Source organism: Chthonobacter rhizosphaerae (assembly GCF_013839525.1).
GTDB classification, from domain to species: Bacteria; Pseudomonadota; Alphaproteobacteria; order Rhizobiales; family Pleomorphomonadaceae; genus Chthonobacter; species Chthonobacter rhizosphaerae.
In genome coordinates this window covers 1-41,987 of the sequence record NZ_JACDIS010000020.1, presented here as the reverse complement: position 1 = coordinate 41,987, position 41,987 = coordinate 1, and the positions used below count along the sequence as shown (strand labels likewise).

The window sequence follows — 41,987 nt, the reverse complement described above, 5'->3', positions numbered from 1 at the left end:
TGGCGGACCGTCCGAATGGATCCCGGCCTTCGCCGGGATGACGCCGTTTCCTGTCGGCAGCGCAACGCATCGCCGGCTTCCGCCGGGATGACACCGCTCAGGATGGCAGCGCAACGGCGGCGGACGCGCCATTCCGACCTCACGCACCCTCCGCCGTCATGCTCCGCGAACGCGGACCACCCACGCATTCCCCGGCCCCACGCTCCACGGTCCTGGCGCATATCCCCTGCGCTCACGCCGAACTATGCGTGGGTGGTCTGCCTGAAGCAGACCATGACGGTCGAGGGGAACGGCGGCCCCGGGGGATGGCGGTCGAGGTGAACGGCAGTCCGGACCACGACGGTGGAGGTGAACGGCGGCCGGACCATCAAGGTTGATGTGAACGGACTCGCCCGACACCTGGAACCCGGCCCCCACGCCCCTACTCCCCGCCCCCGACCTTCCGCACCTGGAAGCCCCGGCTGGGGTTGTAGCCCCAGATGGCGCCGGCGAGGAACACGAGGAGCGTGGCGGCGACGATCGTCAGCGCCCAGCCGTTCACCTTGGCGTAGAGGCCGAAGCGCAGGGCCTCGACCGCGTAGGTGAAGGGGTTGAGCTGGCAGAGCTGCCAGACGAGGTAGTTCGATTCCCGCATCTTCCAGAGCGGGTAGAGGGCCGACGACAGGAAGAAGGTCGGGAAGATGACGAAGTTCATCACCCCGGCGAAATTCTCCAGCTGCCGGATGGTGGAGGAGAGCAGCATGCCCACCGCCCCCAGCATCAGGCCGGTCAGCACCATCACGGGCAGGATGGTGACGAAGCCCATCCAGGGGATCTTGATGCCGAGCGCCATGGCGACCAGCAGGAAGGCGTAGGCCTGCAGGATGGACACGCAGGTGCCGGCGAAGAGCTTGGAGACGAGCAGGAACCAGCGCGGCAGCGGGCTCGTCAGCAGCACCCGCATGGACCCCATCTCCCGGTCGTACACCATGGAGAGCGACGACTGCATGCCGTTGAAGAGCTGGATCATGGCGACCAGCCCGGGCACGATGTAGACGTCGTAGGTGATGTAGGTCTGGTAGGGCGGCTGGATCGGCAGGCCGAGCACCGCCCGGAAGCCCGCCGCGAAGATCACCAGCCAGACGAGCGGCCGCACCAGCGCGGAGAAGAAGCGTTCCCGCTGCTTGATGAAGCGCAGGAGTTCGCGGCCGACGATGCCGACGAAGGCGCGGCGGTAGAGCTTGATCATGCGGCCGCCTCCGGGGCGGGCGCCTTGGTGAGGCGCGCGAAGGCGCCGTCGAGATCGTCGGCGCCGGTGTCGCGGGTCACCGCCTCGGCGGTGCCGGTCGCCACCACCCGCCCACGGTGGAGCACCACCAGGTCGTCGTCGGGCAGGATCTCGTCGATGAGGTGGGTCGTCCAGAGCACCGCCAGGCCGCGGGTGCGGGCGAGCTCGTGCACATGGTCCACGATCGTCCGGCGGGTCGGCACGTCGAGACCCACGGTCGCCTCGTCGAGCACCACCACCTCCGGGTCGTGGAGGAGCGCGCGGGCGATCTCCACCCGCCGGCGATGGCCGCCGTTGAGGGCGCGCACCTTCTCGGCCACGCGCTCGCGCATGGCGAGCCGGTCCAGCTGCTCGTCGATGCGCCGGTCCGCATCCTTCACCGAAAGGCCGCGCAGGCGGGCGAAGTAGCGCAGGTTCTGCCGCACCGTCAGGTCGAGGTCGAGGGTCGGCTGCTGGAACACCACCCCGAGCGGGGCGAGCGCGGCGGCGCCGGCCGTGGCGACGTCGCGCCCGCAGATCCGGATCGAGCCGATCCGGGCGTCGAAGAGGCGGGTGATCAGCGAGAAGAGCGTCGTCTTGCCCGCCCCGTTCGGCCCGAGGAGCGCCGTGAAGCGCCCGCGCCGGACCGTGAAGCTCACGTCGTCCAGCGCATTGCGGCCGGCGTAGGCGAACGACACGCCGTCGACCTGCAGTGCCGGCCCGTCGCCGGTTGACCCATGGCTCACGACCATCCTCCCCGCCCCGGCCCTCCCGGGGTCACGACTTGGTGGCGGGCGCTCCCTCGCCGGTGCCGTCGGCGGGCGGCGGGGTCTGCTGGGCGTACTCGCAGCGCCAGGTCTTCACGTCGAACTGGGCGTTCTCGGCCTTCCAGGCGGCGATGTAGAACTGGGCCTCGAACAGGCATTCATTCAGCGAGCCGTAGCTTTCATACTGGAGCCGTTGCTCCCGGCACGCGCTCGGGTCGTTCAACAGGCAGATGGCCATTACGATATCGAAGAAATTCATCCGGACTTGCCCTCCTCCCGGGGGTATGATCGCGGCGGCCTTGTCCGACGTCGCCTCCCGACGTCCGCGGCCGCTCGCGGTCGATGCGCACAATAGGTGGGCTCGCCGCCGCGGCGTCAAGGGACGAGGTTATGCCCCTTCGGCGGATTGCGGCGCATTACAAATTATTCACGTGCGCCGAGGGCGGGCCATGCCCTTCTATTCGGCGCGTGCCGCGTCCATGTCGCCGACATGGCCGGGTTTGTCGGGCCACATGTGACGCGACGACGCGTCCCGTCCGGAGCGGGCGAGACGGGCCGCTCCGGGGTGTCCGACGGACGATCGCCGGCGCAGGATGGTGCCGGTGGCGCGGGCTTCCGGGCAAGGCCGGGAGGCTCCCTGGGGGAGCGATCGACGAGAATGGTCCCATCCAAGGGACACGCCGGGAGGAGAGGAAAAGACCCATGGTGACGACGACCAGCCGACGCCTTCGCCCCCTTGCCGCAAGCGTCGCCGGACTGGCCCTGGCTTTCGCGATGTCCGGCGCCCAGGCCCAGACGGCCGCGCCCGAGGCGCCGGCCGCCGGCCAGGCGGCGAAGCCCGCCCGGCAGCAGGCGCCGGCCGCGCAGATCAGGATCGGCTATATCCGCTGGAGCGTGCCCTACGTCACCTTGTCGCTCTCCGAGATGCCCTCGGAAGACGACGGGATCGCGGGCGCCCGCATGGGCATCGAGGACAACAACACCACCGGCCGGTTCACCCGCCAGGAGTTCCTGCTGGAGACCCGGAACGCCGAGACGACCGAGCAGGCGGTGGCGGCGGCGGCCGAGCTTGCGGCGGCCGGCGTCTCCTACATCATCGCCGACGTGCCGGCGGACACGCTGCTGGCCGTGGCGGACGCCCCGACCTCCGCCAACCTGTTGATCTTCAACGTGTCCGCCAAGGAGGAGGCGCTCCGCGAGGAGGAGTGCCGGGCCAACGTCATCCACACGTCGCCGAGCTACTCCATGCTGGCGGACGGGCTCGCCCAGTATCTGGTCTGGAAGCAGTGGCAGCGCTGGTTCCTGCTCACCGGCGCGCTGCCGCAGGACAAGCTCTGGGCCGAGGCCCTGAAGCGCGCCGCCCTCCGATTCGGCGCCGAGATCGTGGAGGAGCGCGAGTACCAGGAGCGCGACACCGCCCGCCGCACCGACACCGGCCACGTCCAGGTCCAGCGCCAGCTGCCCATCTTCACGCAGAACGCGCCGGACCACGATGTCGTTGTGGTTGCTGACGAATCGGAGATCTTCGGCACCTATGTGCCGTTCCGCACCTGGGACCCGAAGCCGGTCGCCGGCTCCGGCGGCCTGATCCCGACCAGCTGGACGCCCGACCACGAGCAGTGGGGCGCCTATCAGATGCAGAACCGCTTCTTCGCGCTCAACCGTCGCGGCATGCGGTCGCGGGACGCCAACGCATGGACGGCGGTCCGCATCATCGGCGAGGCGGCGACCCGCGCGAAAACCGCCGAAACCCAGCCGATCATCGACTACATTCGCGGGCCGAACCTCGCGATCGCGGCGTTCAAGGGCACCAAGTTGACGATCCGTGATTGGAACAACCAGTTGCGCCAACCTATCCTGCTCGCCGATGGACGGTCGGTCGCGTCCGTGTCGCCTCAGGAAGGTTTCCTTCACGAGAAAACGGAACTGGACACGCTCGGCTATGACGAGCCGGAGACGAAGTGCAGCTTCTGAACTGCATCGCCGGCTTGTTCTGCAACCATCTTGAGGAGGAGACAGCAATGACGACGATGCGCACGGCGCTTCTTGCCGGCACCGCCGCCCTGGCCGCATTTCTGAGCGTGGCGCCTGCCAACGCCTACATGGTCTACGTGACGAACGAGAAGGACAATACCTTCTCGGTCATCGACAGCGAGACGCTGGAGGTGGTCAAGACGGTGAAGACCGGCCAGCGTCCGCGCGGCATCCTGGTCTCCCATGACGGCGCCCAGATCATGATCTGCGCCTCGGACGACGACACGGTCGAGGTCTACGACGCCAAGACGTTCGAATTGCTCCACACGCTGCCGTCCGGTCCCGACCCGGAACTGTTCGTGCTGCATCCGTCCGGCAACCCGCTCTACATCGCCAACGAAGACGACAACCTCGTCACCATCGTCGACGTGAACAGTCATTCGATGGTCAACGAGGTCCCGGTGGGCGTGGAGCCGGAAGGCATGGCTGTCTCGCCCGACGGCAAGACCGTGATCAACACGTCCGAAACCACCAACATGGCGCACTTCATCGATACGGAGAGCCATGAGATCTATGCTAACGTCCTCGTGGACGCCCGGCCACGGTTCGCCGAATACAAGAAGGACGGCTCGGAGCTCTGGGTGACCGCCGAGATCGGCGGCACGGTCGCGGTGATCGATCCGGCCACCCAGGAGATCAAGAAGACCATCACGTTCGAGATCCCGGGCGTCACCCCCGAGGCCATCCAGCCCGTCGGCGTTCGGCTCACCTCCGACGGCAAGTTCGGCTTCGTCGCCCTCGGCCCGTCGAACCGGGTGGCGGTGATCGACGGCACCACCCACGAGGTGCTGGACTACCTCCTCGTCGGCCAGCGGGTCTGGCAGCTCGCGTTCACGCCCGACGAGAAATACCTGTTTTCCACCAACGGCGTATCCAACGACGTGTCGGTCATCGACGTGGCGAACAAGGAGGTGATCAAGTCGATCACCGTCGGCAGCTACCCCTGGGGCGTGGCCGTTTCGCCGAACTGAGCCGCGAACGCTCCGGGGCCGATCGGAGGATGGGCGGGACGAGCCGACCTGAACGCCCACGCCGCGGTGTCGCCGCCCGGATGATCGTCGAGCCGCCGACGGAGTCTGCCGCCGGCGATCGAGGACGAGGACGGAGCGAGGCGGGCGCTGGCACACGGGCGCCCGCTCTCGAATTCGAGCCTCGCAGGCCCTATAGTCTGCAAGACGACGGTCGGTGGCGAACGGACCTCGGAGCGGTCTGCCGGGATGACCCGCAAGACGTCCAGGTCCGACGCCTTCGGCCGGACAGCTTCGGTGTTCGACGTCCGGGTGGATCGGTCCGGTTCCATCGATCCGCCCGGAGGTCCAAGTGGGAATGCGAAGGTCCCGCCGAGACAGGCGCGACCGGAACGTCATCGTGAAGTGAGGCCAGACATGATCCGGACGGTTGCCGCTGTTGTCCTTGCCGCTGTGACGCTGACCGCGTCGCCGGCGCTTGCCGTGGGCGACCCGAACGATCCCAACTGGCCGTGCGTGCAGCGCAAGGTGCCCGAGCTGACGCTCGGAGCCCTGTGGACCGGTCCGCAGTTCGAGCCGGGCAAGGTGGACTGGGCGGACGATCCGGAGGTGGCCCAGATGGTCACCACCCTGCAGCAGCGCCGCGTTCCGGTTCCGGACGCGGTGAAGATGATCGACGAGTATGCCGCCGGGCTCGGCGAGGCGAAGAGCGAGAAGCTGACCATGCTGTTCGCGGGCCTTTTCGAGCGCATGAACCTGGAGCGGCGCGACGTGATGAACGGCATCGTCCGCTTCGCCAAGAAGCAGCGCGAGTTCGCCACCAGCGTGCGGGCGAGCACGGCGGAACTGGACAAGCTGCGCAACGACACCAGCGCCGACCCGATGACCGTGCAGGCCCGGACCGACGAGATCCTGACCAAGACCCGCGTCTTCGAGGAACGCCAGAAAGCCCTGACCTTCGTGTGCGAGGTGCCGGTGAACATCGAGCAGCGCCTGTTCGCGCTCGGCAAGGCGATCACCGAACGGCTGAACTGACCCCCCATCAGGGCCGCCCGCGACCCCCGCCGCTCTTCCCTCCCCCGACTTGACCGCGGTCGCGCCGACCGCCCATATGCGCCGGTCGCCGTTCGAGCCGGAGCCCTGCCCATGTCGTCGTCCGCCTGCCTTGCCGTCGTCCTTGCCGCCGGAGAGGGAACGCGGATGCGATCCGCCCTGCCGAAGGTGATGCATCCGGTGGCGGGCCTGCCCATGCTCGACCACGTGCTCTCGACCGCGCGGGCCGCCGGCGCGGACCGGCTGTCGGTGGTGATCGGCGCCGGCGCGGACCTCGTCCGGGCCCATCTCGCCAGGACGGCGCCGGACGCGGAGATCCACGTGCAGGCGGAGCGGCTCGGCACCGCCCACGCGGTGCTCGCCGCCCGGGACGCGCTCCTGAAGCCCGCCGACCACGTCCTCGTCCTCTATGGCGACACGCCGCTGGTCCGGCCGGAGACCGTGCGCGCGCTGCGCGAGCGCCTCGACGACGGCGCCGACCTGGTGGTGCTCGGCTTCGAGGCGGCGGACCCGACCGGCTACGGACGTCTCGTCACCGAGGGCGAGCGGCTGGTCCGCATCGTGGAGGAGAAGGACGCGGACGCGCCGACGCGGGCGATCCGGCTCGCCAACTCCGGCATCATGGGCATCCGCGGCCGGCACCTGCCGGACCTCCTGGAGGCCATCGGCAACGCCAACGCGAAGGGCGAATACTACCTGACGGACGCGGTCGAGGTGGCGGTCGGCCGGGGGCTCGCGACCGCCGTGGTGACCGGCCCGGAGGCCGACTTCGTGGGCATCAACGATCGGGCCCAGCTCGCCGCCGTGGAGGCGCTGTTCCAGGCGCGGGCACGGGCCGCGGCGCTCGCCGGCGGCGCCACGCTGGTGGCGCCGGAGACGGTGTTCTTCTCCCACGACACCCGTCTCGGCCGCGACGTGACCGTGGAGCCGAACGTGGTGTTCGGCCCCGGCGTCGCCGTCCGCGACGGCGCCCAGATCCGGGCGTTCAGCCACCTGGAGGGAGCGACCGTGGAGGCGGGCGCCATCATCGGCCCCTACGCCCGCCTGCGGCCGGGGGCGGCGATCGGCCCGGAGGCGCACATCGGCAACTTCGTGGAGGTGAAGAACGCGGTGGTCGGCCCGGGCGCCAAGATCAACCATCTGAGCTATGTGGGTGACGCCTCCGTGGGGGCTAAGTCCAACATCGGCGCGGGGACGATCACCTGCAACTACGACGGAGTGTTCAAACACACGACTACCATCGGTTCCGGAGTGTTCGTCGGCTCCCACACGACGCTCGTCGCGCCGGTGACCCTCGGCGACGGCGCGTTCACGGCCGCCGGCAGCGTCATCACCGACGACGTGCCGGCGGACGCCATGGCCTTCGGCCGCGCCCGGCAGGCGGTGAAGGACGGGGCCGGCAAGGCCAAGCGCGACGCCCTCCTGGCCCGCAAGGCGGGGCGCTGAACCGGCCGGCTCCACCCTACGGGGCGGGACACGTTACAATTGGACAGAAAGAGTGATTTCTGCCGCTTCGCCGGTCTCCACTAGGGTCGCCTTGCGAGACGAAGGGGGGCCGGCCGGGCGCGGGCGGCCTTAACCGCCCGTCCAGCGATGACGGATATCGTTTCTTTCAAGTTCGAGCGGGGATCGACCGGGATGTGCGGAATCGTTGGGATCGTCGGGCGCGAACCGGTGGCGGGACGGCTGGTGGACAGCCTCCGCCTCCTGGAATACCGCGGCTACGACAGCGCCGGCGTGGCGACCCTGGAGAACGGGGCGCTCACCCGGCGGCGGGCCGAGGGCAAGCTCGCCAACCTCGCCGAGAAGCTCGCGGGCCAACCACTCGGCGGCACGATCGGAATCGGTCATACCCGCTGGGCGACCCACGGCGGACCGACCGAGCGGAACGCCCACCCGCATGTCGGCCAGGGCGTCGCGGTCGTCCACAACGGCATCATCGAGAATTTCCAGGCGTTGAAGTCCGAGCTGTCCGCCGCGGGCGTGCGCTTCCAGTCGGACACCGACACGGAGGTGGTGGCCCATCTGGTGGCGGCGGAGCTCCAGGCCGGCCGGTCGCCCGTCGAGGCGGTCGGCGCGGTGCTGCCGCGGCTCAGCGGAGCGTTCGCGCTCGCGGTCCTGTTCGAAGGCCGGCCGGACCTTCTGATCGGCGCCCGCCGCGGCCCCCCGCTCGCCATCGGCTATGGCAAGGGCGAGATGTATCTCGGCTCCGACGCCATCGCGCTCGGTCCGCTCACCACGTCCGTCTGCTACCTGGAGGACGGCGACTGGGCGGTGATCACCCACGAGGGGGCGACGATCCGCAATGAGGCCGGCACGGTGGTGGCACGGCCGGTGCACACGTCCTCGGCGGCGGCGGTGCTGGTGGACAAGGGCAACCATCGGCACTTCATGGCCAAGGAGATCCACGAGCAACCGGAGGTGATCGGCCACACCCTCGCCCACTACATCGACTTCACCACCGGCCGGACCCGGTTGCCGGCGGGCCTGCCGTTCGACTTCCGCACCGTGCGGCGGCTGGTGATCTCGGCCTGCGGCACCGCCTTCTACGCGGGCCTCACCGCCAAGTACTGGTTCGAGCGCTACGCCCGCCTGCCGGTGGACATCGACATCGCGTCCGAGTTCCGCTACCGGGAGGCGCCGCTGGAGGCGGGCGACCTGTCGCTGTTCGTGTCCCAGTCGGGCGAAACCGCCGACACGCTGGCGGCGTTGCGCTACTGCAAGGCCGTGGGCCAGCACGTGGCGGCCGTCGTCAACGTGACCGGCTCCACCATGGCCCGCGAGGCGGACGTGGTGTTCCCGACGCTCGCCGGGCCGGAGATCGGCGTCGCCTCCACCAAGGCCTTCACCTGCCAGCTGACCGCCCTGGCGGCACTCGCGATCGCGGCGGGCCGCCAGCGCGGCGCGCTCGACGAGGCGGCCGAGATGGAGCTGGTGCAAGCGCTGACGGAGCTTCCGCGCTTCGCCGCCGAGGCGCTGAAGCGGGAGCCGCAGATCGAGCGGCTGGCCAAGCGGCTCTCCAAGGCCCGGCACGCCCTCTACCTCGGCCGCGGCACCTCCTATCCGCTGGCGCTGGAAGGCGCGCTGAAGCTGAAGGAGATCAGCTACATCCACGCGGAGGGCTATGCGGCCGGCGAATTGAAGCACGGGCCGATCGCCCTCATCGACGAGGCCATGCCGGTGGTGGTCATCGCCCCGTTCGACGGCATTTTCGAGAAGACGATCTCCAACATGCAGGAGGTGGCTGCCCGCGGCGGCCAGATCATCCTGATCACCGACCCGGCCGGCGCCGCCGCGACCGAGGTGAAGACGATGGAGACGATCGTGCTGCCGCAGATGCCGGCGGTGATCACGCCGCTCGTCTACGCTCTGCCGATCCAGCTCCTCGCCTACCACACGGCGGTGTTCATCGGCACGGACGTGGACCAGCCGCGCAACCTCGCCAAGAGCGTCACCGTGGAGTGAGCGACCCGGCCGGCGGGCAGATCCCGCCGGAGCGCGGTCTCCCGGCCGGCTGGAGCCGATCCGGGACGGATCGTCAGGGCGCCATGGACGTGTCGTCGCGGATCGCACGCATCCGGGCGATGGCCGTCGGGGCGTCGAGCTTCGGGTTCGACAACGCCTCCATCATGGTGACGTAGTAGCGCACCTCCCGGCTCGCGTCCCGTTCCTTCGGGTTGAACTGGTGCTGCGCGTTGGCCGGATCGTCCGAATCCGCCATCGCATCCTTGACGCAGGAGTCGAGCGCCTCCAGGTCGGCGTCGCGTCGGACCGGTACCGAGCCCTTCGGCTTGGCGAAGGCCAACTGGACGGCCGGATCCATCAGGACCTCCGCCATGAGCGCCTGGGACGCCCGGACCATCGGATCGGTCGTCGGCATGAAGGCAAATCCGTCGACGACGATGCGCTGCCTGACACCGACGCCGGGCACGAGGCCGCAGAGGATGTCCTCCCCGATGGTCTTGCCGAGCGCCCGGAATTCGCCGCGCACCCAGTCGCCCATGACGTAGAAGGCGGATCTTCCCTCGGCGAGGTCCCGCGCCGCGTCGGACCAGTTCCCGGCCACGTCCACCGGCGTCACCAGGTCCCTGAGGCTGACCAGCGTCGCCATGATGTCGTCCAGGACGGGATCGTCGATGACTTCCGACCAGGTGACTTTCGGCCGGTGCAGGATCGGCGCCCGGCCGGCGAGGTGCGCCATCACGGCCCGGATGAGGAAGACGCGCGTCCACTCGTCCTTCGGCAGGGCGATCGGCGTGACGCCCGCGGCCTTCAGAACGCGCCCGGCGGCGATCAGGTCGTCGAGGGTTTCAGGCCGGGCGATGCCGTGGGCGTCGAGGACGCGCTTGTTGGTCCAAAGCATGTGCTCGACGTGGAAGCCGACCGGCGCCAGGTAGATCCGGCCCTCGTAGCTGATCAGGTCGATGACCGCTCGCGGCAGCACCTCCCGCCAGCGCCCCGCCTCGGCGAAGTGGTCGATCGGCTCGATCATGCCGACGTCGGCGAGTTCGCGCAGCGAGGCTCCGGGAGGCCATTGGGTGACGGAGGGCGGGACGCCCGCGACCGATAGGCGGGTGAGTTCGCGGAACTGGACGAAGCTGTTTTCGAAGCTGCGGTGGTGCCAGACGCCACCGCGCGCCTCGAAGGCCTTCCGCACCTCCTGGAGGGCGGCTTCGCTCGTGGAGGTCCAATAGGTGAAGATCTCGAAGTCGGTCGACTGCGCGCGCGTTGCCGTCGCCATCGCCATGATGGCGGCCAGGAAGATCGCGGCTGTTCTGGACACTGCGGACATGGAAAACGCTCCTGTCTGTCTTGGCCGTTACCCCGATCGCAGGGTCAGCCTGATGCGACCTTCTGGACGGCGCCGACCTGGCTGGCATGCCGCTGCGCCTCATGGCGGAGGACCCAGGCCTCCAGGTCGGCGCGGGGAAGCGCCCCGGAGAACAGGAACCCCTGAACGATGCCGCAGCCTTCCGCGGCCAGAAATGCCAACTGGGCCTCTGTCTCCACCCCCTCGGCGACCACGTCCTTGCCGAGCGCTCTCGCCAGAGAACTGATCGAGCGCACGATCTCCTGGCTCGCGGTGCCGGTTCCGATCTCGGAGATGAAGCTGCGGTCGATCTTGACCTGGTCGAAGGTGAAGGACCGCAGGTGCGACAGCGACGCGAAGCCCGTGCCGAAGTCGTCGAAGGCGATCTGGACGCCGAGCGCGCTGAGGTCGTTCACAACGCCCGCGATCGTGTCCGCGGCGCGGGACAGGAGAACGTCCTCGGTGATCTCGACCGCCAGGACGGACCCCGGCAGGCCATGGCGGGCCAGCATGGACGCGACGACCGGCAGGCAGATGCGGCTCGACAGCATGCTTTCCGGCATGTTCACAGCCACATGGTCGATCGGCAAGCCCTTCCGGCGCCAGCTGGCCATGTCGCGCCCGGCGGTCTCGATCAAGGCGCGGGTCAGGTCCACCATGCGGCCGCCGCGCTGCACGGCCCCGAGAAAAGCGCCCGGCTGCAGGAGGCCCCGCTCCGGGTGGCGCCAGCGCACCAGCGCCTCGACACCGACGACCGCGCCGTCCCGGACCCGCACCTTGGGCTGGTAGTGGAGTTCGAATTCGCCGTTGGCGAGGGCGCCCGAAAGTTCGCGCAGGATGGCCGCCTCGCGGTCCCGCTCGTCCTTCAGTCCCTTGTCGAAGACCTTCAGGTGGTAGTCGCCCGACTTGGCGTCGTAGAGGGCGAGATCCGCATAGGCGAGCAACCTGTCCGGGTCCTCGCCGGGCGTGGCGCAGAGAGCGCCGCCGACGGCCGAGGACACGTCGATCTCCACGTCGCCCCACCGCCAGGGTTTCGCCGTGGCGGACCGGATGGCGGCGATCATGTGGGTCAGGTCGGCCTCCTGCTTCAGTCCCGCGGCCAGGACCGCGAACTCGTCGCCGCCGAGGCGCGCGGTGAAATCGTCCGGCCGAACGACGCTTGAGATGCGCCGGGCCATCTCCTGGAGAAGCGCATCGCCCGCCGCATGGCCGAAGCCGTCATTGACCGCCTTGAACCTGTCGAGGTCGCACAGGATGAGGGCGAAGCTGCCGTCGGACTGTGACCGGCAGGCATCCTCCAGGGCGCGGCGGAAGGCGGTCCGGTTCGCCAGTCCCGTCAGGCCGTCCGTGAACGCGAGCCGGTTCAGCTCCTTCGTCTTCTCCTCCGCGCGGGCATGCTCCTCCCGAAGGCTGCGAACCATGGGGCCGAAGATGAGGGCGACCTCCCCGAGCAGAACCAGGAGCGTCGTGAGCGTGAGGACGAACTGGGCGGTCCGGAGTTGGACGACCAGGTCGCGCGACGTCTTCTCGATTTCCGCCAGGAGAATGCCGAAGGAACGGGAAAGGCCCTTTTCGGACAGGAAGGCCACGTCGACGGAGGACCAGTTCCTCAGGAAGTAGCGGGCCTCCGTGAGGTTCAGCTTGGCCAAACCCTTCATGCGCCAGACCACCACCTCCAGCCAATGGCTCAGCCGGTGCGGGCGCTCCTCGTAGATGTCCAGCACGGTCTGGGAGATGCCGCTCTGGAACAAGCCTTTCCTGGCGGCTAGGAAGGTCCTGATCTCGATGTTGATGGAATCCAGCTCCCTCGCCTCGGTCTCCAGGCGCTGGCGGATCTCGACGAGCTGATCCTCCACCGTGCTGGGGTGTTCCACGGCCTGGATGAAGACGCCGGTGGCCGACTTCAGCGAGGCGAAGGCCTGCGCCTGCCGGCTGGACAGGAGGCTGAGCTCGACGTTGGCGCTCTGGACCTTCAAGGCCCAGTGCATGAGCGTGGCGCTCGCAATGGCAAGCGCAACCAGGATGGCGATCGCGAGAGCGTAATTTTGCCGGACAAGCCGGATGTGCGCGATCGATACCACCGTGCCTCCGGTTTCTTCCGAGGACTCACGGCAGCCAGACTAGACGGGAAACTGTAAAGGCGAAACTAATTCCATTGTCAAAACAACTTACCTTTGATCATCGGCCCGCCACACGATGAAAGCAGCGGGCCGGATCTCGGTAGGCGCGAAAAAACTAATGATTGTCCCGCGGTATAATTGCCGATACGCCGCGATACTTGACGGCCAGTTCCATGCACGCGCCGGTCTCGAACTGGCCGACGGTCGCCCGGTGGAGTTCCTGCCATGGCGTCTGGGACGCCGGGTAGGTCGGCTTGAAGGTGCGCCGGCGCTCCTCCCAGACGGCGGGATCGACGAGCGCGTCGGCGGTGCCCTTCTCCAGGTCGAAGCGCAGGATGTCTCCCGTCTCCAGAAGGCCGAGGCCGCCGCCCACCGCCGCCTCCGGCGAGGCGTTCAGGATGGACGCCGACCCGGACGTGCCGGACTGCCGGCCGTCGCCGATGCACGGCAGCGAGGTGATCCCACGCTTGATGAGGGCCGCCGGCGGCTGCATGTTCACCACCTCGGCGCCGCCGGGCCAGCCGACCGGCCCGGTGTAGCGGATCACCAGGATGCTGTTCTCGTCGATCCCGAGCGACGGATCGTCGATCCGGTGGTGGTAGTCCTCCGAACCGTCGAACACCACGGCCCGGCCTTCCAGGATCCAGCGATGGCCCGGGCGGTTCAGGTAGCGTTCGTAGAACTCCTCGGAAATGACGCTCGTCTTCATGATGGCGCTGTCGAACAGGTTGCCCTTCAGCACGATGAAGCCGGCGCGCTCCTTCAGCGGCGCCTCGTAGCGCTTGATCACCTCGCCGTCCGGCGGCAGGGCGCGCTCCACGTTCTCCGCCACGGTGCGGCCGGAGACCGTGACGGCGTCGCCGTGCAGGCGGCCGTGGGCGAGCAGTTCCTTCATGACCACCGGGACGCCGCCGGCCCGATGGAAGCTTTCCGACAGGTAGGCGCCGGCCGGCTGCATGTTGACGATCAGCGGCACGTCGTAGCCGACGGTCTGCCAGTCCATGGCCTGGATCTCCACCCCCGCGTGGCGGGCGATGGCGGTGATGTGCGGCTGGGCGTTGGTGGAGCCGCCGATCGCCGAGTTGACCACGATGGCGTTCTCGATCGCCTTCCGGGTGAGGATCTTGGACGGCCGCAGGTCCTCGTCCACCATCTCGACGATGCGCTTGCCGGTCATGTAGGCCATCTGCCCGCGCTCCCGATAGGGCGCCGGAATGGACGCGTTGCCGGGCAGCGACATGCCGAGCGCCTCGGCGAGCGAGTTCATGGTGGAGGCCGTGCCCATGGTGTTGCAGTAGCCGACCGACGGCGCCGAGGCGGCGGCCGCCTCCATGAAGTCGCCGTAGTCGATCTCGCCGGCGGCAAGCTTCAGCCGGCTTTCCCAGATGATGGTGCCGGAGCCGGCGAGGCGCCCGTCGATCCAGCCGTCGAGCATCGGCCCGGCGGAAAGCACGATGGCGGGCAGGTCCACGGTGGCGGCGGCCATGATGCAGGCCGGGGTGGTCTTGTCGCAGCCGGTCGTCAGCACGACGCCGTCGAGCGGGTAGCCATGGAGGATCTCCACGAGGCCGAGATAGGCGAGGTTCCGGTCGAGCGCCGCCGTCGGCCGGCGTCCGGTCTCCTGGATCGGGTGGACCGGAAACTCGAAGGCGATGCCGCCGGCCGCCCGGATGCCCTCGCGCACGCGCTTGGCGAGCTCCAGGTGGACGCGGTTGCAGGGCGACAGGTCGGATCCGGTCTGGGCGATGCCGATGAGCGGCTTGCCGGACTGCAGCTCCTCCCGGGTCAGGCCGTAGTTGAGGTAGCGCTCCAGGTAGAGCGCCGTCATGCCGGGGTTGTCGGGGTTGTTGAACCAGAGGGCGGAGCGGCGCGGCGGCTTGGACATGTTTCTCTTCCCGAGGCTGGATCGTCTTCCCGAGGCAGGCTTGAGGGTCGGCGCGCGAGAGGCCGACGGCCCAACCATAGACGGCCTTGAGCCTTTCGGGAAACCTCCAATTTGCACGCCGACCTATATCATTCCGACATACCTAGAGCTCCACCGGCGGATCGAAGCGGCCGCGGACCGGCAGGTCGACGAGGAACGTCTGCCCGGCCAGGGGGTCGGCCGCGCGCGCGGCCGCGTCCATGCCTTCGTGGGCGGACGTGACAACGAGCCGGTCCGCGTTCGGGCCGAAGAAGCACGGGCAGGACGCCTGCTTGGCCGGTATCGCGATCGACCGGATCCTCCTGCCGTCCGGCGCATAGACGTCGAGGGCGCCGCCGCCCCAGCGGGCGTTCCACAGAAGGCCGTCCGCATCCACCACCGCGCCGTCGGGACCGCCGTCGGTCACCGAGACGAACACCTTCGGCTCCCCGGTGGGCAGGCCGGTGGCCGGGTCGGTCTCCACCCGGTAGAGGGTCCCGACCTTCGTGTCGGAGAAGTAGGCGTGGGTGCCGTCGGGCGCGAACGAGATGGCGTTCGGAATCGCGATGCCGTCGAACAGCTTGCGGACCTCGCCCTTTCGGAACCACCAGATGGCGCCCCGCTCCGGCGCCGGGTCCCACCCCATGGTGCCGACCCAGAGGGCGCCGGCCGGATGCACGCGGCCGTCGTTCGTCCGTGTGGCCGTGTCGTCGGCAAGGTGCGGGGTGTGCAGCGTGACCGTGTTGGTGGCGATCTCCCGCACGTAGAAGCCGGTTTCGGCGGCGATCAGCTGACGGCCGCCGTCGATTGCCGCCGCCACGGTGCCGTGGAACGGAAGGTCGTGGATGATGGTGCCGGTCCGGTCGAACGGGCGCTCGAACAGGCGCTTGTTGAGGATGTCGAACCAGAACAGCCGCCCGGCGAGCGGATGGGCGGACGGCCCCTCGCCCAGTTCGCAGACGATGTCGCTGAAGACGGTGACGGTCGGCGAGTCGGTCATGCGTCCCTCCCTCGAACGGCCGCATCATAGGCGGCGACCGCTGCGCGCGCCCGGATGCCCACGTCGGCGGCGGCATCGCCCGGCCGGTAGAGGCTGGTGCCGAGGCCGAAGGCTTCCACCCCGACCGCCAGATAGGCCGGGAAGTCCGCTTCCGTGATGCCGCCGACGGCGCCGAGCAGGGCGCCGTCCGGCAGCACCGCCCGAATGGCGCCGATGCCGCGCGGGCCGAGGACGGAGGCCGGGAAGAACTTCAGCGCCGACGCGCCGTAGCGGAGCGCCGCGAAGGCCTCCGTCGGCGTGAAGACGCCGGGCATGGTGACGAGGCCGAGCTTGGTGGCGGTCCGCACGACCGGCTCCTCCACGCTGGGCGACACGATGAGCCGTCCGCCGACCCCGGCGACCAGCTCGACCTCTTCGCGCATGGTCACGGTGCCGGCGCCGACGAGGATGCCGTTCGGCGCCCGCACCACCAGCCGTTCGATGGATGCGAGCGCATCCGGCGAGTTCAGCGGCACTTCGATCGCCTCGAACCCGGCGTCCAGGAGGACGTCCGCGACCCCGTCGATCTCCTCCGGCCGGATGCCCCTCAGGATGGCGACGAGATTGCGCGACAGCGACGGCCAGGGCGCCAACGGGCTGATGGTGGACATGCGGGTGATTTCTCCGTTGGACGTCAGGATGATGGAGGCGATCCGGCGGTCGGGACCGTGCGTCAGCCAGGCCAGATCTGCCGCGCTGCATGAAAGAGACCATGGCGGACGGCGTCGTCCGCGTCGACGGGCCGGACCGTCCGGCCCGCGGCCTGGAGCGCCGCCGCATAGATGTCGGCGAGGCGGCCGGAGGCGACGAGCACCACCGGCTCGTCCGCCGCCGAACCGCCGAGGCCGGCCGCCACGTCGGCGCCGACCAGGAGGCCGGACAGGCGATCGGCGGCGGCCGAGCCGGCCGTGCCGAACAGGAGGCCGCCGGCGCGGATGCCGAACAGGCGGGCGACAAGGCCGCCCGGATCGGCGAGCGCGGTCGCAAGACCCGCCCGGAACGGGTCCGCCGCCGGGTCACCGGTCGGCGCCTCCCCGGCGAGGGTGTGGCGAAGGATGCTCTCCTTTGAGAGAAGCGCGAAGAGTTCGCCGGTCATCACGGTCGAGAAGCCCCGCACCGCGCCTTTCTCTAGGAGCACCCACTTAGTGTGCGTGCCGGGCATGCAGACGAGACCGCCGAGGGCCGGATCGTCGAGGGCGAGGCCGAGAAGCTGGGTCTCCTCCCCCCGAAGCACGTCCGGGGCCGTCTCGTCACGCGAGGCGAGACCCGGCAGGATGCGCACGTCGAGTCCCTCCGCCGGAACGGTGACGGCCCGCGAGACGATGCCCGGCAAGGAGACCGGCACGTCCGCATAGGGCGCCTCGCGCCAGCCCTGGCGAGCCCCGGCCATGCCGCAGATCACGACCCGAGACGGCCGCTCCGCCTCGGGCAGCGACGCGAGATGGGACCTCAGGACCGGCTCGAAGCGATCCTGCGCGAGCGTGGACATGCCCTCCGCCGAGCGGCGCTCGGCGAGGACCGCGCCGGCGGCGTCCAGCACCCACAGGCGAAAACTGGACGTGCCCCAGTCGACCGCCGCAACCGTTTCCATCACTCGTCCTTCCGGCATGCCATTGGCCGCGCGAACGCCAGGGCGAACCGCGGGGGGCCGCACCTTAGCGCCGGACGGGTCCGGACGGAACCGGGGAGGCAAGGCGAGATGAGGGTTTAACCGGATGCCCAAAGGGACCCACGTACCTGGCCTCAACTCCCCTCCCCGCTCCGAGCTTACTTGAGCTTTTCGTTTCCAGGCGGACCAACGGTCAGCAACTTGGCCCCGTGGAATGGCCGCAGGTCAGAACGCGCATACCTACTAGCGTCGTCGCGATCCGAAGCCGGCGTAAACCGATGCCGTCTGTTTCCTATACGTCATACTACTTAGCTCGCGTATTGGAATACGCTTCACTCGCCCCGCAGCGCTGGATAGTGTATCCGGTAAGTCAGTTGATCGGTGTTAGCCGAGGCCTATTCAAGCGCTCTCTCCAAGGCGCGCGCCCATCCATATTCATGAGAAGCTCTTTCGCATGCGGCTGAATGTAGACGTGGTCGCGCACTCATCGCGAAACGCCATTTACGCCTATGGGGCTCTCGCCCTGACGGTTTATGCCTTTAGCTACAGTATCGTTTTTGGCTCAGGTATTCTGGTCGCGGTGCTTGTCGCTTGGTTTCTGCCGGCCGTTCTAAAGCCGAGAGCAATCCGGATAGCGATCCTTGATCTCGTTATTCTCATGCTGCCGATCCTGGCGCTTGTTTCGACACTCTGGAGCGAGCACCCGGACGCGACCCTTCGAGGCAGCCTTCAGTACCTAACGACGGCTCTCTGCGCGACCATTGCCGCCCAGATTGTTTCGCCAGGGAACATGGCCCGAGGCTTGATGCTCGGCTGTATAGCCACTGTCGTCCATTCGCTGATCTACGACGTCACGGTGGTCGCGCCCGACATGGTGGATGACTACCGTCTCACCGGCCTGTTTGGCTCGCCGAACCAGCTCGGACTGATCGCATCTCTTGGTGTGCTATCGGCTGTTGCGCTGAACGCCGCCTACAGGCAGCCATTCACATGGAAGCTGGTGAGTGCCGCTACTGCTGCTGTTTGCGGGTACGCGCTTGTCCTCACCGAATCCGTCACGTCGATGATCGCGCTTGCCGTAGCGCTGGCAACGACTGCCCTCATATTCTTCATCAGAAGGCGAAGCTACGGCTTCCGGGTGATGTTTATGCCCTGGGCGGTGGCTGCGGCGGGCGCAGCGGTTGCGTTGCTCGCGACCATGCTGCCGGCCATCAACGTTTATGAGCTCGTCGGTCGTGACGAAACGGTTTCGGGTCGCACAGAACTTTGGGCGGTTGGCTGGGACGTGTTCCTGCAGCACTCTGGCCTTGGGACCGGCTTCCAGGCGTTCTGGGTTATCGGGTCACCGGAAGCTGAGCGGCTTTGGGATGCTTTCAATATTCCGGACCGGACTGGCTTCCACCTTCATAATCTTTTCGTTCAGGTCATGGTCGACCTCGGCACGGTCGGTCTGCTCGCTCTCCTCGTTACGATCGGCACGCTTGTCCTTCGTCTGGCAACGCCGCTCTTTGCACGTCGCATCCACCGGCGGGTCCTGCTTTACATCCCGCTGGTCGCCTACTTCCTGGTTCGTACCACGTCCGAAATCGACTTTTTCGGTCAGTTCGCGGCTGGCACGTTCTTGATGTACTTCGTCGCGGCGCAGTCAGCGCGCCAGCCGGTGCGTCGCAGTCACTCCCGCCGCCGAGGTCCGGTGCTGAACGAAAATCCGTTCGAGGGCCCATTGGTTCAGATGCCCGCTTTCCTGTCGAGGAAATCGCGCCGGAAATCGATACGACAAGGCAGTCGTCCCCACTCCGGTCGTCTCAGCCGAACGTCCGCAAACCCTGCCACTTCGCCTACAATGAACGAAATGTGGAAGGAGAACGATGAATCTGGACACGGCGATGGCATCACTTCGTCTACGTCAAAGCCAGAACCCGCGTGAGTATTGCGACGTTTCCGCAGTCCTCGACCGCGCTCCCGGGGCATCCCACCGAATCCGGTACAACTGCGGCGCAACGCTGATTGCGGGTGGATTGACCTGCCACTGCTTCTTTCCTCCATGTCGCGTTAGAGTCCGGCCTGACGAGGGACGGACAGATGAAGCGAGCACGGTTCACTGAAGACCAGATTATCGGGGTGCTGAAGGAACACGAGGCGGGCGCCAAGACGGCGGACCTCGCTCGGAAGCACGGGATCTCGGAGGCGACGCTGTACAACTGGAAGGCAAAGTACGGCGGCATGGACGTGTCCGAGGCCAAGCGGCTGAAGGCACTCGAGGATGAGAACGCGAAGCTGAAGAAGCTGCTGGCGGAGTCGATGCTTGATGCCGCCGCTCTTCGTGAACTGCTTGCAAAAAAATGGTAGGGCCCGCCGCCAAGCGCGACGCGGTCGCGCATCTGAAGGCCGTGCTCGGCCTGTCGGAGCGGCGGGCCTGCACCATCGTCTCGGCGGATCGGACGATGATCCGCTATCGCTCTCAACGGCCGATGGACACGGCACTGCGCGAGCGCCTTCGGGCTCTGGCGAGCGAACGACGCCGGTTCGGCTACCGTAGTCTCTTTGTCCTCCTGCGCCGGGACGGCGAGCTGTCGGGCATCAACCGGATCTATCGGCTCTACCGCGAGGAGGGGCTGACGGTGAGGAAGCGACGCGCCAGGCGGCGTGCCGTCGGCACCAGAGCGCCGATCCTCGTCGAGGCGAAGGCGAATGCCCGTTGGTCGGTGGACTTCGTTCACGACCAGTTGGTCTGCGGACGGCGCTTCCGGGTCCTCAACGTCGTCGATGATATGACCCGGGAGTGCCTTGCAGCGATCCCTGATACGTCCATCTCGGGGCGGCGTGTTGCACGGGAACTGACGACCCTGATCGCCCGGCGCGGCAAGCCGGGCATGATCGTCTCCAATCACGGCACGGAGTTCACCCCCGCCTTCGCGGGGGCAGGCTCTCGAACGCCATGCTCGCCTGGGCGTCCGAGCAGCGGGTGACCTGGCACTTCATCGCGCCGGGCAAGCCGATGCAGAACGCTTGACGCGAGAGCTTCAACGGCCGGAAGCGCGATGAACTCCTGAACGAGAGCCTGTTCTTCGGCCTCGACCATGCCCGGGCGAAGATCGCCGCCTGGGCGGACGACTACAACCGGAGCCGACCTCACTCGGCTCTCGGTTACCAGACCCCGGCCGCCTATGCGGCCAATCTCTCCGCAACGGTCGATCGGCTGCGCAACCCAGACCAGCTCCGCCGATCGACCATTGCTCCACCTGCGCCAGAAGGCGCACACTCCGCCGAGGCTCTAATCGCCGCTGGATGAAAGTTCAGTGGCAGGTCAGGATGCCGCACTAGGCCTCTAGAGACTAACAAAAGTGCCCAGAAGGCGATCATCCCGCTCAGTTTGTCACCTCTATTGACGCTCCTGCGTCTGTTCGGCATCGGTGTTTTGCCGAACTTCAGTGCTGGCCCATAATATGCAAGAACGTGCATCGTCGGTATGTTACGACGCCTGCAGTGGCCGGCCAAGACCAAGACCGGCGTAAGGCTAATTGGAAAGCACACCCGAACCGTCTCGCACGAGGTTGTTGAAAACCAACTGCCAATGGTATACTCGACTAACGAAGCTCCATTCCCAGTGGAGTAGATATTTTGGAGATAATACCTACAGCGCCGGCCTTCTGTTCTGGGTCAGTTTTTCATGCAGTTCAGGCGCAAGGTGTGCAGGTTCCAAGCGCACCACGGTCGCCTAATCGTTTTGCAATGGCCGCAGCAGATGTGCGAGGGAAGTAAAGCTGATGCGTTACTTCATGACGCACAATACATAGCTGCGACTGTATAATCGATCTGAGTTGTGGAATGAGGGATTGCGGAATGTCGGGGGCCGGATCGGGGAAGGGCAAAGTTGCCCTAGTTACGGGGATTACAGGTCAAGACGGGGCCTACCTCGCTCAGCTTTTGTTGAGCAAGGGTTATGAGGTACATGGGATCAAGCGCCGCGCGTCGTCGTTCAACACTGGTCGCATCGAGCATATCTACCAGGATCCGCATGAGCCTGATCCGCGGTTCATTCTCCACTACGGAGATATGACCGACGCCACAAACCTGATCCGCGTGGTCCAGGAAACACAGCCGGACGAGATCTACAACCTTGCGGCTCAGAGCCACGTTCGAGTCTCTTTTGAAACGCCGGAGTATACGGCCAACGCCGACGGCATTGGCACGCTTCGTCTCCTCGAAGCCATCCGAATTCTTGGTATGGAGAAGCGGACGCGCTTCTATCAAGCATCGACTTCAGAGCTCTATGGCCTCGTTCAGGAAGTTCCGCAGCGCGAGACCACTCCGTTTTATCCGCGCTCGCCGTACGCAGCCGCAAAGCTTTACGCCTACTGGATCGTGGTGAACTACCGCGAGGCCTACGGCATGCATGCCTCGAACGGCATCCTCTTCAACCACGAAAGCCCGCTTCGCGGCGAGACTTTCGTTACGCGGAAGATCACACGGGCAGCTGCTGCTATTCGTCTCGGCAAGCAGGAGAAGCTTTATCTCGGCAATCTCGATGCTAAGCGCGATTGGGGCCATGCTCGCGAGTACGTTCGTGGCATGTGGCTTATGATGCAGCAGGAACGGCCTGACGACTACGTCCTTGCGACCGGGTACACCACGGAAGTGCGCCAGTTTGTTTCCTGGGCGTTTGAAGACGTCGGTATTCGGCTGGAATGGCGAGGCACCGGCATCGACGAGAAAGGCTACGACTATCTGAACGGCCGCTGCCTGGTTGAGATCGATCCTCGATACTTCCGTCCCACCGAAGTCGACCTTCTGATTGGCGATCCGACCAAGGCTAAAGAAAAGCTTGGGTGGACACATGAAACGACCGCCCGGGATCTATGCCGAGAGATGGTCAACGAGGATCTCAAGGTGATGCAGTCGTCGACCGTCATGAAGGACGCCTGAGGTCGACCATCTGCGCCATGTTCAAGCCGGAGCCGCCCGTGACCAATCATGCACTCCTCGATACGGCCCAAGTAGCCGATATCATTCCGCATGATGCGGCTACGGGCGGCACTCTTTCCGGTCAGCGGATCGTCGTATACGGCATGAACTATTCACCGGAATTTGCCGGCGTCGGCAAGTACACGGGCGAGATCGTCGAACACTTCGCCGCGGAAGGCGCCGATGTGGCGGTGATCACAACGCCGCCTCATTACCCAGGCTGGGCCGTTCAGACCGGCTACGCAAATCGTTTCAGCGCACAGACTCGCTCTCGCCTGGCGGTTTACCGCTGCCCACTGACTCTCGGCAAAAAGATGCGTGGGATCTGGAGGCTTGTTGCACCGGTAACTTTTGCGCTCACGTCTGCTCCGGTTGCGATCTGGCAGATTCTCCGGCGTAAGCCGGACGTGGTTTTTATCGTTGAGCCGACGCTGTTTGCCGCACCGGCAGCCCTTCTTGCTGCGCGCCTAGTTGGGGCCCACACGGTTCTGCACGTTCAAGACTTAGAGGTCGATGCAGCATTTGCTATTGGACATCTTTCGGACTTCAAGCTCCTGAAGGCCATTGGCTCGGCGTTCGAACGCGCCTGCTTGGCTCAACTCGATACTGTGGTGACGATTTCAGACCGCATGGCGGACAAGCTTGCCCAGAAGGGCGTACCTCGGGAGCGCCTTGCGATCGTTCGCAATTGGGTTGACCTCGATCACATACGTCCACTTGCTGGGCCAAATCCGTATAGGTCAGAGCTTGGTTATTCGGAAGACGATTTCATCGTCCTCTATTCCGGCAACATCGGCGCCAAGCAAGGTTTATCGGTGCTTCTGGACGCAGCCGAGATGCTGGTCAGCGATCCGCGGATCAAGTTCATCGTCGCCGGTGAGGGCCCCGCGAAAGCTCACCTAACCAAGCGCTACGGCCATCAGCCGAATATTCGATTTTTACCTTTTCAGCCCTATGAAAAGCTCAATGCCTTTCTGAACCTCCCAGATCTTCATGCCTTGACCCAAGATCCTGGCGCAGCAGATCTTGTGTTGCCCTCCAAGCTTGGTGGTATGCTGGCAAGCGGCAGGTCGATCGTTGTAACGGCGGACGACGGCACTGAGCTCGCGGATTTTGTGCGCGGGGCGGCAACAGTGGTCCAGCCGGGCAGCGCTACGGCTCTGGCAAGCGCGATCAGAGCAGCTGCCTACAGCATCGATGTTACTGGTCAGCGGGCCGTTGCGGCAGCGAAAGCGCGCGAACTCGGCAAGCGTAGCGCCCTGACCCACCTCGTCTCCGCGATCGGAGCTGAATGGTCAAAGTTAGTCCGTCGATCTTCCGCTGTTCGCTGAGCACCCCAAAGGACGCCACACACGCGCGAACGACTGCCTGTCCTAATGTGCAGTTCTCTTCCAGGATCCTCCGCGCTACCATTCCGGCCTGGAGTGGACCCGTTGGAAGGGTGCACACGATGAGGAGGTCCGTCCTACGGGTTCTTGAGAGGCGCTTACATGCTGCAGGCGCTCCAAGGAGAAGTACATTCAGGTCCTGAACGGGCCTGGCGGGCGATCAGCCTTCGCAAGCCGCCAAGGTGACCTGACCTTAAGCTTTATCAGCGATGAGCTCGTCACCGGCCGGAAGATCTAAGTCCTATCCTCGCGTCCCTGACACTTACACGCCGATCACGGCCGCGCTCGCGCCGCGGTTCGAATGCAAGCAGAAGGCGGCGTGGCAGTGCTCGAGTACGTGGGCTGGAACAGAAGTAGCCCGAGAGTAATGCGGGTCGACCTGGGCGCCAACTCCTGGTCGTGCGACCCCGACGTTCGGCCTGCCAGCGCGGCGGTGTGCCCCACTGCTCTCGACCAGGGGAGCATCGCGACAACCGTCTGATCGAGGGCACTTTGGAAAGCTCGCGCGGAGTGCCCGAGTTCCCCTCCCAACTCGTAGAGCGTACTGACGCTCGTCAGACCGAAAGCTCTGCGCCAAGCTTACGATCAAGAGCACCCGCACGGCATGATCGACTGCAATTCGCCCGTCGCCGCTTTCAAGTTGCGCTAATGGCAAACCATTGGACAAGGACGGCAGCTTCCCTTGGGCCAAATAGCCGGGCGCTCCAAAGGCTCGGAAGCGGCTGACAATCGAACGAATTACGACGATTGCAGCGCACGCGGTCGGCGACGCGTCCAGGCAAATCCGCCTAGGCGTACTTGGACCAGCAAGTGATCCATAGCGTTGATCAGCTATGGACGCCTCACGCCATTGCTATAGGCCAGCATGAAATGCCGTCATTCGGAGCACGACCGCCTGAACTAGGCAACAACGCAAAAGCGGCCTACGGATAGACGCCCATTACTAAACAAACAGATCGGACTGCAGCCACTATTCCCGCGATCGATGGCTCTGGCTTCTGAGATCGCCTCGCCACGCCAGAAACACGGCCGCAAAGTCCGCATTTTAGTTTTTGACGTAGTAGCTATTGTAGGTGTTGCGGTAATACTCCACGGATCCGTAGTAAGCGTAATATTTCATTCGTCCCAGATCGGTCTTGTTTAGAAGAACACCGCTGCACTTGCTGAACACTTCCCGCTCCGCCTCCACAAGCGTCTTGATCACCTTGCGAGAGGTTACTCCCCATTCGACCACGAAGAGGAACTGATCGACACTCGGCGCTATGGAACGGGCGTCGATCACCGGAGCCAATGGGGGAAGATCGACCACTATGTAGTCGAAGTGCTCGCGCGCCTTCGCCAGAAATGGGCCGATTAGTCGGTGATCCAGATTACGATCGCTCGGATTCGCCTTGGCTGCGAACGAGGGCAACATCAGAAGCCCGGTTTCAGGATCGGTCAGAACCGCCTCTCCGAGGGTGGCCTCATTGCGGAGCACCTCATGGAGCCCTGCAGTCGCGTCGCGTACAGCAAGTTGCGTAAGCCCAGGACGCCTCAAATCGGCGTCGACCAGTAGCGTCTTATATCCCGCACTCGCCAAGCTGTTAGCGTAATTGGCTGAGATCGTTGTCTTGCCCTCACCGGGTAACGACGACACGATCCCGACGACCACAGCTCCTGCGGCGGCGCCCTCGCGCTTTTCGGTTGCAAGTCGGCACGAGCGGATCGTTTCTGCGAACTGGGACAGCGGGTGTTTGACCGCAAACTGCCCGGTATGGTCAGTGTAGACCACGTGGGGTCGACTATCTGAACCAGCACGAACGCGGTCAGCGAGATCAGTCCCCATGTCACCAACGATTACCGGTGCATAACCCAGGAAGCGAAGGCGCAGATCCGACTTAACTAGATCGCCGTTCTTGTAGCTGACGTCGCGCAGCTCCCGCATGGCGCCCGCGGCGGCTCCAACAGCCCCGCCAAGCAGGAACGCTAGACCGAGTATAAGCGGCTTCTTCGGATGCGACGGGCCGGCCGGCAGCTGGGGTTCGTTGACGAGTTCTGCCACGACAACTGGCAGAGCGGCCTGCTGGTTCACTTCCTGCAAACGCGACAGCATGGACTCGTAAATGGAACGGTAGACCTGGGACTCCCGCTCCAACTCGCGCAGCTGAACCATGACCTGATTGGACTGGCTCGTAACCCCGGACGCCTGTTCGACGGCTTGCCGAAGCGAATTCTCTCGCGCTTGCGCAACCGCGAGCTCGTTCTTGTAGCTGTCTTCGATCCTCCGCAGTTCCTCGAACATCAGCCGGCTGTATTCCGCCATCTCGGCGCGGAGCTTCACTGCCTGCAGGTGCTCCGGCCCGAGTTGCGCGGAAATCTCTGATTGGCGCTTGGACGCCTCCAGATACTCCTTCCGCAGGGTCGTGATCAGCGAGCTGTCAAGGGCATCGACGATCACGGCGTTCGTATCGCCGGAAGCAATGATGTCTGTGACCCGCTCGTACTTAGCACGCGCCTGCGCCGTTGCAGCTTCAGCATCCAGCAACTGCTTATTCACGTTGCCAAGAGCCTGGTCAGATACGAGCTGGCCGTTGGTTTCCAGAAGCGCGTTTTCCGCTCGGAAATTCTGAACGGCCGTGTCTGCCGCTAGAACCTTCGCGCGAAGTTCCTCGATCCGCCCCTGCAGCCAGGCACTCGAGGTTTCTGCAGATTGGACCTTTTTCTGCGCATGGTCCTCAACAAACGAGTCCGCTATAGCTTTCACAAGGGCCGTCGCGCGCACGGGATCGGTGTCATCGTAGGACACGCTGATAACATTGGTCCGACCGACGCGCCGAGCGGTCACATTGTCTTTGACTGAAACCAACTGCTCGGCTGCGGACGCCGCGCCGCCGCCCTTCGTTTCGCTCGCGCCGTCACTCGCCCGGGCAGATAGAAAACGTTCGAATAGCCCCGGCTCTCCGCTGGCGTACGCAACCCGGTCGTGAACCGAAAGATCGAACTCGATCTTTGCCAAGGCGCGTCCGATGATCCGGTCTGATCGGATGATTTCGATGTAGGTGAGAATATCTTCGTCTTTCACCGGTTCACCAGTGGTGCCCGCGATGTCCGATATGACCGACGTGTCAGGGCCTGAAACCACGACTTCCGCCGAGGACGTGTAGACGGGTGTCGCGGTTAAAATATATCCTACCGCTATCGCCACCGCGACCGCTACACAGGCTGCCACGACGTACCATTGGCGCCGGACGATCAGCATGATCTCGTCGACCGAGAATGCCGTAGAGAGAGGCTCATCTTGCCCAGCGGACGACGTACGTGGACTCGGGCTTACATCGCGGTATGTCATCAGTTGCCCACCTAAAACTTATGCTGAAAGGTTTGCGTTAAAAATGCCGTGTGCGGCTACCACCGATTTGTCACGCCTAAACAGTTTGCGAAAGTGCAGCGTTAAGTTCTGCTCCACGTACAGCAACTTCACCGGCGAGAAAAGCCTTGTATGTACCACGGATTCCCTCTTCTAGGCCGATGCTCGGCTTCCAACCCATTGCGCGAAGCTTGTCGGCGCTCATTAACTTGCGCGGCGTTCCGTCCGGCTTGCTGAGATCGTGAGTGATTTTGCCGTTGAATCCGACAACGCTGCAGACGATCTCGGTCAGTTCCAGGATGGTAATATCCTCGCCTGAGCCAACGTTAACGTGTTCGTAACCAGAGTACGTCTCGAGTAAGAATGTAAGCGCGTCAGCACAGTCGTCGCAATGAAGAAATTCCCGACGCGGCGTGCCCGACCCCCACACAACCAACTCTCGATCGCCGCGGACTTTCGCTTCGTGGGCTTTCCGGATCAGAGCGGGCATAACGTGGCCCGTCATAAGGTCGAAATTGTCACCGGGACCGTAAAGGTTCGTAGGCATCGCGGAGATGTAATCGCGCCCGTACTGCTTCCGATATGCCTGAGTAAGCTTGATGCCGGCGATCTTCGCGATTGCGTACCATTCATTCGTGGGCTCGAGCGGGCCGGTTAGGAGCGCTTCCTCGCGAATTGGTTGCTCGGCAAGCTTCGGGTAAATGCACGACGAGCCGAGGAACAAGAGTCTGTTGACGTCAGCCCGATGGGCGGCCTCGACTAAGTTGGCTGCGATCATCAGATTGTCATACAGAAACTCGGCAGGCAATCTGTCGTTGGCTAGGATGCCGCCGACTCTTGCGGCAGCGATCACGATCGCATCGGGACGGATATCCGAAATGAGACGCTCAACGGCCGCTTGACATTTCAGATCGACCGCTGCTCGATCTGCCGTCACTACGTCGCAGTCTTGCGTCCCTAGCCGTCTGACAAGCGCGCTGCCCACCATGCCTCGGTGTCCAGCGACAAAGATGCGCTTACCCTGTAGGGCGTAATGGGTCGTGCTCAAAACTCATACCTCGGTCAGCCACCGGTCGCGGACACGGCGGGAACAAACGCTAATATTTGGTGGTGTGCAATCCGTTTGAAGGCTTACACCTAACAACGCGAGCTTAGCATTGTGCGGCGCACAGTCGCCTGGGTCAATGCCCATAAAGCCCGCCATCTAAACGGCTCGCCTCTACAATCGGCCTGTCATAGTCGTGTGAATATTAGCGCAGATTTCTGCCTGCTATGTGAGCTGTTTCCCTTCTTTAAGCCGTGGGGCTGTGAGGTGGTCCCTGAGATATGGACGTTCTGCGAACCTTGGTTTCGGCTGAGAGAGTACGGGCCCGATTATGGGAACGTTAGGCGTTGTTCCGGGAATACATAAGGCGAAGCTTGACTGGTAGCGATCGGGAGCGAGACGACGGCCTCACCCCACCTCTCAATTTGCTACTGCTGCGAAGTGGTCGTCCGGTCGGTGTGCGGCACATGATTTTTGTCGAATGCCGCGACGGCCCGATAACCGATCCTGCGATCCATCAGCTTCAACAAGTGATAGCCCGGGCTGACAAATACTCGGGGCACGGAAGGAGACTCGACTGGTGCGCTCGCGCCCTCGAACGGCTGGCCGGGGGTGCCTTTCGGAATGCGCTGCCGCGACTGTAGGACGCGCTCGATGCGCAGGAGAACCGCGTGTGGTAGACAGAGTAGTAGGGCTGCGGCCGTGCCGATCGTCGACACCAATGGCTCTGGCCTTTGAATGAGGAAAGCCAAACCGTCGCGCTTTAGCCCGAAGCGTAGCAGTATGCCTACCTCCTTTAGCATGGACCAGTCGACGGCCCATCGCCACGGCCAAGCGATATACGGACGTATTTCGGCTAGAGCTAGGACCCTGGAGCGCTTCATGGCCACTATGTTGGCGGACATGTTCTCGGGATGCCGCCGGTATCCGATCAGATACTCCGGAACATGGACGTATTCGCCATTCAGCGCGAGTTTCAGCTGGATGAGGAAGTCTTCGCAGCCCTGGGCCCCCCGAGCGCGCAAGGAAGGCTCATACGGCGCGTCCCATGTCACGGCATTACGACGAAACGTCATGCCGCTTCCGTTCCCTACTGCATTGTAGAAAAGATGGCGGAAGAGCACGCAGCCAGTCATGTGATAGTCATGGGAAGCAGAGATTACCAGCCCCTCCTCGTCGACGATGTAGAATGGTGAATAGACAACTACTGCACTCTCGCCTGCGGCTTCCAAAGCCTCGATGTGACGCGCGAGACGCTCTCTGTGCCACAGGTCGTCGGCATCGATCGGGGCTATGTAACGACCGGTCGCGATCCGGATCCCGTGATTGCGGGCGGAAGCAACGCCCGCGTTCTGTTGCGAGACGACGCGGACACGAGGATCAGCGGCTGCGTAGCTGTGGGCAATTTCTAGGGTGTCGTCGGTCGAACCATCGTCCACGATGATAACCTCGAAGTTCGTGAACGACTGTGCTAGTATCGAATGAATGCTGGCCTTGATTAGTCCTGAGGCGTTGTAGGCTGGCATGACTACCGACACCAGCGGTGAAGGTGCCGCCTCGCAGAGGGCTGTCACCATGTTGCGGGTTCCGGATTGACAGAGGACGCCCGAGTAGGGTCGTTTATCTCGATGAAGTTGTCCATGAAGCGCAGAGTCGAGCGGCGGTGAGTGATTAAGACGATCGTCCGATCTCGAAAGCGTTCGATAACGGCGCGGAGGACCTCCTCCTCTGTTTCTTCGTCGAGGCCGCTCGTCGCCTCGTCGAGTACCAGGATTTCCGGCAGGCCTACGAGCCCTCGGGCTACGCTCAGCCGCTGGCGCTGACCGCCTGACAGGCGAATCGCTTCGTCACCAGCCCATTCATCGTAGCCGTCGGGGAGGAAGTTGATATATCGGTCTGCACCCGCGAGATTCGCCGCCGCACGGATATCCTTTTCATCGAACGAGCGGTGAAAGCGAATGTTTTCACTGATGGTTCCCTCGATCAGTTCAACATCCTGTCCCGCAATGCTGACTAGGCGAACCCAGTCGGCGCGACGCAGAGTCGATAGGTCAACACCGTCGACTAAGATTTTGCCGCTTGTCGGCCTCTCCAGCCCGAGCAGCAGATTAACCAACGTAGTCTTACCGGAACCACTACGACCAATAATGGCTGTGCGACTACCTACCGGAATCGAGAAATTGATGTTCGACAAGCAAGGCCGCTCCGCTCCGCGGTAATGGAACCCAACCCCGCGGAATTCGATCCCGAAACGAACTGTTTCGATTCGGTAGTCTCCGCCAGTTACGTAATCTTTGTCATCCCGTGTGATGACACTCCGGATTCGTTCTAGAGGAACATCCGCTTTTATCAAAAGTAGCAAGTTGCGATTAAACTCGCGTATGTGGGGTTGCATCCGGAATAAGAGGACGGTGGCTCCTACGACGGAAGCGAAGGGAACGTCGAGCAGTGCCGGCGCGAGTACAATTGCGAAAAGTACCGCGAAGACCATCGCTTCGCTAATTGCGCCGGTAATCTGGTTGTATATCTCGGACTTTGCTAAGCTGCGCGCCGCCTGCCGCGAGAGTTCTCGGAATGTCTGTCGATTCACCTCCTCGACCCCAAATGCGCGCACGGCTTTGAAGGCCTGGAGCGACGACCAACTAATCCGGGTCAACTGCTCAAGGACGATGCTCGTGGCGCGCCCGAGGCGGTGGTAACTATTCGCGAACAGGCTCATCGCGAGGCTATGGAGGACGCCTGCGAAGATCGCGATCAAAGCGATTTGCCAGGATGTCGCCAGCAAAACACCACCGAAAAGCACAATCGTGCTTACGTTGATACCGGTACGCACAATCGCGGTGTGGGCGCCGGCTACCTCATACGATTCGGTGGCCAGGATAGTGATAAGTTCGCCCCGGTCATGGCGTGAGACATCCTGCAGCGAGATGTCGAGAAGCTGGTCGTAGAGCTGGTTGCGAATTGATTCACTAATCGCGTGGGACACCCTCGCATTCCAGACACCATTGACTAATGTCAGAATGATCTTTGAGGAAAGCGCAACCAGGAGGATCGTGACGACAAGCCCTCGGGACGATGCGGTCTCATCAAAGCCGGACAGAATCTGGAGGCTGGATAGCACAGTAACTGTGCCATCTGGATTGGCTAGCGAGAACAGCGCGGCGACAAGGAGGGTTATGCCGACTGTCTCCGCGAGGCCAGCCGCAATACCGATTCCGATCATTAGGAACGTGGTGAGGCGAACCTCCGGAACTAGCCGGAACAGTTCGCGCGCCACGGCCAGAGCAGATTTTCCCGAGCGGCCACTCCGGAGGGACAGTAGACTGACAATACCTCTCACTTTGCCTGCTCCGAACGATTAGCGGCCGCTAGATCGCCCGCACGGCCTAGGAGCGCCGCTAGTTGTTCGGGCGACGTGTCACCCTGAACTTCAATACGAGGCATACGCAGGAGAGGATCCAAAGGCCCCGCAACACCGTGCGCTGTTGAAAAAGCAACCCGATAGCCCGCCCGTCGAAGGATCGGCATTGATCGGGCGTCGTAGACGCCGAAAGGCGCTGCCATGGTGACCACGGGTTGACTGAGTTCGCGTTCCAACATTCGGCGCGAGCCGACTGCCTCAGCCAGGAGTTCGTGCCCGGCCAAGTGGGACATCGGCTTGTGCGTAGCAAGGTGCGAGCCAAATCGAGTTCCGCGGCCGGCAAGTTGGCGTATAGTGGACCAGCTCATGAGAGGCGCTGGTTCGCCATAGTACGAATCCCAATCAGCGCGACCGCCAACACGGTTAGTTACTACGAAGACCTCAGCGGTGAAGTCATTTCGTTCTAACGCCGGTTGAGCGTACTCAGCGAAATCCTCGTATCCATCATCGAAGGTGATCACCACTGGTCGGCCCGGTAGCGTGCGCCCGGCTACCCGCGCGTCTGCGAAGGCACGACTAGAGATAGAATGATAACCGAGGCGGCGGAGCATTCGGAGCTGTTCGAGAAACAAATCGGGCGTTACTCGGTAGCGGGTGAGAGCGGCCGGGCCATCGGCGGCAACTCGATGATACATGAGAACTGGTACTTGTGCGGTACGTTCGGTGCGATAAACCTTAGAACGGCTTGCGATCGCGCCGCCATAAACAACGGTGCGCTCTACTTCCGGGTCAAGAGGGACACCATGGTTTCCGGTCCGGATAACGGGCTGCGAGTTCTTGGAACACGGCGTAGACTTGCGAAAGCGGTGAATCGCGTAGAGTTCCGTCTCGAGTGTTTCCTCAAGAGTGAAACCCGGAACGGCAGACAAGGCCGCCACGATGCCGGCTACGCCGAAAGGATTGTCCCAGTCGAAGCCTGTACGGCTGGGCTCGTCGACGAGGAGGTGGGCGTGCGCAGTAACGAAGCATCCGCCTGGCTTAAGCGCATCCGCGACTCGCGCGGCAAAGGTGTCGAGCTGTGCCTGATCTCGGAGGTAATATAGAACCTCTGAACAGATGATCAGATCCATTCCCTGGGGAAACGGGTCTGAACTGAGATCGAATAGGCGAAACTCAACCTCAGGTCTGTCACTGCAGCGCTCTGCGGCGCGCTCGATCGCCTTTGGGGAGATGTCGACGGCCAGAAGGTGCTCCACACCCCGTTCGGCCAATAGCAGCGTGAACAGTCCCTCAGCGCAAGCAATCTCCATGGTGCGGCCAAGCTGCCCCGGTGGAAGGATCTCCAATGTCTGGCGATATTTTTCCACCTCATAGGCCGAAGTGTAATTCCAGGGATCCTCCGACGCGAAAATCGCGTCCCAGTAAGCCGGCTCGTTCACACTGGCAGCAGTGGTATCTTTCAACGCTATGGCCCTGGTAGTCACCATAGCCGGTGCTTTGAGCACGGGATTCGATGCTGGGAGAGGAGGACCCGCCTCCGGCATTGGCCACCCTCCAAAGAGATCCGCGACGGCGTCACTAAGGCAATCGCGCAGCAGGCCCAAAAAGCGCTTCCGCCGGTCCCCGTGCCGCCGTAGCCGGGCTATACGGCGCAAGTTACGTAGCAGAGCGCAGATCATGGCGAACGTAAGACGCGTCCTGCCTCCGGCGGCATCGATCGACCACCCCCAACCTGATTCAGCAGCGAGACTGCCAACGACGGATGTGAGTGAGACGGAGCCGTCGAGCGGAACAACGGTAAGTAGACGCTCGTTCCGGCAAAGCGCGTGCAGTACCAACCGGCCCGTCGGCACGGGAGGCACGGTCGCGCGGGCAAGATCAACAGCGACGACGCTCACCGGGCCGACGCTAAAATCCTTGCCGGCCGGTAAGCCGGGGGCCAGCACAGAAAGGGTGTGCTGCCACAACGCCAGCCGGGTACCCGGCCTGACGGTCTCGAACTCGCACCAGATGCGGTCGGCATAGTCACTCCACTGCCCGGCTGCGGCCACGAGTTCAGCCGTCGAGCGAACCTTTAGCGCAATCCGAACGCCATGAAGGAACGATGCGGCAATGATGTTCTCGTAGCCAAGAATTTCTTGCCGACCGGGCAATAGGGCGAGTAGGTCGCCAGGATTGACTGCCCGGTTGAGGCATGTAGCGGCAGCCCAGACGGCAGTCTTCACCCGGCTGATATGCGACGGAACTTCGCCCGGCAGAGCGTCAACGCCGCGTTCGGTAGCCCGGACATTGAGCATGGACCGGCCGAGGTCGATAACTTCTACCGCGTTGGCTACGAGCATGCAGGGATCGCTTGTAAGTGATCCCTCGCTAACCCGGTAGAAACTCAGAATGCGGTCTAACCTCTGGAAGCGAAGCCCACGCGCCGCGAGTCGCAGCCACATCTCCCAATCCTCACAGATCGACCGGTCTGACCGCATTCCACCGATCGCAAGATAGGCCTCACGAGGAACAACGGCACTGTGGATCGCGAGGGCGCAATGGTCCGCGAAAGCTGTGAGTGCGCGGTCACCGTCCAGATCCGGCGCTGGCATTTCGGGTAGTTCCCGACCGTCGGGCGTTACACGACGATAGCCGCAGAAAGGAATTACCGCGCCCCCTCCGGCTATCGCCTTGGGCAGCAGAACGGAAAGGAACTCGGGTGCGACCCAGTCGTCCGCGTCGAGAAAAACGAGGAAGGGCGTCGAAGCGAGCGAAACCGCATAGTTCCGGGCCGCAGCAGCTCCAGCGTTCCCCTGCTCGACAAGTAAAAGGCGGGGGTCAGTGGCGGCAATTTCCCTCACGAGAAACGCGGTTCCGTCCGTTGAGCCATCGTTCACGACGATAGCCGTCCAGTCGGCAACACTTTGGGCGCAGAGGCTCTCCCACGTGCGCCGAAAAGTAGCCGCAGCATTGTAAGCAGGGACGATAAAGGTAACTGACGCGGTCACCGATCTTCTCCCGCTGGCAACGAATCTGCCGTTTCACCCAGAAGCCGTTCGCCGAGAACGGGAGGCGGTGGAGCATCGAAGTGGAAATCAACATCTCCGAAACTTGCCCGGAACCAGCGGAGCGTTCTCGCGATACCCTCCTCGAACGGGATCCGGCACTCCCATCCCGGCAGAATCTTGCGCGCGATAGTAAGGTCGGGTCGCCTGTTAGTGGGATCCTGCGGTACCGGTGGTAGGTGCACGATGGGGACGTCGCCTACCAGGTCGGCGACATAGCGAGCCATATCAATGACGGAGACTTCGCGGTCATGCCCGATATTCAGCGGCCCCGAATACTCGAAGGTATCGCGCCAGAAAAAACGGGATAAGCCCTCCACGACGTCGTCCACATAACCCCAACTCCGGGTCTGGCTCCCGTCGCCGTACACAGTGATTGGCTGACCGGAGAGAGCCTGGGTCAAAAAATTTGAGACAGCGCGGCCGTCGTCAGGGCGGGTACGCGGACCATACACATTGAAAAGCCGCGCGACGCGAACATCTGTCTTCTTCGTCCTTTGATACTCAAAAAGAAGCGCCTCGGTGCAGCGCTTGCTCTCATCATAGGACGACCGTGGGCCGGTGCAGTCCACTGAACCCCTGTAGCTTTCCGGCTGCGGCGACACGAGCGGGTCGCCGTAGATCTCCGACGTAGACGTGAAGCCGATCCGCCCGCCCGGCACTAACAGATCGAGCAGGCGCATGGCGCCAATCAGATTGGCAGAGATGGTCCGGCGTGGTTCAGTCATGTACCACGGCGGAGACGCCGGAGACGCAAGGTGATATATTTCGTCGAACTGTTCGTACGACTGAAAGGTCTCGACATCATTGATAATAACATGAAGACGTTCGTCTCTGACATGGGCAATGTTCTGCTTGCGCCCTGTCCAAAGATTGTCTACAACTACTAGCTTATCGATGTCGCTCCTCAGAACTAGCCGATCGACGAGATGAGAGCCTAAAAAGCCACAGCCACCAGCAATAAGTATTTTTTTCATTACACATCCCTCTGCCACTGTCTCTTTCGAGAAATTGATCGGGCCTCAAATTCCCGCCCGCCTGTATACATTAATCAACTATTAAGTGCTCGGCCTATCACTGACGGATGGCGCCTGATATTCCCGATCAAACGCGCATTTAGACTCATTTGCTTCAACGCGTCTGCCCAGCAAGATAACGTGATGCCGTAGTCACGCCCTTGTGCGCTGGATGCAATTTAAAGATGCTTATCTTTCTCTTACCGAATTTTGAAAACCGTGTGCATGCGACTCTCTTCTCTCCGACGAGGTGCGACCGAAGTTTGGGGACCGAGTGTAGGAAGCCGCTCGCGTACTCAGGAAACCTAGCTCCCCCGATGCTAGCCATTCCAGGTTTGCAGTTCAAACGCAACATCGTGGAAACAACTATATCATCGAACAGCGAGGCTGGCGCGATTATACCCTCTAGAGCGCCGTGGATGGTCCGACATAACGATGTTCCAGAACGAACCCCTTCGTCGATCCTCTCCTGATCAGGCCGGGTTTCTACTCAGCGTGGACTGAAGGTTGCGGCCCGCATAACCGGAACCCTCACTAGGAAATATCAAAGCGAGCTCGGAGGCGCGGTAGATGCAGGCACACAGGGGTCTTTACAAGTCACATAGCGGCGGTAAGCTGCACTAGGCAGCGGTATTGCCACCGCTCTACGCATATGAATGCGCGTAAGGTTATCAACGAGCTGATCATGTATTTAGACGAAGCGGGCGATTGTAGTATTTTGTGGGTCGGAAAGCAACCCGTGAACGGCGGCGGCGACGAAATCTACGATTCGAAAGTCGCAAGCCACCTACCAAGTCATTTTCACTTAAACCACATGCTTCTCAAGCCGCAAAACCACAAGGAGCGTGCTATTGCGCTCCTACAAGGTTTACCGCACCCACGTTACAAGTACCGCTCCTCCGAGATTGTAAACTCGTTTATAAACGCGGCGGAAAAGAGCGATCATGTGATTATATCTTGGGAATCTTTTGACTACCTAGCCGCGTTGATTACAAGACCAGTGACTTTGATTCTGCATAATATTATTAGTGATGTTCTGCTTCAGGTCTTCGATACAAGAACAATTCCAACCATTGCAGCCGCTCATTCTAGATTCTGGGAAAGTCGCCTTTACAGGCGTCCGAATGTAAGACTCGTAGTACTGTCGAAGCGTGATGCTGCCTTAGTTCGACACTTGGCACCAGGAACTCGACCTTATATCGCCCCGCCAGGCTCACCGCCCGCAACTTTGCTACAGACGGCTGCTTTCATTCCGGAAATCGTACTGTCGGGTAGTTACGACTGGGCGCCTAAACGGCGCGACGTCTCTATGCTGCTTCGCGAGATCGAAGCTTCGAACCATTCTATGGTGTTTCGCCATGATCGACCGCTCCCAGACATAAGGGAGCTACCAGGTCTCTCGAACTTGTCTACTTTCATCCAACATGCGGAATATGCGGATGGACTACGCATCGGTCTTATACCAGATAGCTTTCTTGGCGGCTTCAAACTGAAGGCGTCCTACTATGTCGCAAATAATTGCATGGTCGCTTCGCGTTCCGACATCCGTGGTGAGTTTTCAGGATTGCCTTTCAGCGACGAATTCGTCCGATATGTTCCGAAGGTCTCCGACTTGATAAGCCTGATGAAAGAGCTTTCCGATAAAGCTGACGCGAACATGCTGCAACGCTGGTCGGTTTTCAAAAACGCCTGCGTTGACCACTTCACCTGGGCTAGAACCGCAGCTGTTATTCGCGACAGTCTCAGGTGATTCATGTTGGCGTAGGAGCGGCCTCCCGTGCTTAATCGTCGCGCGCTGTGTTCTCGATAACGTCGACGATCTGTGATTTAAGGGCAGCATCATCATACTGCTTGAAAGCTTCTATCGACGCGCGTGACATTGATTCAAGCAAGCTCCTATCACTCATAAGCTTGACGGCTGCGTCTTCCATCGCCGGAAAGTCACCAACCGGGACTACATATCCTGTGCGGCCATTGTGTATGATCTCCGGCGTACCCCCAATGTCAAAGCCTAACGCTGGCACGCCGTTACCCAATGCTTGGACCAAGGAACCTGAAAAGTTCTCGGGCCAAAGAGATGGAACCGCTAATATGTCCAACTCCTGGTAAACTCCGGCGATTAGGCTTGGTTGTATATAGCCCACGTAATCTACCCAAGTGCGTTCCTGGGCGAATTGGCGCACCTCAGTTGCCAATGCTCCGGCGCCTGCAATAACCAATCTGATTTCCGATCGCTGTCTGAGCCGGTCAGCCATCTCGAGTAGCTGCAGAATCCCCTTATCACGCTCGAGCCGCCCCACGTAACCGATAGTGAAATACTTGCTTTGCCCCCGAACCCGGGGCGTCACGTTGTATTTATTAGGGTTCGGTATCTGAAAGTATCTTGCTTGAGGTAGCCGAAGAGCGGCGCGCGTCTTATCAACGATCTGCCGGGATGGACCGATAATTGTGAGTTTCGCAACTGTATTCAAAGCGGCGCGACTGGTAGCACCGGCGACTCTGCATGCGCCACACTGTCTGGCACACGCCAGACCATTACGCGTCATGCCCTTATTGACACATATAAGGGCGTAATCGTGCAGAAAAATGACAACCGGGATTTCCAAAGCCGACACTTGCCGGATGAGATCGAACCCAAGCCCGCGAAAAGAGTGTACAATCGCAAGATCTACACGCTCGAGCTGCTTCAGCCTATGGAAGTCGCTCCTGCTGAGAGGTGCGAGAAGTTCCATCAAATAGAAAACGGATTTTGCGCTAAGTGGACCCGTTTCTAATGGCGTGTAGGGCCGCCAAGTCGAGGCGAGCCAATCGCCTTCACATCTCTCACTGATATTGCCAATCAGCTCAAACCGTTTCTTATTCTGCCATCTCAACCTGACTATCCGATGCCCCTTGGCTTCCAGAGCCTCTGCCACGTTCTGGGCCGAGATCTCTGCACCTCCTGGCTTGTCTGGGTGTAAATAACTGCCGATCTGCAAAATGTTCATCTATTCTTCACCCCAGTTCATATCATTTCTTCTCATAAAAAAAACGTCATTTGCACGTTTGTTCACGTTTCTTTTGCATGCTCACCAGTTGGTATACGTAGCGAAGCTGGCTGGCGTCTAGCAGAGCTGCCAGTATCAGAACCACGATATAATAAACGATACCTGCATTTGTCGTCCAAATTGCCAGCCCCAGTGTGGCGGTAACGAGCTTACTAAGCGAAAAGATCGACGATCGAACATCTACCGCGGTCAGGATAACTTTCATATTTCGCAAGCCATAGATGGTCAGAGACGCGAAGACAGCACACGGCAAAAGCACGATAGCAACCACTTGGAAGGTTCGCGCCGCACCGGTAGCTACAATTACGGCCGTTATCAGTGCCATCAGCGCTGACGAGACGGCTATTTCGCTTGAACGTCTGATAGACGATAGGTACACATCGTAAAGATATACTCTCAGAAAGTGAATAAAAACTGCAATCAGCACCGGAATGGCTGGTACAATAAAGTCTCCTTCGGCTCTAACCACAAATATTAATCGCGTTAGAACCAAGGAAAGCACAACGCCATACAATCCTAAAGAAAACCAGATCGACTGGAACACTGCCGAGACGACTCCAAAGGCTTCGACCGCTCCGTCTCCCCCGTGCATGTGCGATCCGTCGTAGATGAGGCGTGCGCCCCACGTGTTTAAAGTAGAACCTAGTACATTTAGGCCACGCACGGCAAGATCTACCGCGAGAAATATGGCTCCTGCAGTTTCGGCTTCGATTGACGATCCAAGGGCTAGTCGTGCGGTAGTTAAGCTGATTCCAGTGGTTATGGAACTAGACGCCAATGACCATCCCTCACCGGCCAACTTCTTCAGTACAGCGATTTCGAAGGGCGAATCCTTGGGCCATTTTGTTCTGAAGTAAACGAGGCCGTAGACTGCAGAGGAGGCTCCGAACGCGATCGCGGTGATTAGCCCATCGTTCGCTAAGATTGTGGTCGATACTGCGGTCGCACCAGTGGCGATCACTTTTAACAAAACAAAGCGGCTGTACTTACGCTGACTTCCGGTGAATCGGACGTGGGTACTTGCCATGTCTAAGATTATGCATCCGCTGCATACCACGCCGCTCGCCAGAACGAACATAGCGGTATTCGGGTCATGCAAGCAGACAAACACAGTGGCAGCTAGAACGGCAAGAGTTAATGCTGCCGCCGTTGTCCAAAGCGTGGCCATTCGGACCGCGCTAAGAAAGGCTCGTCTGAATCGCCGGCGGCGCATTCCTGCATGCCGCGCGAGAACCATTCGGAGCCATTCTGATATAAGGGCAGCAGCGAAAATCCCGATAGCCAAGGACAGAGAGAACTTCGCGTACTCCTCTACCCCGAGCAGGTTGGCTGCAACCAGAAGCAGGACCATCTGGATCGCTGCCGCGCACATAGTTGCGAATGCGGAAGTCATTCTTACTCCTCGGCAGCTGATCTGTCTTGATATCCCGATCATAACACCTGCTCTATCTTAGAAGCGCGCTTCTGCCGCTTTGGGATAGGCAAATGCCTTCATTACAAGGTGAGCAAACCTATCAAACTTACATCAGGACAATTTCCGCTATGGATCAAGCATAGCTCTGTCCGTACCCTTTCAAGGATTTTAACCTCCAGTCATCAGACCGTAGCCCGGGATGGCGGGTCGGCTACTCAAGATGATATCTGTAAATGATCAGCGACCTCCGATTTCGTAAGGTGTTTTGTGCTCCGCGATCGGCCAGGTGTTGCATAGCAGTGTCACTCTGGTTCGCTACGAAGCTTGGAAGCGGCTATGATGCATAAGAATGTTACAACGAACTTCGGCGTGTAGATCGCACCGTATGTTAAAGAGTAGCATGCAATCGCGGCTATTGCGGGAATTCTCGAACGCGGTATATCCCTTGCTACGATGCAGCCTGTGACCAATAGAATCAGGATTGACCCAAGGATACCGAAGTGTAATAGAGCAGATGCTAAAGCGTTGTTGATCGACATTCGCCAATCTATCAAAGCCGCTTCTGCTGGAACACCTAATGATATGTACTTCGATATAATTATATCCTCGGCCAATTCGATCGTTCCAGGCCCAACTCCAAATTCAGGATACTCGTTGATCACATCCCATGCGGCCAGGACTGACCCATACGTGCGGTAGGTGGTGCTGTAATCTGATCCTGAGCTGACCTTCTCCAAGCGCGTTTCTATAATATCCCCGCCGACAGCAAATAGCGCCGCAGCGGCAGTTAACACGAAAGCTGTGGATGCTATGCGGGATATAAGAAAGCGTTGGCCGCTAGTGCGATCAAATAAAGCACTTGCCATTATCACAGGAAAGGAAACTAGAACGATCGGGCTTCTTATCAAAGCAGATAGTGCCATGGCATAAAAAACGGCCCAATGGTACTTACGCTTACTCCGCCCGGACCAAACGTAAATAGTGATCATGAGAAAAGCACTTGTCGCGACGTAGGAGGTTTCAGATGTAAATAGCTTCGGACGATATCCTCCGAGTGCGGAATCTCGATCTGCCATGGCGTAAAAGTCATACTCGCGCGGATATAAATTCATGTAGTCTGCAATTACGTCCTTCAGAGGAGTTGCAATCTCCAGAAATAGCAGTGCGCAATAGCACGGTAGAAAAATCGAAACGATACTATGAACCCTTTTGCGGCCTAAACGGGCTAATGTATACGATCCGAGGTAACCAATAATCAATCCGTAGGTAAATTGCGCTGTCGCGAATGTTCTTTCTTGTAGAAAATATGAAGATTCCGGAGCGAGCAAAGCGACGGCAAAGAATACAATTGCCGGTAGCGCAACGAACACAATAAATCGCGGCGACCACACGTCGGAGTGGCACAATAAGATCACTAATCCGGGCAGCGCGGAAACCATCGGCACGGTTCCGCCGCTTATCGCCAAAGGTATGTCGGTGTAGATCCCGAAGAATAAAACGGCGGTTCCGATTATGAAAAGCGGATTCAATCGCGAGCTGGATTTGACGTTTGGAAGCAGTGCCAACACTCCTGTTATGATCGGCGTTGTCGCCTTTCGCGTTCATTGACCCATTATCGTCTATCAATCAAGCGGCAGTTGACTCGGCGCCGGTCAGCGGCAAAGATTGAAAATGGTAGCGAGGTCGCGGTACCAGGCCACGAAGGCGCGCACGCCGTCGGCGAGCGGCGTCTTCGGCGTGAAGCCGGTGAGGGCCTGCAGGAGGTCGGCGCTCGCGAAGGTGCGCGGCACGTCGCCGGGCTGCATGGGC

At 62.1% G+C, this 41,987-nt stretch carries 27 protein-coding genes and 1 pseudogene; 10 read left to right on the top strand and 18 right to left on the bottom strand.

The window, feature by feature from the left end:
- Positions 1–421: 421 nt before the first annotated feature.
- The 3 genes from HND91_RS21620 to HND91_RS21610 are packed head-to-tail and all read right to left on the bottom strand — an operon-like array spanning position 422 to position 2,272.
- On the bottom strand, positions 422–1,228 hold the full coding sequence (locus HND91_RS21620) for an ABC transporter permease (protein ID WP_181708688.1): 807 nt from the start codon (positions 1,226–1,228) through the stop codon (positions 422–424).
- Positions 1,225–1,998 carry an ABC transporter ATP-binding protein gene (locus tag HND91_RS21615; protein WP_181708687.1) on the bottom strand — a complete coding sequence of 258 codons (774 nt, stop codon included), beginning with the start codon at positions 1,996–1,998 and terminating at the stop codon, positions 1,225–1,227. The genes HND91_RS21620 and HND91_RS21615 overlap by 4 nt, the downstream gene beginning before the upstream one ends.
- Before the next feature lie 25 nt (positions 1,999–2,023).
- Positions 2,024–2,272, bottom strand: coding sequence for a hypothetical protein (locus HND91_RS21610; RefSeq protein ID WP_181708686.1), 249 nt, complete (start codon positions 2,270–2,272; stop codon positions 2,024–2,026).
- Positions 2,273–2,787: 515 nt separating this feature from the next.
- Here HND91_RS21610 and HND91_RS21605 point away from each other — a divergent pair.
- The 5 genes from HND91_RS21605 to glmS all read left to right on the top strand — a co-directional run bounded on the left by HND91_RS21605 (position 2,788) and on the right by glmS (position 9,533).
- Positions 2,788–3,987 (top strand): ABC transporter substrate-binding protein, encoded by a 1,200-nt coding sequence (locus HND91_RS21605; RefSeq protein ID WP_181708690.1) that lies wholly within the window; start codon positions 2,788–2,790, stop codon positions 3,985–3,987.
- A 47-nt stretch (positions 3,988–4,034) separates the two neighbouring features.
- A complete protein-coding gene (locus HND91_RS21600) occupies positions 4,035–5,018 on the top strand; it encodes a YVTN family beta-propeller repeat protein (protein WP_210272830.1) in 984 nt (327 codons plus the stop codon).
- Positions 5,019–5,432: 414 nt separating this feature from the next.
- A complete protein-coding gene (locus tag HND91_RS21595) occupies positions 5,433–6,050 on the top strand; it encodes a hypothetical protein (RefSeq protein WP_181708685.1) in 618 nt (205 codons plus the stop codon).
- Positions 6,051–6,161: 111 nt separating this feature from the next.
- Entirely contained in the window at positions 6,162–7,514 is a 1,353-nt protein-coding gene (gene glmU / locus HND91_RS21590) for a bifunctional UDP-N-acetylglucosamine diphosphorylase/glucosamine-1-phosphate N-acetyltransferase GlmU (protein WP_181708684.1), read from the top strand.
- 192 nt (positions 7,515–7,706) lie between these two features.
- Positions 7,707–9,533, top strand: a complete 1,827-nt coding sequence (gene glmS / locus HND91_RS21585; protein ID WP_181708683.1) for a glutamine--fructose-6-phosphate transaminase (isomerizing) — start codon at positions 7,707–7,709, stop codon at positions 9,531–9,533.
- A gap of 73 nt (positions 9,534–9,606) precedes the next feature.
- Here glmS and HND91_RS21580 read toward each other — a convergent pair whose 3' ends face one another.
- The 6 genes from HND91_RS21580 to HND91_RS21555 all read right to left on the bottom strand — a co-directional run bounded on the left by HND91_RS21580 (position 9,607) and on the right by HND91_RS21555 (position 17,531).
- Positions 9,607–10,860 carry an ABC transporter substrate-binding protein gene (locus HND91_RS21580; protein ID WP_181708682.1) on the bottom strand — a complete coding sequence of 418 codons (1,254 nt, stop codon included), beginning with the start codon at positions 10,858–10,860 and terminating at the stop codon, positions 9,607–9,609.
- A gap of 44 nt (positions 10,861–10,904) precedes the next feature.
- The gene (locus tag HND91_RS21575; protein WP_181708681.1) at positions 10,905–12,959 is read right to left on the bottom strand and encodes an EAL domain-containing protein; all 2,055 of its coding nucleotides are present in this window, start codon (positions 12,957–12,959) and stop codon (positions 10,905–10,907) included.
- A gap of 154 nt (positions 12,960–13,113) precedes the next feature.
- Positions 13,114–14,883 (bottom strand): IlvD/Edd family dehydratase, encoded by a 1,770-nt coding sequence (locus HND91_RS21570; protein ID WP_181708680.1) that lies wholly within the window; start codon positions 14,881–14,883, stop codon positions 13,114–13,116.
- A 142-nt stretch (positions 14,884–15,025) separates the two neighbouring features.
- Entirely contained in the window at positions 15,026–15,901 is an 876-nt protein-coding gene (locus tag HND91_RS21565; protein WP_181708679.1) for an SMP-30/gluconolactonase/LRE family protein, read from the bottom strand.
- On the bottom strand, positions 15,898–16,551 hold the full coding sequence (locus tag HND91_RS21560; RefSeq protein ID WP_181708678.1) for a 2-dehydro-3-deoxy-6-phosphogalactonate aldolase: 654 nt from the start codon (positions 16,549–16,551) through the stop codon (positions 15,898–15,900). Before HND91_RS21560 ends, HND91_RS21565 begins: the two co-directional genes overlap by 4 nt.
- Positions 16,552–16,613: 62 nt before the next feature.
- Positions 16,614–17,531, bottom strand: a complete 918-nt coding sequence (locus HND91_RS21555; RefSeq protein ID WP_181708677.1) for a 2-dehydro-3-deoxygalactonokinase — start codon at positions 17,529–17,531, stop codon at positions 16,614–16,616.
- 472 nt (positions 17,532–18,003) lie between these two features.
- On the opposite strand from HND91_RS21555, the gene HND91_RS21550 reads away from it, so the two are divergent.
- The 4 genes and pseudogenes from HND91_RS21550 (at position 18,004) to HND91_RS21535 (ending at position 23,845) form a co-directional block, all read left to right on the top strand.
- Positions 18,004–19,476, top strand: a complete 1,473-nt coding sequence (locus HND91_RS21550) for an O-antigen ligase family protein (protein ID WP_181708676.1) — start codon at positions 18,004–18,006, stop codon at positions 19,474–19,476.
- A gap of 155 nt (positions 19,477–19,631) precedes the next feature.
- Positions 19,632–20,841 (top strand): annotated as a pseudogene (locus HND91_RS21545) (IS3 family transposase).
- A gap of 551 nt (positions 20,842–21,392) precedes the next feature.
- A complete protein-coding gene (gene gmd, locus HND91_RS21540; RefSeq protein WP_181708675.1) occupies positions 21,393–22,475 on the top strand; it encodes a GDP-mannose 4,6-dehydratase in 1,083 nt (360 codons plus the stop codon).
- Positions 22,476–22,492: 17 nt separating this feature from the next.
- Positions 22,493–23,845 carry a WcaI family glycosyltransferase gene (locus HND91_RS21535; protein WP_181708674.1) on the top strand — a complete coding sequence of 451 codons (1,353 nt, stop codon included), beginning with the start codon at positions 22,493–22,495 and terminating at the stop codon, positions 23,843–23,845.
- 1,102 nt (positions 23,846–24,947) lie between these two features.
- Here the strand turns inward: HND91_RS21535 and HND91_RS21530 are convergent.
- The 6 genes from HND91_RS21530 to HND91_RS21505 all read right to left on the bottom strand — a co-directional run bounded on the left by HND91_RS21530 (position 24,948) and on the right by HND91_RS21505 (position 35,678).
- Positions 24,948–27,230 (bottom strand): polysaccharide biosynthesis tyrosine autokinase, encoded by a 2,283-nt coding sequence (locus HND91_RS21530; protein WP_281379146.1) that lies wholly within the window; start codon positions 27,228–27,230, stop codon positions 24,948–24,950.
- 76 nt (positions 27,231–27,306) lie between these two features.
- The gene (gene fcl, locus HND91_RS21525; protein ID WP_281379145.1) at positions 27,307–28,296 is read right to left on the bottom strand and encodes a GDP-L-fucose synthase; all 990 of its coding nucleotides are present in this window, start codon (positions 28,294–28,296) and stop codon (positions 27,307–27,309) included.
- Between the two features lie 425 nt (positions 28,297–28,721).
- On the bottom strand, positions 28,722–29,870 hold the full coding sequence (locus HND91_RS21520; RefSeq protein ID WP_181708671.1) for a glycosyltransferase family 2 protein: 1,149 nt from the start codon (positions 29,868–29,870) through the stop codon (positions 28,722–28,724).
- On the bottom strand, positions 29,864–31,570 hold the full coding sequence (locus HND91_RS21515; RefSeq protein WP_181708670.1) for an ATP-binding cassette domain-containing protein: 1,707 nt from the start codon (positions 31,568–31,570) through the stop codon (positions 29,864–29,866). Before HND91_RS21515 ends, HND91_RS21520 begins: the two co-directional genes overlap by 7 nt.
- A gap of 59 nt (positions 31,571–31,629) precedes the next feature.
- The gene (locus HND91_RS23280; protein ID WP_181708669.1) at positions 31,630–34,644 is read right to left on the bottom strand and encodes a glycosyltransferase; all 3,015 of its coding nucleotides are present in this window, start codon (positions 34,642–34,644) and stop codon (positions 31,630–31,632) included.
- Positions 34,641–35,678, bottom strand: coding sequence for an NAD-dependent epimerase/dehydratase family protein (locus HND91_RS21505; RefSeq protein ID WP_181708668.1), 1,038 nt, complete (start codon positions 35,676–35,678; stop codon positions 34,641–34,643). The genes HND91_RS23280 and HND91_RS21505 overlap by 4 nt, the downstream gene beginning before the upstream one ends.
- Before the next feature lie 724 nt (positions 35,679–36,402).
- Here HND91_RS21505 and HND91_RS21500 point away from each other — a divergent pair.
- Positions 36,403–37,467: a CobW family GTP-binding protein gene (locus HND91_RS21500; RefSeq protein ID WP_181708667.1), complete on the top strand. Its 1,065-nt coding sequence runs from the start codon at positions 36,403–36,405 to the stop codon at positions 37,465–37,467.
- A gap of 31 nt (positions 37,468–37,498) precedes the next feature.
- Here the strand turns inward: HND91_RS21500 and HND91_RS21495 are convergent, their stop codons facing one another.
- From HND91_RS21495 to HND91_RS21485, 3 genes are all read right to left on the bottom strand, one after another.
- On the bottom strand, positions 37,499–38,704 hold the full coding sequence (locus HND91_RS21495) for a glycosyltransferase (protein WP_181708666.1): 1,206 nt from the start codon (positions 38,702–38,704) through the stop codon (positions 37,499–37,501).
- Between the two features lie 46 nt (positions 38,705–38,750).
- Entirely contained in the window at positions 38,751–40,157 is a 1,407-nt protein-coding gene (locus HND91_RS21490; RefSeq protein WP_181708665.1) for a hypothetical protein, read from the bottom strand.
- A 323-nt stretch (positions 40,158–40,480) separates the two neighbouring features.
- Entirely contained in the window at positions 40,481–41,746 is a 1,266-nt protein-coding gene (locus tag HND91_RS21485) for a hypothetical protein (protein ID WP_181708664.1), read from the bottom strand.
- Positions 41,747–41,987 lie beyond the last annotated feature (241 nt).

Coding starts and splice junctions, on each gene's coding strand:
- HND91_RS21560 (WP_181708678.1), bottom strand. CDS start 16,551: ATGTCCACCATCAGCCCGTTGGCGCCCTGGCCGTCGCTGTCGCGCAAT.
- HND91_RS21535 (WP_181708674.1), top strand. CDS start 22,493: ATGTTCAAGCCGGAGCCGCCCGTGACCAATCATGCACTCCTCGATACG.
- glmU (WP_181708684.1), top strand. CDS start 6,162: ATGTCGTCGTCCGCCTGCCTTGCCGTCGTCCTTGCCGCCGGAGAGGGA.
- HND91_RS21565 (WP_181708679.1), bottom strand. CDS start 15,901: ATGACCGACTCGCCGACCGTCACCGTCTTCAGCGACATCGTCTGCGAA.
- HND91_RS21505 (WP_181708668.1), bottom strand. CDS start 35,678: ATGAAAAAAATACTTATTGCTGGTGGCTGTGGCTTTTTAGGCTCTCAT.
- HND91_RS21620 (WP_181708688.1), bottom strand. CDS start 1,228: ATGATCAAGCTCTACCGCCGCGCCTTCGTCGGCATCGTCGGCCGCGAA.
- glmS (WP_181708683.1), top strand. CDS start 7,707: ATGTGCGGAATCGTTGGGATCGTCGGGCGCGAACCGGTGGCGGGACGG.
- HND91_RS21570 (WP_181708680.1), bottom strand. CDS start 14,883: ATGTCCAAGCCGCCGCGCCGCTCCGCCCTCTGGTTCAACAACCCCGAC.
- HND91_RS21495 (WP_181708666.1), bottom strand. CDS start 38,704: ATGAACATTTTGCAGATCGGCAGTTATTTACACCCAGACAAGCCAGGA.
- gmd (WP_181708675.1), top strand. CDS start 21,393: ATGTCGGGGGCCGGATCGGGGAAGGGCAAAGTTGCCCTAGTTACGGGG.
- HND91_RS21530 (WP_281379146.1), bottom strand. CDS start 27,230: ATGACATACCGCGATGTAAGCCCGAGTCCACGTACGTCGTCCGCTGGG.
- HND91_RS21500 (WP_181708667.1), top strand. CDS start 36,403: ATGTATTTAGACGAAGCGGGCGATTGTAGTATTTTGTGGGTCGGAAAG.
- HND91_RS21520 (WP_181708671.1), bottom strand. CDS start 29,870: ATGGTGACAGCCCTCTGCGAGGCGGCACCTTCACCGCTGGTGTCGGTA.
- HND91_RS21605 (WP_181708690.1), top strand. CDS start 2,788: ATGTCCGGCGCCCAGGCCCAGACGGCCGCGCCCGAGGCGCCGGCCGCC.
- HND91_RS21610 (WP_181708686.1), bottom strand. CDS start 2,272: ATGAATTTCTTCGATATCGTAATGGCCATCTGCCTGTTGAACGACCCG.
- HND91_RS21580 (WP_181708682.1), bottom strand. CDS start 10,860: ATGTCCGCAGTGTCCAGAACAGCCGCGATCTTCCTGGCCGCCATCATG.
- HND91_RS21615 (WP_181708687.1), bottom strand. CDS start 1,998: ATGGTCGTGAGCCATGGGTCAACCGGCGACGGGCCGGCACTGCAGGTC.
- HND91_RS21600 (WP_210272830.1), top strand. CDS start 4,035: ATGACGACGATGCGCACGGCGCTTCTTGCCGGCACCGCCGCCCTGGCC.
- HND91_RS21490 (WP_181708665.1), bottom strand. CDS start 40,157: ATGACTTCCGCATTCGCAACTATGTGCGCGGCAGCGATCCAGATGGTC.
- HND91_RS21595 (WP_181708685.1), top strand. CDS start 5,433: ATGATCCGGACGGTTGCCGCTGTTGTCCTTGCCGCTGTGACGCTGACC.
- HND91_RS21555 (WP_181708677.1), bottom strand. CDS start 17,531: ATGGAAACGGTTGCGGCGGTCGACTGGGGCACGTCCAGTTTTCGCCTG.
- HND91_RS21550 (WP_181708676.1), top strand. CDS start 18,004: ATGCGGCTGAATGTAGACGTGGTCGCGCACTCATCGCGAAACGCCATT.